Below are 56,241 nucleotides of genomic sequence, written 5' to 3'. Positions count from 1 at the left end.
AGCTCCGCTTCATCCGAGAATAAAAAGCTGCGTTCCAAGGTATTTTCCAGTTCCCTGACATTGCCCGGCCAAGCGTAATGGCGGATTTGATCCATCACGGTCCGGCTCACGCCGCTGATCGGTCGGCGATACTTTTTGCCCAGTCGTTGCAGGATGAGTTGGACCAATGCGGGCAGGTCTTCGGTCCGCCGCCGTAGAGGCGGCATGGAAAGCCGGACCACGTGGATTCGGAAGAACAGATCTTCGCGGAAATCTCCTTCCCGCACCACTTCTTCCAGGTTGCGGTTGGTGGCGGCGAGAATGCGGACGTCCACGTGAATGACGCGTCGGCCGCCGACCCGCTCGATTTCGCTTTCCTGCAGCACCCTCAGCAGCCGGATTTGCGCGGCGGGAGAGAGGGCGTCGACTTCGTCCAGAAAGAGGGTACCGCCTTCGGCCCGTTCGAAGACTCCCTGATGGATGTCGATCGCGCCGGTGAAAGCGCCTTTCTCATGCCCGAATAAAGTGCTCTCGATCAGGGTTTCCGGGATCGCTCCGCAGTTGATGGCGATGAAAGGGCGGTTGGCGCGGGGACTCATGGCGTGAATCGCTTTGGCGATCAGCTCCTTGCCGACCCCGGTTTCGCCCTGAATCAAGACCGTGGCGTCGGTGGGGGCGAGTTTATGAATCGCCTTGACCATCCGCCGCATCGGCGGGGATTCGGCGATGATTCCCGGCGGTTCGGGCAAGTTGCCTTTGGTGGCTTTGGTCTTGCTGGTCTGCAGCCATAATTTGTGCAACTGGGTTTCAATCTGGGATTTCAAGGTGCTGATTTCTTCCCGGTTCTGGCGGCTTTCCTGGGGTTTGAGGTATTCCTTGCCCGGTTGATCCCGGGCGTCTTCCCGGTTCAGATGGATGCAAACCCGGCAGCGTCCATGATCCCGGGCGATGCATTCGGCGATATCCACCTTGGCATAGCCGAAATTCCGCGCCGCGATGCCGCCAAACACGCTCGAGGTCATGCGGCAGAGTTCCGGGAAATTTTTCACTCCCTCGCCGAAGGGACAGCGGGTATTGATGACCCGAACGCACCCCGGTTCGCTGGAGTCGAGAGAAAAATTGCCTCCGATCCGGTTTTTCAAGCCCAGAATCAAGTCCACATAGCGCTCCACGTCGAGCGGGGCTTCGAGTTCGAAATCATTGCGATAGCTTTCCTCGAAAAAACGTCCGGCGCTGTGAGCGATGTGCTCGATGTATTCTTCTTGCGGATTGCCGTGCTGTTCGCACGCGTGAAGCAGTTCCAGGACGAAAGTTTGCAGGAATAACACCGGATCGAGGGAGGCAAAAGAAGGCTTGATCATAAAAGTGAAATCCTATTTCTGGTATGTGAAATGTTATTTCACAAATATACGTCATATCCGGATGCAATGCACGCAATTAGCTGTTTCTCGGGTTGGCACAGAATTTGTTTCAAAGGAAGTGAGACAACTAAGTATTTATTGAGGAGAAACCTATCATGGCTTACGAAGATCGTCCTCCCTTGGATCCCCATCCCTTGAGCGAGTACGTCGCATGGGCGGGGAAGCGCAACCGGGACCCGATTCTGGAGGTATTGCGGTCCAAATTGCCACAGGAGCAGGGGAAAGTATTGGAGCTTGCCAGCGGAAGCGGCATGCATATCAACTATTTTGCGCCGCATTTCCCCCACTTGGTTTTTCAGCCTTCCGACAAGACCGACGAAACCTTCGAGAATATTCGCAAGCTGCGGGAAGAACAGAATAATTCGAATATCGCCGACCCGATCCCGCTCGATTTGACCGATCCGGCTTCCTGGCCGGAAGCAGGGGATTATCAATCCATGTTCTGTATCAACATCTTCCAAGTGGCGCCGATCAATATCGCCGATGGAATGATGGCTTGTGCTTCGCGCCTGTTGAGCGAAGACGGGTTTTTGATGGTTTATGGCCCGTTTAGGGTGGAAGGCCGCTTTACCACTTCTTCCAACGAGGCGTTTCACAATATCCTGGATTCCACCGGCGTGCCGGAGTGGGGCTTGAAGGATGTCGCCGACCTTCGCCGGGCGGCTGAAGCGCATGGAATGCGGCTCGCGGAGCAGATCGATATGCCCGCCAATAATTTCGCTTTGATTTTCCGGCGCGGATGATGGGGGCTGCGACACCTGCGGCGGTGGTGGTCGGGGTGGGCCCCGAGACGGGACTCGGCGCGGCCTTGGCTCGGCGCTTCGCCGCTCAAGGCTTGCCGGTGTTCATTGCCGGGCGGACGGAGCGCAAATTGCGCCAGGTGGCCGCTACCATCGAGAGCGGCGGCGGGCGAGCCATTCCCGTCGTCGCGGATGCCACGGTCGAAGATCAGGTCAAGGCCCTGTTCGAAGCCGTTGACGGCTGCGATTGCGTGCCGGAATTGGTGGCCTGCACGGTGGATAAAAATTTGCGCGCGCCCCTCTTGGATACGGAATCGGAAGCGTTCGAAGCCTTGTGGCGAGCGAATTCCCTGGCGGCATTTCAGGTCGGGCGGGAAGCGCTCCGACGGATGGCGCGGGTCGGGCGAGGGACGCTGATATTCACCGGTGCGAGCGCCTCGCTTCGATCCAAACCCCCGTTCGCCGGCTTCGCCAGCGCCAAGTTCGCCTTGCGAGGATTGGCTCAAGGCATGGCGCGGGAGTTCGGTCCCAAGGGCATCCACGTGGTCCATGTGGTCATCGATGGGGTGATCGACGGCGAGCGGGCTCGGACCCAGTTTCCGGATTTGGTTCGGGCGAAAGGGGAGAATGAGCTGATCCGACCTGCATCCATTGCGGAGGTCTATTGGCAGCTTCATTGTCAACCCCCCGACGCCTGGACCCATGAGATGGATTTGAGACCTTTTGCAGAGGGATTTTGATGAGCAAAAATGTTGAGATTGAATGGCGGCTGGAGGGAGAGTATTTCGAGACTTGCAACTGCGAGGCCGCGTGTCCTTGCATCTGGTTCAAGCCGCCGACGGATGGAGATTGCCGGTTGTTGGTCGGTTGGCATATCAAGCGCGGCCGCTATGGGGCGACGAGTTTGGATAATCTGAATGTGGCCTTGGCCTGTTATGCTCCGGGGAACATGAAGGACGGTGAGTGGCAGGCGGCGTTGTATCTGGACGAGCGCGTCAACGAGGATCAATGGGTCGCCCTTGAACAAATCTTCAGCGGTCAAATGGGCGGACAGCCCGCCTTATTGTTGGGCTTCGTGACAAAAGTGTTGGGCAGCCAGTTGGCCCGGATCGATTTTCGAATGGACGGCGAGCGACGCCGTCTGGTGATCGAAGGGGTCGCGGAGGCCGAAGTCGAGGGGATTCAAGGCATTCGGGGCGGGGTGCCGGCGATCGACAATCCACCCTTGTGCGTGGTATCCAGTCATCCGTCCCGAGTGGCCAAATCGCGAACTTACACCTATCAAGATTACGGTTTCAAGTGGGAGTTTTCCGGCCGAAACGGGTTTTATTCACCCTTCGTTTATGAGCCCTGAACGCCGAATATGGAATACGGAAACGATTTTCTCCCCTTGGCGTTTCTTTGGGTAGTTATGATGGCGGCCATGATGCTGCCTTCCAGTTGGCCCGTGGTGATGGCTTTGAACCGGGTCTCGCAACGCCTCGATGCGCAAGACCCTTTGCTGCCTTGGTTGTTCGGAACCGGTTATGCCGGCATCTGGCTGGTCTTCAGCCTGATCGCGGCCGGCATGCAATGGAGCGTACGGCAATTCTGGCGGGAAGAATTCCCCGCCTGGCTGACCCCGTTTTTATTTCTTGTGGCCGGCTTGTATCAGTTCTCTCCCTGGAAGCAGGCCTGTCTGAACGGTTGCCGCACGCCTTTCGCGTTTCTCATGACCGCTTGGCGGAATGGGCGAGGGGGGGCCGTCGGGATGGGGGTGCATCACGGCGTTTTGTGCGTCGGTTGCTGCTGGGCATTGATGATGCTGATGTTCGGAGTGGGGATGATGAGTTTTTACGGCATGGTGGTTATCACCGTCCTGATCACCTTGGAAAAACTGTCTCCCATCGAACCGAGAACGATCAGCGGTTTCTGTGGTATTTTGCTGTTGGCGTGGGCCGCGGTGTTGACTTACCAACTATCCTAACCGGTTGTGGAGGAAAGCAAATGCAAAGAATTTCCTGGTTATTCGTCTTCGCCTTATTGGGTTGCCTGAACGCCGGTCTGCTGCAAGCCCAGGCAAACATGCCGGAACGAACCGTCCTGTTTGCCAAACCGACCACATTGACGGACAATCGAATCGTCACCCGGGTGATTCGGGTCGAGTTTCCGGTGGGTTTCAAAACCCCCGAGCATATCCATAAAGGCCCGGGGCCCCGTTATATCTTGTCGGGTAAAGTCAGGATCGTCGATCAGGAGGGAACCCACATCTATGATCAAGGTGAAGTGTTTTGGGAGACGGGCGAGCCCATGATCGCCGAAAACGCCGCCGAAGGAAAAACGGTGCTTTTGATCTTCGAAATGACGCCTCGGGAGAAGGCCGCTCCCAATCGCTGGAATAAGATAACTATCAGGCCCCAATAGGGAATTCGAACCGGATTCCCGGACTTTTATCAACCCTACGGAGGAGACATATGAGCAAAATCGTAGAAGAAGTCCTCAACGCAAACGGACAATATGCAGCTAGTTTCGGCGACAAGGCCAATTTGCCGATGCCGCCGGGACGGGGCTTTGCCATTTTGACCTGCATGGACGCGCGCCTCGATCCGGCCAAATACGCCGGTCTCGCCGAGGGCGACGCCCACGTGATTCGAAATGCCGGCGGACGCGCCAGCGACGACGCCATCCGCTCACTGGTGATTTCCTATAAGCTGCTGGGAACCCGCGAATGGTTCGTGATCCACCATACCGATTGCGGCATGGAAACCTTCACCAACGAGATCATGGGCGATCTGTTGTCCAGCAGCCTCAAAACCGCCCAATTGAGCGAGAGCGGTTGGCAGGATGTGGGCACTGGCCCCGGCTCCCCGGATGGCAAGTACATCAACTGGCTCACCATCAAAGACCAAGCCCAAAGCGTGCTGGAGGACGTGGTTCGAATCAAGTCCCATCCGTTGGTACCGGCGGAGATTCCGGTATACGGCTATATCTTCGACGTTAAAAGCGGGAAGCTGATCGAGGTGCCCGAGGCGACCGAAGCCGGCAAAACCGGCTAATCCTCTATGAAACCCGGGCCGATCTCATGCCCGGCCCGGGTTTCCATCGAATCCTTACGGCGACACGGCTTTCGGCTGGACGTTGCTTTTTGTCAGCATATACTCTACAGCGGCGCGCAGCTCCGCATCGCTGCAATTGCCACACCCGCCGCGAGACGGCATGAGGCCTTGTTTGAATCCATTCTTGACATGATCCATGAGAACGGTCATGCCTTGTCGGGCCCTTCGCCCCCATTCGTAAGCATCGCCGGGCATGGGTGCTCCCTGAGTCGCCTTGGCGTGGCATCCTTGGCAACGATATTCATACACCTCTTTGCCATTCCGTTTCGGTCCTCGATGAGGTTCGGGCTCCCGGTGCAGTTCTTCCCAAAAACCGGTGGTTCCCGCGCTTGCTTCCGGTTCGTTTTTCGTTCCCCAGGCGGTTCCGGGCGCCGGGAGGCTGACAATGCATATCCACGCCATAATCCGCCCAATCCTCAATATGTTTTTCCGTGTATCGCGCATCATTCACACCAAGGTTCGTTTGTCGGTTGACTGCTAGGCCGTGCCCAACCTTTATCCAGCAGGATTCGCTTCAATTCTCCCCGGTCGGTGACGATCGAGGCGACGCCGTTTCCGGTTGCACTGTCCGCCATCCGCATATCCACGATGTAAACGCTTCGTGACTCTTCGGTCAGAAAGTTTTGAACGAAGGCGCGTGCCTTTCGGGCGAGTCGTCTTTCGCATTCGGCCGCACCAGGCGCATCCTTGGGCACTTCGATATCGGGCAGAGTCACCCGGAAATTGCGGGAGAAGCCCGGCCAGGTCTCGAAACCGACGATCACCGCCTTGGGCGAGGGAACTTGTTGGACTCGAACCTCGACTTTGCCGGGGTAGGGGACATAGCCGGAGTCAGCTTCCACCAGGGGGTGGAAAGTCAAACAGCCAAGCGATGTCAATACTCCCCACACTAATTGTTTTAATCGATATTGCTTCATGAAAATTATCCTTACATTGAATCGCTTTTAAATATTTTTTTCTGATGATTCGCTTTCCAATCGACCGCCAATTGGTAAAGATAAGGCCAGCGTTTGCCGGTTACGTACAGATAGTCGTTTTCCGGATCATAGGCGATGCCGTTCAAGACGTCGGCATCGTCGCGCCGGGATGCCGCGGGATAAAGCCCGTTCAGATCAAGCCATCCCGTCACTTGACCGCTTTGCGGGTCTATTTCGGCGATACAATCGCCGGGCCAGACATTGGCAAGTATCTTGCTTTTGACGTATTCCAATTCGTTCAATCCCTGAAGCGGATGCTCTCGAACGCGTATCCGCCGGCTTTTTTCAATGACGAAGGTATCGGGATTGCGCCACACCAGCACATTCGTACCATTGCTCATCACTAATTGATCGCCGACGGTGGTCAGTCCCCATCCTTCGCCGTGATAACGAAGCTTTCCCGTCGGTTGCAGCGAATTGGGACGATATATCAAGGCTTTTTCCGCCTGCCAGGTCAATTGCATCAAACGGCCCTTTACCACGGTCAGTCCTTCTCCGAATACCTGGGGATCTAATCGCCGTAAAGCGAGGACTCGACCGGTACCCAGTTCCACTTTTCGGAGACTGGAGTGTCCATACAAGCCGGTACTTTCGTATAAATCCCCTTCCTTAAACACCAACCCCTGGGTAAAAGCCTGCTTATCATGGGGGTATCGCTTGACCACCTGATAAGGATGTATCGATTCCTGAGAAGGTTGGGAAATGACCTTGGGTGCTTCGCAGCCCCTCGCCGGAGATAAAGAAACTATGTTTTCCATCCAGATCAGCGTTCCCAGGACGACAGCCGAAAATGTCAGCATGGAAAGCCAACTTGCTTGATTAGACCCGTATCCGTTCATGGTTAAGCCACGGAACCGCCTCCGGCGTTTTCATCCTGGAAATGCCGGGGGCGGTCTCCTTCAGTGCAAAGAATACACCGCCACATCGTGGTGCAACGGATCGAACTGATAGATCCGAAGGCGCGGGCTGGGCTCGAAGTTGTAATGGAGGGTGACCTGACGTCTTCCGGGGGTTCCGTCGGCCGCGACCGGTTTAACTCCGAAGGCTCCCCAAGGCCCGCCGGCATTGGGCCAGGCATAATTGCGGCCGAAGGTGAAGAAGCAGCCGGAACCCAGCAATGGCGAACCGTCGGAATCGACGAGATTGCTCGGATAGGCCTGCAGGTATTCCTCGGTGCCGCCCCGATTGATGGGGAATACTTGGTCTTCTCCCGCTACCACATTGGCTAGATCGGTAAAAGGCGGATCTCCCGCGGGGTGTCCCGGTGGAATATCCGGGTGAGGACCGTCGAGGGTGGTGGGATCGGTGAGTTGGAACTGATTTTCCCAGCCTCTCGATCCGCCGAAGTCCACATTCATGTAACCATGGGGGAAATGATCCCCGTTGAGCAGGGTGACATGGTAGTCGTAGGGGCGTTTGTTCCAATCATGGGCGCTGCCGTTGCTGATCCCCTTGTATCCGGCCTGACCCAGTCCGCTGCCTTCCCCCTGCAGACCCTGGCGGCTGCCGTAGAGGGTGTTGTTGACATAGAGCAAGGTCAGGTCCGCCTCCGGATCCGGTTCGACGTTCGCGGGCAGTTTGGTCCGATCCTTCCAGTCCTGGTAAGCGGTGCGCAACTCGGGGGCAATTTGCGCGAGAGCGGATCGCTTGATGTCCAAACGCTGGCTGGCGAGCTTTCGGGCAAAATTGAGTATCCCGTTGCCGTCATCCAAATTCCGATGACCTTTATCGTGTTCCTCCAGCAGGGTATGAAAAAGGTTCCACATCCGTTTCGCCGGCGACAAATCCCCGATCATGGCGATGGCTTTCAGTTTGGCTTCCCTACTGGCCGAGGGATCGCCAAAGGTATCGCATTCCCAGTCCGGCAAGGGTTTGGCGTTGGGTCCCGGAGGGGCGGTTTTGAGGGCGTTTTCGATCACCTGTACCCGCGGTGGATGGATGCGCCAACCCCAGATATAGGTCAAATTGTAATATTTGCCCTTGGATTCCTTGATTCGGACGGTGTAGCGGGTGCCTTCGTCCAGCATGGGGTAGAAGCTCTGGTCGAAGGAGGCGTGGAACGGGCCGCGGACTTCCTTGCCGTCGGCGTCCAAAAGCCGGTCGAAATGCATCACCATGGGGGAAAAATCCTCCATCCCGCCGTGGAGAATATTCACGTGATAGGTGATGGTCCAGGGGACCTCTTGAACGGCGCTGGGATCGAGGAAGGCGGTATCGCCTTCGATATGCTGACCGAAATAGATCAAATTCACATCCACGTTGCCGCCCACAAGCTGACCCTCGGCATCGAAAATCGGTTCCACCGTTTTTTGTTTGAGGCAGCCATTGTAGTGCAGCATGGGAAAACCGGAATAGGCGCGGTTCTCGATGGGATTGCCTTCTAGGATGTCGATGCCCAGGCGGATCAGGTCCGCGTCCACTTTTCCGTTCGTACGGGCGGCCCGCTCGATCTCGTCGATGATCCGGTCCAGATCCTCTTCCGGATTGGTGGGATTGATGGATTGGGTCAACACCGGCCCGTCGTGCAGATTATAGGGATTGGTGGGAGTGGACGGCAGGGTGTTGGGCATTTCGTTCCCCAGGAAATCCCGCAGGTTCTCGTGAACCGTGAGTAGAAAGTTGCTTCCCGGCGGATTGCTGAAGGGATCGACGGAAGGAAAATGGCCTTCCGGGGTCCAGATCTCCATGCTGCCGTCGGCATGCTCGACCTGTCTGGAAGGGCCGGGGCGAGTTTGCGGGCAGGGATGCCCCATGTAGCCGGTCCTTCCGGTCATGGGATCGAACGTCGGTTCGCAACCCGCCTGGGCCATATTGGCCAGCCCCAAGCTTCCCAGCAGCAAGCCCGAGAGAAGTTGTCGGCGGTTCCGGATGCGTGATTGCTGATTCATGAAAGTTACCTCCTTGCTGGGATCATCCTTTGGAAGACGTGGTTGCCGCTTGACTATCCCGACGGTAATGCTTCGAGATACCCACTTCGGCGCTATGCCGGTCCACTAAAAACGGCTTGTGGTTTTTTCCCACACTCAGCCGGGCGACCACTTCAGCGATGGCCATTGGCGGTTGTTGGGTGGGTCTTTTGATCCAACGGCCGGTTTGTTCGTTGCCGATCCAGACCAGTCCGCTCAGCCGTCCTCGAACGTTGAAGGATGCGAGCACCTCCCGGATGGATTGCACGTCCCCGGTAAGGAATCGCCACCGGGCCTGGTGTGCTTCGGCCAGCTTTTTCAATTCATTCGGGCCGTCCCGATAAGGTTCGGTGGTGACGGTATACATGAAAACGTCTTTTCCCAAGCGCTCTTTCAGCAACGCCTGGACCTTTACCAGATTTTCCAGTACCGGAAAATCGCGCTCTCCGTGGACCGAGGTGAAGCTGACCAAGGCCAGTTTGTCGTGCAGCAATTCTTCGTAGAACCAAGCCTTGCGTTTGTGTTGATCCTCGACCACGACTTGGGGGAAACGCGTGGCATTGGGTCCGCTCACCGCTCGGGGGCAGGTTTTGAATGCCGACGGTTTGGGTTCGGTTCCGGTGGCCAAGGCAGCGGCGGCAACTGGTACGGCCGCTGCCGCGGAAGCCAGGAATGCACGGCGGTTTTTGTTGTTCATGTTTTGCTCCTGGAAGGGTTCCTGATGGAATTATTTTTCTTTGGGCACGATGTCCCAGCGGGCCATCATGGCGTTGTCTTCATGCACATTGTTGTGGCAGTGAATGACGTAGCGGCCCAGGAAATCATCGAATCGGTAAAAGACGCGCACCACGTCGTTCGGTCCCAGGGTGGCGACGTCCTTTCTGGCTTTGAGTACCCCGGTGGGTGGTTTACCGTTCCATTCAAGCACTTGGAATTCCTCGAAATGAACGTGGACCGGATGGGCCCAGGAACTGCCCGCGTTGCGGAAAGTCCAGATTTCCGCCGATCCCTGCTCGGGCGCGGCGGCGACTTGGGTGGGATCCATGAACTCGCCGTTGATGACCCATAGTCCCATGTCGTGGTCGAATACCCATTCCCGTTCGGCGCGTACTTCTTTGAGATTGATGGGCGGAAATTCCCGCAGAGAATCCGGAATCCGGCTGTTGTCCGGGCCTTCCAGGGGTTTGATCCGGAACTGCATCACCGGCATCCGGTTCGGCCCTTCCAGGCGGCGGCCGGTGGGTCCTTGGCCGTTGATCTGCTCCATGGTGTTGAGCATCTCCACCGTATCCCCCGGGCGGTATCGGGAAAAGTCGATGATGATGTCGTAGCGGTTGGCAGGGCCCAGGACGATGCTGGTGGTTTCCACCGGTGCTTCCAGGAGATTGCCGTCGTTGGCAATGACGAACAGCGGCGATTGGTCGCTCAAGGCCAGTTCGTAGAAGCGGGAAGGTCCGCCGTCCACGATGCGGAAGCGATATTTACGCGGTTCCACCTCCAGATAGGGGGTCACCTTGCGGTTGACGGTGATCAGGTCGCCCAAGTGACCGTCGGTATCGAATAGGTTGTAGCTGGGGTTGCCGTGCTGATCGAAGCGGACGTCATGCAATATCAGATAGATATCGTATTTGCCGTAGGTGCCCGGCAGCCGCAAAGCATGGGGATTGGGGTCGTTTTCATCACCCGAATCCAGCTCGTCGTAGAAAATCGCCATGGCGGACAGACCCGCATAGACGTTGGTGGCCGTGAAATCCAGCATATGGTCGTGGTACCAGAGGCTGGCCAGAGCCTCCCGGGGATCGTTGCGCGCATACATCATGGCGTAGTGGTGATCCCAGAATTGACCGGGAAAGGTGAAATCCTCCGGGTAGCCGTCGCTTTCGGACGCCGTATGGGCGTTGTGCAGATGGATGCTGGAAAAGGGCAGTCCGAAGGGAAGGAGAGAGTTTTCGGTCATCGGAAGATCGTTGTAGCGGCGGACGAACACCGGTTCGCCGTAGCGAGCCACCAGGGTGCTTCCCGGCGTCATGCCGTCGAACATCCAGGCCAGGGAGCCGAATCCGATCGGATTCAGTTTGGAAAGATCCTGGTGATAGTTCCATAATCCTTCCGTTAGAGATTGAATGTAGTATTTGACTGGCGGAAATTCGCGAAATCTTTGATGGCGATCCGGATCGGGTTGCGGCGACAGGCTCGCCGGATTGACCGGCTCCATGGCCGGCGGGATAAACAAAGGCTCGAGATAATGGCGGACCGGCGGGCTGTTCGGTTCCGTGCCGGGGGTTCGGATTCCTTCGGGACGGCATAGTTGTCCGTAGGCCGTTCGGGGCAGCATCCCGCCGCCAAATATTGCGGGTGTGGTGGCCATCGCCGCCGCACCGGCTTTAAGAAAGGCTCTTCTTTTCATGGTATTCCTTTTGTTTTTCTTGTTGAAAGAAAGGTTTTGAACTGCAGCTTTCCCGTGCAGGGGGAGTCAGAGTCGCAATCTCCCTTGCGAAAGGGGGACCTTCGACAAAAAATTGCATTCGATGGGAGGCGCTTTTCCCTATCGATGGCAAGATTGCATCCCTTCTATAGGTTAGTGCGCATCCGGAAGAATGCGTCGCTTTATGGCGACAATGAGAAATCGGTCACATTATGGAAGAAGAAAAGGTGGCGCGCCGACTGGAAGAGTTGACGCGGGCGCGGCGCACCTGGCAGCAGGGTGGGGATTATATTTAAATGGCATAAATAGATATATGATATATCAATATAAGATATTGGAATATAGAGTTCGTTTCCTATAGAGTGGGAACGGAGTCGAACCGGAAACAATCGGAACCGGCGTTTATTTGGAAAGTATTGAAGGCGGTGTGCAATGATTCTTGCCGTTTTGTTATCTCTGCTTATCGGTCTCACCTTGGGGCTCCTCGGAGGGGGCGGCTCCATTCTGACCGTTCCGATCCTGGTTTATGCCCTCCATGTACCGGCCAAGGAAGCGATCGCCACCTCCCTGCTGGTCGTGGGTATCACCAGTCTGGTGGCGATGGTCCAACACGCATGGAAAGGATCGGTCAGTTGGCGGGTCGGGGTGATTTTCGGTGCCGCCGGAATGGTGGGGGCGTTCTTGGGCGGATGGGTCGCTCGTTATATTCCCTCGGTACTGTTGCTGGTGGGATTTGCCTTGATCATGTTCGCCACCGCGTGGGCGATGCTGCGCAACGGACAAAACTCCAGGAAGCCGAAGCGGGAAGAGGGCGAATGTTTGGATTGCATGGCCTGGGGAGAAATCATCCTTCACGGCCTGGTGGTGGGGGCCGTCACCGGTTTGGTGGGGGCGGGCGGCGGTTTTCTGGTAGTGCCGGCCTTGACTCTGCTGGGGGGGCTGCCCATGCACTTGGCGATCGGTACCTCGCTGCTGGTCATTTTTCTCAAATCCATGGCCGGATTTATTGGCTACCTCAGCCACGTTTCGGTAGATTACACCTTGGCGGGCGTGGTGACCGGCTCCGCGGTGGTCGGTTCGTTTCTGGGGAGTTGGTTGGCGCACCGAATTGCGGCGAAGCATTTGCGTAAAACCTTCGCTTGGTTTGTAATCGGAATGGCGATTTACATTCTGTTTCAGCAATGGGAGGATTTTCTTCCCGCCTTGACTGATCTGATCGATCATCTTATGGATTGGGTCGATCAATTTAAGGCAAACATCTAAATAATTTATTCACCTTTTCCCTTCAGGAGGATTTCCGATGACCACGACAAACCCACATCATTCGATCGTGATAATTGGCGGCGGCGCCGCAGGTGCCGGTATGGCCCACCGGGTGGTGGAACAGCTCAAATGTACGGATGTGGCGGTGATCGAGCCGTCCGAAGTGCATTATTACCAACCCATGTGGACCTTGGTGGGGGCGGGCATCGTCAATCGGAAAACCACGGCGCGCAATATGGCCGATTTGCTTCCCCGGCAGGCGAATTGGATCAAGGAGCGGGTCGCTTCGGTCGACCCGGATCAAAAAGTGGTGACTGCCGAGGGCGGCAATAAGATCGGCTACGATTGGCTGATTGTCGCCGCCGGTCTCAAGTTGGATTGGGAAAGGGTCGATGGCTTGAGCAAGGAGATCGTCGGCCAACATGGCATCTGCAGCAATTATAGCTATGACACGGTGGATGACACTTGGGAAATGCTCCGGAATTTCACCGGCGGCACGGCGCTTTTCACCATGCCGCCGATGCCGATCAAATGCCCGGGCGCTCCCCAGAAGATCGCCTATCTGGCGGAGGACTATTTCCGCCGCAAGGGGATTCGCGATCGCTGCACCGTGCATTATTTGACGGCCACGCCCGGCATCTTCGGCGTCAAGAAATACGCCGATGCGCTGACGAATCGGGTGCTCAAACCGCGCGACATCCAGACGAGCTATCGCCATAATCTGGTGGCCATCCGGCCCGAGGCGCGCGAGGCGGTGTTCGAAAACCTCGACAGCGGCGAAACCGTGGTCCATCAATACGATATGATCCATGTCACACCGCCCCAGTCGCCGCCGGATTTCGTCAAAAACAGTCCGCTGGCCAATGAAGCCGGCTGGGTGGACGTGGACCAGTACACCATGCGGCATGTGCGCTATCCCAACGTCTTCGCCTTGGGGGATTGCGCCGGCAGCCCCAACTCCAAGACCGCCGCCGCGGTGCGTTCCCAGGCGCCGGTGGTGGTCCGCAACTTGGCCGCGGCGATGGGCGGCGGCGATCTCAAGGCGCAATACGACGGTTACGGCTCCTGTCCCCTGGTGACTCGTTACGGCCGCGTCATTCTGGCGGAATTCCTGTATGGGGGAGAGGTACGCGAAACCTTTCCCTTCGATCAGGGCAAGGAGCGGCTGAGCATGTATCTCCTCAAGCGCTACGTCCTGCCGCTGGTGTACTGGAAAGGACTGGTCAAGGGACGTCAATGGCCGAAACCGGTACCGCGCGATTTCGGCAGCGGTCATGACCCGCTCTGACCGGCGCTTGGTTTGGGAGATTGGGGCGGTGCTGATATTCAAAGCACTGTTTCTATGGGGCATCTGGGCCTGCTGTTTCCGGCAGGTTCCGGCCCCGGCTCCAACGGTGTTGTTTTCCAGCGATTCGGAGGTGCGCCATGGGATTCGATGACACCGTGGTCAATCTGTCCCGGCTGCAGTTTGCGATTACCGCGCTCTATCATTTCTTGTTCGTTCCGCTGACCCTGGGCCTGAGTTTCATCATGGCGATCATGGAGTCGGTCTATGTAATGACCGGGCGGGAAATCTACCGGGAGATGACCCGTTTTTGGGGCAAGCTGTTCGGAATCAATTACGCCCTGGGCGTGACCACCGGTTTGCCGTTGGAGTTCCAGTTCGGCACCAATTGGGCCTATTATTCCCATTACGTGGGCGATGTGTTCGGCCCGATCCTGGCCGCCGAAGGCCTGATCGCGTTTTTCCTGGAATCGACCTTTGTCGGTCTGTTCTTTCTCGGTTGGAATCGCCTGTCCCAGCTCCAGCATCTGATCGTGACCTGGCTGCTTGCTGTCGGCGGAAGTTTGTCGGCGTTGTGGATCTTGATCGCCAACGCCTGGATGCAATATCCGGTGGGGGCGGAGTTCAACTTCGACACCTTGAGGATGGAGCTGGCCAGCTTCCCCGAAGTGTTTTTCAATCCGGTGGCCCAGGTTAAATTCGTGCATACGGTGGCGGCCGGCTACACCACCGGGGCCATGTTCGTGCTCGGCGTGAGCGCGTGGTATCTCCTCAAGGGCAGGCATCTGGCCATGGCCCGACGCTCGTTTGCCATCGCCGCCAGTTTCGGGTTGGCGTCGGCGCTTTCGGTGATCGTGTTGGGGGATGAAAGCGGCTACAGCGCCGGCGAGACGCAAAAAGTCAAGCTGGCCGCCATCGAGGCCGCGTGGGAGACGGAAGAACCCCCGGCAGGATTCGCTCTGTTCGGCTTTCCCGATCAGGCGGCGAGAACCACCCACTATGAAATCAAGATTCCCTATGTGCTGGGCTTGATTGCCACCCGTTCGGTGGACGAAGAAGTGTTGGGGATCGAGGACCTGGAAAAACACGCGCGGGAAAGAATCCACAGTGGGCTCATCGCCTATCGCGCACTGGAGGATCTACGCCGCGACCGCGACGACGCCGGGGCTCGGGCAACGCTGGCCGCGCATCAGGCCGATCTGGGTTACGCCTTGCTCCTCAAGCGCTACCGGGAGGACGTTTTGAATGCGAGCGAAGCTGAAATCGAACGCGCCGTCCGCGCCAGCATTCCCCACGTGGCGCCCCTGTTTTGGACGTTCCGCGGCATGGTGGCCGCCGGTTTTCTGATGTTGTTCATCTTTGCCGCCGCTTTCTACTACTGTGCCCGCCGCGTCGCCGATCGCAAGCGCTGGCTTTTGAAGCTGGCCTTTTACGGCATGCCGCTTCCGTGGCTGGCATCGGAGTTGGGTTGGTTCGTGGCCGAATACGGCCGCCAGCCCTGGACCATCAGCGGGGTGCTGCCTACTTTTTTGAGCGCCTCCAACGTCAAGAGCGGCGATGTGTGGCTTAGCCTGAGTGCTTTTATCGGATTTTATTCGGTGCTGCTGGTGGTGGAAATGTTCTTGATGGTGAAACTCATCCGTCAAGGGCCGGCGGAAGGTCAACCGGTGCAGGCGTAAGAGGAGCGCGGCGATGGACTACGATACGCTGAAAATCATTTGGTGGTTGATGATCGGCCTTTATATGGTGGGCTTCGTCCTGACCGTGGGATTCGATCTGGGCATCGCCATGTTGCTGCCGTTTCTGGGGCGCGGCGATGCCGAACGCCGGACGATCCTCTCGACGGTGATGGGAACCTGGGAGGGCAATCAGGTGTGGTTGGTCACTTTGGGCGGGATTCTGTTCGCCGTGTGGCCGCTGGTGTACGCCAGCTTGTTCTCGGGACCGTATCTGGCGATCATGCTGCTGCTATTCTCCTTACTGCTGCGGCCGGCCGGATTCGATTTCCGCGACAAGCTCAAGTCCCCTGCCTGGCGCAAGTTTTGGGATTGGGCGTTGTTCGCCGGCGGTTTCCTGCCGGCGCTGCTATTGGGCGTGGTGATGGGAAATCTCCTCCTGGGGCTGCCGTTCCGGTTCAATGAATCCCTGCGGATGACGTATACGGGCGCCTTTTGGGACTTGCTGCATCCCTTTGCATTGCTTTGCGGGACGATCACGGTGGCTTTATTGGTCCTGCACGGCGCCAATTTTCTCCAGTGTCGCACCCTCGGCCCGATTGCCTTGCGCGCCCGGCAAGCCGCTTCGATCAGTGCTTTTGTCGCGGTGGGGGCCATGGGCTTGGTCGCTTTGAGTCTATTCGGAATTGAAGGCCATCGGATCGTCGACTCGCCGGATCCGGCCACCGCATTCTCGCCCCTGGAAAAAACCGTCGAGGTGATCGGCGCGGGGTGGCTGCGCAATTTCCTGATCCATCCTTGGATGCTGATCGCTCCCGCCGTTGCGGTGACGGGCACCTTGATGGCCGGGGCGTTCGCCCGCCAATTCATTCCCGGGCTGGCGTTCTGGGTCAGCGGTGCGGCCATGGCGGCTACCTTGCTGACCGAGGCATTCGCATTGTTTCCTTTTCTGCTGCCGTCGTCCCTCGATCCGGGCAGCGGTCTGACCGTTTGGGATGCGGTTTCCAGTCCCTTTACCCTCAAATTGGTATTGGCCCTCACCTTGATATTCCTTCCCATCGTCATTACCTATACCGGGTGGGTTTATCGAGTCCTGTGGGGGCCGGTGACCGGTAGCACCATCGAGAACCACTGAAGGAGAAGCGATATGTGGTATTTCGCCTGGGCTTTGGGAATGGGGTTCGCCTGTTCCTTTGCCGTCCTCAATGCGATGTGGTTGGAATTGAACTGCGATATGGACAGTTCGGAAGCACGATCCACCCGCGATCGAATCGCCGAGCGTTTTTCCGGGTGGGGTGCGCGGTCGTAAACCGACAACCATCCCCCAAACTTGAAAATACGAGGAGAGCATCATGGCTTCACCTGTGATTCACCACTTTTACCATAGATCTACCAATACTTTCACTTATGTGGTGGCGTGTCCCGAAACCAAAAATTGTGCGATTATCGACTCGGCCCTGGATTTTGCCTATAACGCGGGCCGTATCGGTACCGACTATGCCGATCGAATCATCGATTATGTCCGCCGGGAGGGGTTGACGGTGGAATGGCTGCTGGAGACCCATGCCCATGCCGACCACCTGAGTGCCGCCGCTTATTTGCAATCCAAGCTCGGCGGCAAGATCGGCATCGGCGAGCATATCCGGGAAGTGCAGCAGTTCTTCAAGAGCTTGTACAATATCGAGGACGTCTCCGGAGACGGCTCCGAATTCGATCGTTTGTTTGCCGACGGGGAAACCTTCCAAATCGGCAACGTGCCGGTTCGGACCATGCACACGCCGGGGCACACCCCGGCCTGTCTCACTTACGTGGTGAACGAGGAGGCGGCGTTCGTGGGCGACACCGTCTTCATGCCCGACTACGGCACCGCCCGCTGCGATTTTCCCAACGGCAGCTCCCAGGCGATGTATCGTTCGATCCGCGAGAAAATCCTGACCCTGCCCGGGGAGACCCAACTTTACATGTGCCACGATTACCGTCCCGGGGCGCCGGGAGAACGCCACGTGTCCACGGTGAAAGCCCAGCGGGAACGCAACCCTTTGGTTCACGACGGCACTTCCGAAGACCAATTCGTCAAAATCCGCGACGGCATCGACCAGGTGCTGGCGGCGCCCAAGTTTATCCTTCCCTCGCTTCAGGTCAATATTCGCGCCGGCCGGATGCCGCCGCCAGAGACGAACGACAAGCGCTATCTGAAGATTCCTCTGAATGTGTTGGGAAGCGGGAATTTGCCCCTGGATTTCTGAAGATGAAAAGCATGCTTAATTTGAATGTCGACCGATGAAACGGAGGAACCGAACATGGCCAAGATTCTGATTTCCGCCAAGCATGGCACCGAGAATCCAACGCTGGCGACTTTGCCTTACATCGCCGCCAAGACGGCCCAGGCCCAAGGTCACGAACCACTGATTTTTCTATGGGACGAGGCGACCGCGCTGGTCCGGCCCGGAGCGGCCGATCATATCGTGGGCGTGAACGTCAAAGCGTTGAAGGAAGTCTTGTCCGAGGTGGTCGAGATGGGTATTCCCATCTGGGCTTGCAAAGGATGCGCCTTGGCGCGCGGCGTGGAGCCGGAAAAGATGATCCCCAACGCCGAAATCAAGGAAATGGGGGATTTTATTCAGGCGTTGGCGGATTGCGATAAAAACGTCGAGTATTGACCGACGGGAAAGGAATCATCCTCGGGTAAAGAAGGGCAGGCCTTTGGGCCTGCCCTTTGTCTAGTTAGACGTTGATTTTCAGGCGCTTGAACAATTCATCGTCGCGGTAATGGATATCGGTCCAGCAGCGGGGGAGTTCCTCGTCCGAGGGAAAAGACAGTTCCGCTTTAACGAATTTATCCGGATCGCCGGCTTCTTCGCCATAGTGCAGACGTCCCACCACTTGTTTGTGCAGCGGATTGATCAGATCACCGAGAGAGAGTATTTCGACCAGATGTCCATCTTGTTTTCTTTTCAGGAACATGACGTCCTCCTGTTGCTCTGGATCAAGTTTTATCAGTAGCCCTGTCGATTGTACCCCCAGCCCCAAGCTTTGTCGAAAAGGCGGTTAAGGCTCGCGAGTGGTTCCCGGGGAGGGTTCCGAATGCCCTGTCTGCAAGGGAGCGCCGCAGTAGGGGCAGTAAGGAAAGTCCTCTTTCAAGTGAGCGCCGCACCCGGGGCAGGTGCGGATTTGGTGACGCCAGTGTCGAAGTTTGTCGACCAGAGCGATGATGCCCGCCACCAATTTCGAGGCATGGGTATAGCAGAGCCAAATCAGCCACCCTGCGCTGACCAGGATGGCCAGCCAGAACGCCACAATCAACAATCGTTCGCCGGTGACGGAGAGATAAGGAGAAGTCAGATTCAGCAACGTCTCCTGACCCAGGCCCAGGATGATCAAGACGACCAGCGGGGCAAGAATCGCTCGCAGAAACGAAGCAGTTTTGCCGTTTTCCGGCAAGGCCGCGCTGATTTGACGGCCCAGAATGAAAAACAGGACGAGGAGGGCGAACTGGGTCAGGTAGAGAACCGCTTCGGCCAAGGATAAATTCGCCACCAGGGGATGGGCGAAGACGGGAATTTGGGCGACCAGCATTCCCAATATCCAGGTGGCGATCATCGCGACCAAGGATTGAAGCGGTTTTTGCCATTGGCTGGACATGAAGAAACCTCCCTTGCGTTGGATTCCGTCGGCGTCCGATTCAATCTTTCAGTTGATTGATGAAAGAGCCGTCGGCATTGAAATAGGCTTCCCATTCCTCGCCGTTGTCCTTGATTTTCACTGCATAGGCCAGAGGCTCGTCTTCCGCGTTGACCACCACTTCGGCGGCTTGTATTTCCCCCTGGGGAAACCTTTTCTCGATCGAGTCCTTGACCGCTTGAGGCAATAAACCGCGGGGAAATTCGCGTTCATAGCCGAAAAAGCTCCCGTCGGTGTGATAGAAGGCTTCGTATTCAACGCCGTCGGCCTCGAACTCGATTTCATAGAGGGGTTCGCCGTATTCCTCGGCTTCCTTCTCCACTTCCACGTCACGGGCGTTGGGGTGGGTCTGCTCGAATGCTTCTTGAACGCTTTTCGGCAAGTCTTCGAAGCGAAGTTCCTCTGCAAGAACAGAGGTGCTCAAGCCGAATAATGCGGCAAAGATTAGGGTACGCATGGCAATCACCTCCTTAGCGGGGATCAGTGAACCAATGCTAACAGAATTCCTGCCGCCACGGCAGATCCGATGACGCCCGCCACGTTGGGACCCATGGCATGCATCAAAAGAAAATTGTGGGGGTTGCTTTCCAAACCGACTTTGTTGGCGACGCGGGCCGCCATGGGCACGGCCGAGACGCCCGCCGCTCCTAAAAGGGGGTTGATGGGGACCTTGCCCAGGCGATTCATGAGCTTGGCCATGAGGATACCGGTGGCGGTTCCGAGGGCGAAGGCGATGGCGCCGAGCACCAATATTCCCAGGGTTTCCAGGCGCAGGAAACTGGCCGCATTGAGCTTGGAACCCACCGACAGTCCCAGGAAAATGGTCACGATGTTGATCAGTTCATTCTGGGTGGTTCGACTGAGCCGTTCCACCACGCCGCATTCGCGCATCAGATTGCCCAGGGCGAACATCCCGATCAGGGGGGCGGCCGACGGCAGTAACAGCGCGGCGAGGAGGATCAATAGGAGGGGGAACACGATTTTCTCCCTTTGACTGACCGCGCGCATTTGGGGCATTTCGATTTGCCGCTCCTTCTCCGTGGTCAACAACCGAATGATCGGTGGTTGGATCAAGGGGACCAAGGCCATGTAGGAGTAAGAGGCCACCGCGATCGCCCCGAGCAACTCCGGTGACAGGCGTGAAGCGACATAGATCGAGGTGGGACCGTCCGCGCCGCCGATGATGGCGATGGCGGCCGCATCTTTGAGGTTAAAATCCAGGCCGGGAATGAAGTTGAGGGCGATGGCGCCGAGGAGGGTGCCGAAGATGCCGAATTGGGCCGCTCCCCCCAGAAACAAGGTGCGGGGATTGGCGAGCATGGGTCCGAAGTCGGTCAGCGCGCCCACGCCCATGAAGATCAACAAAGGAAAGACGCCGGTCTTGATGCCGTAGTAAAGATAATACAGGATTCCGCCTTCCCCGGAGATCTCCGCCACCGGAATGTTGCTGAGGACCGCGCCGAAGCCGATCGGGATCAGCAACAGCGGCTCGAAGCCTTTGCGAATGGCCAGATACAGGAGCAGCAGGCCGACGCCGATCATCGACGCTTGGCCGATGGTGAAATTGGCCAGGCCCGTGCTTTCCCAGAGTAAACCGAGGTTTTCCATGCTGCGTTCCTTTGCCCTCAATCCAAAATAATCAATACGTCGTCCACCGCGACCGCATCCCCTTCCTTGACTCGAACCGTTTGCACGGTTCCGCCTTGCTTGGCGTGGATTTCGGTTTCCATCTTCATGGCCTCCATGACCAAGACCAGATCCCCTTCTTGCACGTTATCTCCCGGACTGACGTTGACTTTGAGGATCGTGCCGGCCATCGGGGCGGTGATCTGGGCTCCGCCTTGGCTGGCGCCTTGCGCGGCAGGCTCGGCGGTTGGCTGGATGGAGGTGACCGCTCCGTGGGGAGCCACTTCCACGTGATAAACCTTTTGATTGACCACGACCTTATAGCTGGCCGGAGCGTTGGCCGGCGGCGCGGCGCTCGGGGCGGTTGGCGCCGGGGAGGCGGCTTCCTCCTGCGGCCGCGGTTCGAATGCCTCCGAATTGCCGCGTTCCTGGAGAAATTTCCAACCGATTTGCGGGAAAAGGGCGTAGATCAAGACGTCTTCGATGGCATGGTCGGCCAATTGAACGTTATGTTCCCGGGCCAGTTGGGTCAACTCTTCGGTCAATTTCTCCATTTCCGGGGCGAGTTGATCCGCCGGGCGGTGGCTGATGGGGGCTTCTCCCTGGAGGGCCCGCTGTTGCAGTTCCTCGTTGACCGGAGCGGGGGTGGCGCCGTACTCGCCCTTCAGCAGTGCCTGAACTTCCTTGGTGATGGTCTTGTAACGTTCTCCGGAAAGCACGTTGATGACCGCTTGGGTGCCGACGATTTGGGAAGACGGTGTCACCAGGGGAATGTAGCCCAGGTCTTTTCGCACCCGGGGGATCTCTTTGAGCACCTGGTCCAGCTTGTCGGAGGCATTTTGCTCTTTGAGCTGATTTTCCATATTGGTGAGCATGCCGCCGGGTACCTGGGCCACGAGAATGCGGCTGTCGACCCCCTTGAGCGCGCCTTCGAATTGGGCGTATTTTTTCCGCACCTCGCGGAAATAAAGACCGATTTCTTCCACCCGTTCCAGGTCCAGCCCGGTATCGCGCGCGTGGCCCTGAAAGATGGCGATCATGGTTTCCGTGGGGCTGTGGCTGTAGGTCATGCTCATGGAGGAAACCGCGGTGTCGAGGTTGTCGATCCCGGCTTCGGCGGCGGCGTAAAAAGTGGCCACACTCAGGCCGGTGGTGGCATGACAATGAAGATGGACCGGGATATCCAGGCTTTTTTTCAGGCGGCCCACCAGTTCGGTGGCCACGTGCGGGCTGAGCAGTCCCGCCATGTCCTTGATGCAGACCGAGTGGGCGCCCAGATCCTCCAAGCGTCTGCCCAGGTCCACCCAGGTGTCGACGGTATGCACCGGGCTGATGGTATAGGACATGGTGCCCTGGGCGTGCTTGCCGGCGGCGACGACGGCCTTGACCGCGTGTTCGATGTTGCGCAGGTCGTTGAGGGCGTCGAAAATGCGGAATACGTCGATTCCGCCGGCGGCGGCCCGCTCCACGAAAGCGTCCACCACGTCGTCGGCGTAATGGCGGTAGCCGAGCAAATTCTGGCCGCGCAGCAGCATTTGCAGGGGGGTGTTGGGGAGCGCCTGTTTGAAGGCCCGCAGCCGTTCCCACGGGTCTTCGCCCAAATAACGGATACATGCGTCGAAGGTGGCACCGCCCCAGACCTCCAAGGACCAGAAACCGACTTGGTCCAGCTTGGAACAAATGGGCAGCATATCTTCAAGTCGGAAGCGGGTGGCTAACAGCGACTGATGGGCGTCGCGCAATACGACTTCGGTAATGCCTAAACGCTTGGTCATGATGGGGGGACTCCTCGAGAGCTGGGTTGGGTCAATTGCGGTGTTCGGTCCGATAGCGGTGTATCGCGGCGCCGATGGCGGCGACGATATCTCCTTTCTCGGCTTGGGCGGCGGCGGTCCGGAAAGGGCGAGAGGGTGTCGGCGGTGGTTGGTCCGGAAACCAGCGGCAAATGATTCGGGACATTCCGTTGACGGTCGCCACCAGCAATCCCAGGAACAGGAATACGATGCCCATCCCGATGAGCATCAGTTCGATCCCGCTATCGAATAGATCGGCCATTTGTCAACCTTTTGTTCTTACTGGTTTTTTGGGCTTGGGAAATATTACAAACCCATCAATCTAGCATTTTGCCGGACAAAAATACACCGCGGCGAAAGTTTCCGACATGCGTTCCAGCGGACTTTCCTGAAATCGAAAAAAGTGTTGACGGACAGGAATCAGGCGAGAATTCTACCGGGTTCTGGACAACAACCAATAAACCACCGGAATCACTAATAAAGTAAAGGAAGTGGAGGCGAAGATGCCAAAGATGAAGCTCCACGCCAGTCCCGAGAAGATGGGGTCCAGCGTCATGACCACGGCGCCGGACAAGGTGGTGAATGCGGTCAGGAGAATCGGCCGAAAACGCACCGCGCCGGCTTCGATCAGCGCTTCGCGCAAGGATCGGCCTTGGCTGCGAAGCCGTTCGGTGAAATCGATCAATAAAATGGAATTACGCACCACGATGCCGGCCAAGGCAATCATCCCGATCATAGCGGTGGCGGTGAAAAAAACCGGGTTGGGGTAGGGCCCGATCGGTTCCGGGAGCATGTTCAAGAGCCAGAAGCCGGGCATGATGCCGATGATGGTCAGGGGAATGGCGAGCATGATCACTCCCGGCATCCCTAAAGAATTGGTCTGAATCACCAACAAGACATAAATCAGCAATAAGGCGGCGCCGAAGCCGATTCCCAGATCGCGAAACACATCCACGGTGATTTTCCATTCGCCTTCTCCGCGCAGGGTGACATCGTAGCCTTCCGGCAGGGGACGCTCGTTGAAGGCGCGGGTTAAAGCGATGACCGCCTCCACCGGGGCATGGCCGGCGAGTTCGGCGACGACGTAGTTGACCGGTTGCAAATTCTTATGGAAGCGAGTCGTCGGCTGTGCTTCGCGCTCAAAGTGCCCCACTTCCCCCAGGGGAATCAGATGGCCGTCTTGGGCGCGTACCCGCAAGGTCAGGAGGGTCTCGGGAACCGAGCGGAGGGGACGAGTCAGGCGGACCAAGATAGAGGCGGGAAAACGCTCGCCATCGGCGTGCAGAATGCCTATCTGCGCGCCGTCGAGGGCCGCCGCCAAAGTCTTCGCCGTCTGCTGGACGGTAATGCCGTGGAGCGCCGCTTTGGATTGATCCAGATGGTAGTGCAAGAGGGTTTGGGGGGCATCCACGAAATCATCCACATCCACCAGGATGTCGAGCTTATCGAACTCCTGCCGGACTTTCTTCGTGTTGACGACGAGGTCGGCATACGAGCCTCCCGGCGGACCGTAAACTTCGGCCACCACGGTGGAGAGTACCGGCGGGCCGGGCGGGGTTTCCACGATTTTGACATTGGCGCCGTGGCGGGCGGCGATGCGCTCGACGGCGGGCCGAATGCGCAATGCGATCTGATGGGATTGTTGATCGCGGTCGAGCTTGTGAACCAAGTTGATCCGGATGTCGCTTTGATGGGCGCCGCGGCGCAAATAATAGCGCCGGGCCATGGCGTTGAAGTCCATAGGGGAGGCGAGCCCCACATAGGCACTGAAGTCGGTGATCTCGTTGACCGTGGCCAGATAGGCCTCCAGATCCCGGGTGACCGCGTCGGTCGTTTCCAGAGTGGTCCCGCGAGGCATATCGATCACCAATTGCAGTTCGCTTTTGTTGTCGAACGGCAAGAGTTTCAGCGGCACCTTGAAGACCACCAGGAGACAGGAGAGCAGAAACAGAATCGCCACCGCCAGCAGAAATAGACCGGCGTGCCGAGGCGTTTTAAGTAAAGGCGCCAGAAGGGCGCGATAGACTCGATAAATCCAGGTACGTTCAAGATCGAAAGATTCCTCTTCCTTTTTGCCGTAGTCTCCTTTGAGCAGGCGATAGCTGATCCACGGTGTGATGGTGATCGCCACAAAGGTGGAAACGGTCAGGGCCACCGGGACGTTGAAGGCCATGGGGCCCATGTAGGGTCCCATCATGCCGGTGATGAAGGCCATGGGCAAAAAAGAGACGATGGCGGTCAGGGTGGTGAAGATGGTGGGAGGCAGCACTTCGTCCACCGCGGTCAAGGCGGCCGGCAAGGGCGGTTGGCGGCGCATTTTGAAGTGGCGGTAGATGTTTTCCATATTGACGATGGGATCGTCGACCAAGAGCCCCAAAGATAAAACCAAGGCGAACAAAGTGACGCGGTTAATGGTGTAGTCGAATAGGAGATCCATGAACAGAGTCACGCCGAAGGTGACCGGTACGGCGATGGCCACCACGAATGCCTCGCGCAGGCCCAAAATGATGGCCAGCACGGTGACCACGAGGAGGATGGCCACCACCAGATTTTGGACCAGTTCATTGACTTTGTCGTTGGCGGTTCGGCCGTAATCGCGAGTGACCGTGACCGTCACTTGGGAGGGAATGACCCGGTCGTGGAGAGATTTCACTTGATCGATCACCGCGCGGGCCACGGTCACAGCGTTGGCGCCGCGCCGCTTGGGGACGGCGATGGTGACTGCGGGACCGCTTTCGCCGGCGCTGGCTTCGGGGCCGGCGATGATTTCGCTGCGGCCGGCTTGAGGACCGAAACCGATGCGCGTATAAGTGTCCGTCTCCGCCGGTCCGTCTTCCAAACGGGCCACTTCGCGCAAATAGACCGGACGTCCGCCGTGCTGGGCGATCACGATGGATTCCGCCTGCGCCAGGGTTCGGATGAAGGGGCCGGCTTCCAGGCGCAGGCGGCGGTCGGAGAGATCGAACTCCCCGGCTTGAAGGTTCAGGTTGGCGGCTTGGAGCGTTCGAATCAGTTCCAGTAACGTCACCTGATGGGCGGCGAGCTTGGCCGGATTCGGATAGATCCGCAAAGTGCGCCTTTCCCCGCCGCTGATCCAGATCTTGCCGGTGTTTTCCACGGTGCCGATTTTATCCACCAATTCCTCGGCGATGCGGCGCAATTCGTAGCCCCCATAAGCCGGATCGGGGGAAGACAGAGTCAACAGGACGATGGGAACGTCGTCGATTTCCACCGGTTTGACCGTCCAGCCGGAGACGAAGGGCGGGATCAAGTCTTGGTTGGACATCAGCTTGCTCCAAGTCTTGAGCAAGCTGTCCTCGCGGTCCTCGCCCACGTAATAGCGCACCGTGGCCACGGCCCGTCCCGGCATCGACATGGAATAGGCGTATTCCACCCCCGGAATCTCCCAAAGCTTTTGCTCCAGCGGCGTGGCCACGAGTTTTTCCACTTCGTCCGCCGAGGCGCCCGGCGCTTCCACGAACACGTCCATCACCGGCACCACGATCTGGGGTTCTTCCTCGCGCGGGGTCAGAAGCAGCGCCGCCATGCCCATCAGCAAGGAAGCGATGAGGATCAGCGGCGACAGACGGGAAGTGATGAACAGTTCGACGATCCGGGCGATAAAGCCCAGGTTTTGCTCGGCGTTCATTCTGCCTCCGCCCTTGCCGACGGCATTAGAACTCGGTCGCCCGCTTGCAGGCCGGACAAGATCTCCACCCGATTGTCGTGGCGCTGACCGGTTCGCACCAGCCGGACCTGGACGACTCCGTTTTTAACCCGGGTGACTTCTTCCAGCTGGCCGACGCGGCGGACGGCGGTGGCGGGCAGTAATAGGGCCTCGCGCTTTCCGCACGCCTGACGTGCCCAGGCGAACGCGCCCGGGGTGATCGACCGGTGGGCGGGCAAGATTGCCTTCACCAGAACCGTGTGGGTCAAGGGGTCGGCGGCCGCGGCTCTTTCGGTGATGCGGGCGGTGAGTTTCAGTTGGGCGCCGGGGATTTCCACCGCCAGCGGGTCGCCCACCTTCGAACCTCCGAGGCAACGTTCCGGAACCGCCGTTTCTACTTGCAACCGGTCGGGGTCCTGAAGCACCAGGATGGGTTGGCCCGGAAGGCCCATGTCGCCGGGATCGGCGCGGCGTTCGATCACGTTGCCGGCGAACGGTGCCTTGAGTTCGGTTTCTTGCAGTTGGGCGCGGATGGCTTCGACGCGATGGCGCGCCGCCTCCACTTGGGCTCGGGTACTCCGCTCGGCGGCCAGGGCGGCGTCGAGATCCTGACGGGTGGCGGCTTCTTGGGCATATAGATTGCGGAGTCGGCGGGCGTCGGCTTCCGCCCGTTCGGCCTGCGCCCGCGCGGAAGCGAGGGCGGCTTGGGCCGCCTGCCACTGGGCTCGGATTTGGCTGGCGTTCAGTTGTACCAACAGTTGTCCCGCTTGAACCGAATCCCCCGGTCTGACGGTGATTTCAAGGATACGGCCGGGAAATTTGGGGGCGATCCGGGCGACGGTGTGGGAGACGACCGTGGCCGGCCAGCTCAAGCGGATGGGTAAGGTTTCCCGCGTGACGGCAACGATTTCCCCTTTGGCCGGGGGGGGCGATACCTCGGTCTGTCCGGGAGGGGTCTTGCGGGAAAAGCCACCTTGCAGATAAAAAAGCAGAAGGGCCACGGCGAGCACGACGAGAGGCACGAGGATCAGTTTGCCGGAGAAACGTTTACGGGAGGTCATGACGAAGGCTCCTGAGCGATCCCCATGCCGGTCGCGCGTTGCATCTCGGCTTGGGCGGTAAGGGTGTTGAAACGGGCGGAGATCAGATGGAGTTGCGCGCTGGCGGCGTCGGTTTCGGCGTTGAGATAGCGGGTGACCGTCGCGGTGCCGCCGCGGTATTGTTCACGGACCAGACGCAGGGCTTCCTCGCCGGCGGCGACTTCGGCGCGGGCGACATTCAGTTGCGCCAGGGCTTCCCGAAGCGTCAGCCAGGCCTGTTTGACCTCCCGTTCCACTTGCAAGTGGATTTTCTGATTGAGGGCGCGGGCTTCTTCCAGCTGTCGTTGGGCCTGCTCGATCCGCGCCGTGATCGCGCCGCCGGAAAACAGATCGATTTCGGCCCGAACCCCCACGGTGACATTGTCTTTATCGGTGGAGAAGTGGGGTTTCTTGCTGTTTTGACCGTACACGGCGAACGCATCGACGCGTGGCAGGCGAGCGCCGCGCGCGGCCAGAAGCGCCTTTTCCTTGGCCGCCACGTTCTTTTCCGCGGCCTGAAGTTCGGGACGGTGACGCCGGGCTTGATCGAGCCAGTCGCTGAATTTTCCCGGGGCAGCGGGCGGTTCGGCGACATCGGTGGGATTGGCTTTCAATGAGCTGTCCGCCGGGGCGGCGAGTAATGCACGCAAGGCGGTCCGAGCGGCTTCTTCCGCGTTCCGGGCCCGGATTTCCGCCGCCTCGGCTTGATTCAATCGAACCTCCAGGGAGAGGACATCGGATTTCAGCGCCATGCCTTGCTCTCGGCGAGAGCGGACGTGCTCCAGTTCTCTGCCGATGGCGGTCAGCGTGCGTCGGGCCACCTCGATTTGTTGAGGGGCTTCCAACAGCGCGTAGAAAGCGCTACTGACAGCGGCGCGAAGGGTGCCGTGGACGGCGTTTTTGCGGGCCTTTTGGGCATCCAGGCCGAGTTTCGCCGCCTGCCGGGTGAAATAGTCCTGTCCGCCGCGGAACAGCGACCAGCTTGCCCCGATCTCGGGCCGGAAATCTTTGATATAACCCGGCTCATTGATGTCCATGCTGAAATCGAAGCGACGTTGGGCCACGATCATACCGAAGGCACGGCTGGGATCGTTGGACGCGGTATAGCCGAGACCCGCCTGGAGATGGGGGAAAAAGGCCGCCTGAACCTCCTGCATGCGGGCGCGGGCGGTCTCGATTCGAGCCTGCGCCACATGCATGTCGGGATTGCGCTGGATGGCCAGATCAATGGCCTGTTGCAGAGTCAAGGGATGTGCGGGAAGCTCGCCGCGAGCCGCCGGTCCGACCGATTCGGCTGCGGCTATTCCGCTACCCAGCATCAGCATGACCGTCACAAAGCATTGAAGGCATTTCATGGTATCGGTCCGGCAGCCAATATTTTTCCCTAGAGTGAGGATTTGTATTAGAGATTCTGCATAATCAGAAGCTGAAATCCAGGTTGGTGAACAAAGCGTGGTTGAGCTGACTTTGCTTCGAAGTTTCCTTGCGCACGAACTGGTTCAGATATCCCATAGTGAGTTGAATATCGGGAAGAATCCGGAAGTTGAAGCCGCCGAAGACGCGGTTTTCGGCAAAGCCGTCGCTGCGCCATCGGCTGGAATTGAGATACCACATCACTTCGTCGTTGAGGACCAAAGCAACCCTGGGCAGCCCCGGAAGGGGGTAGCTCCACTGGACCAGCTCCCGCACCCGCCAGCCGACGTTGCGGTTTTTGGCGTTGTCATGAACCCGCTGTTCCAGCCGGGTGCGCGTCATCAACCGGCCCCATTCGAACGGCTCCGATTGCCAGCCGATTTCCTCGTAGGCACGGTTTTCATTGAAGGTGTCGAGCCAGTCGCGGGTATAGCCCAGCCCCACATGCAACTGGTCGTTGAAGTGATAATTGAATTGGATGAAAAGCAAGTATTCGGCAAGCCGGTTGGAATTGTTGGCAAACTTTTCCTGGGCATGATGACTGAAGCGTGCCTGGTTCAAGACACTCCAGCTGAAATTTTCCAGGGCCGGCGAAAGCTTGTCCAACCTCCCGTGGGCGGAGACGCCGTACCAGCCGAAAAAGGCGTTGTCGGCGGCGTACGCTGTGCTGGCCGTCAGCATTCCTAAACCAAACCAAAGCAATACCCATAGCTTTGAGCCCATTCCCTTCTGAAGAGTCGTGCTTCGGACCCGTCTCCAGCAAACCCAATTTATTCGTGTCGAATTTGAACCGTTATTTTCTCTAGGATTCGCCTCTTCAGGCCACGCTTTGGAATCCAAATTCGTTCCCGGCGGGTTCGTCATCATGTCCTCCATTTTTTCCGTCATTTTTTCCGTTACCGAGCGGGACAATCGCTGAATTTTTACATTTATCGGCTTCGTAGCCAATCGGTATTGTAGTAAGAATCATCACATACCGTAGCGGCAGGGTTGTTTTCTTTGAATAGATTCATCCTTTGATGTGTCGGGGATACTGAAGGTCAGGAGTCGTAAATTCGGCTTGATATACAAAAAATAATCATTATCATTTGTATTCAAGGATTGATGAGAAGGAGGTACCATTATGACTGCATCGGTTGCACGGTTGGAATCGACAACGACAAACCTTGGATTTCCTTCCCAACGCAAAAAACTGTGGCAACTCGAGCACCGATTCCATTGCAGTATTGCCGGCACCTGCCTGACCTTGGAGGAGCTACGCAAGCTTTGTCGTAAGGCCCGGTTGGGGGTCCCGCAGGGGGTCAGTGACTACGAGCTCCACTGTTCGTTCGTCACTTTGATCGGCAAATCCTCCCCTTTGGCTAAACTGGTGCAGAAATATCTGGATCGGAAATACGATCAGATCCTAAAGGAGTTCAAAAAGGCAAAAGATTTAGCGGCATTGACTCAATTGTGGGAGAAGGCCTTTGCCGAAGGCGATATCGCCGGGGCTTTCTGGGCAGCGGTCACTCATCCCTGTGCCTCGGAGTCGCTCATGTTCCGGCTGTTTGGCGAAATCCACATGCTTTCCCATTTGAACGGGGCTTCGATGCGGATTGATATGCAGCGTTTGGTCCAGCTTAAGCGCCAAGTGCCAAGACTGGAGAAGGAGATGAGCCAGTCTTGCCGGGAATTCCAGCGCCGTCTTCAAGCAAAGGACCGGGAAATCTCCCAACTGCGCCATCAATTGGACGATTCCATGGAGGTCAAGCGCCGATTAAAGGCAGCCGAGTGGCGTCTCCAGCATATAGAAAGCGGTAGCGAGAACAACCGCCTGTGTCGCCGATTGGACGATGCGATGACAAGCCTGGGCAAGCTTGTAAACCGCTGTGAACGTGCGGTATCCGAATCCGCCCGCTGGAAACATGCGGCAGAGACTGCCCATGAGCGGGAGCGGCAATTGAAGGAACAGTTGGCAACCTTGAGCAAGGAGCATGAATATTTGAATGCTGTCTTGGAGCGATTTTTAGAAGAAGGGGCCGATCGTGCAGTGGGAGATGCCGCCATCGACTTGTCCGGTCGCCGGGTCCTTTATGTGGGAGGCCGGCATCGCCAATGGGCCTGTTTTCGGACCTTAGTGGAGCGTTGTCGCGGTGAATTGATCTGTCATGACGGCGGAAAGGAGGACAATCGTGTCTATCTGGATGCACTACTCACTCGAGCCGATTGGGTGCTGTGTCCCCTCGATCATGTCAGCCACGATGCGGTGAGGCGGATCAAGCGCGAATGCCGCCGACGAGGCAAGCCTTTTCTGCTGCTGCCCAAGGCGAGTCTGGCCGCCTTCGTCGAAGGGTTATGGAAATTGGTCGTTGATGAGATAGGGCCAAAGAATGATATGGGTAATAGCCGGGTTTTGATTCCGGCCTAGGGTCGATTTCGATTCCCATAGAAAAAAATATTGCATTGCTACCTACTTAAAGGAGGTATGTATGACCGACCATCAAGGCGATTCAAGTCGAGAAAAACCTGAATTTCTCACCCTGATTTCGGTGATTAGTCATCTGATGACCTGTTATAGCCTGAGACCCTGTCCGGTTCTGGCTCAAAAAGTGGAGAATCATCTACGGGTATTGCTGCATTCCGAGTGCAGCGAAGAATTGAAGGATTGGCGTGGGGTTTTCGAACAATTGCACGGTCAATGGGTGCACTTGTCCTATCGATCGTCCATGCAGCGCTTGGTCGGTCCCATCGAGACAGTGCCTATCGGCGTTACCAAACACTGAACGGACGAAAATATCGCAAGCGTGAGGCAGTACCAAATTGAGAGGAGAATGAATGGGTCCTGTTTATATTTCGCATCCATTGGCAAATTTGTCTTCATCCCATATCGAAACCATGATTCGACGGCTGGTGCGGCGCTATTTTCACGATCCCACTCCCCATCTGGCGCGGGAGATCAGTGAATATTTTCGGGCTCTCTGCCTCTATTCGAATGATTATCCGGAGCAGGAGGTGCGCTGCCTTCATCGGGGGCTGGCGGTCTATTGGGAATGCTGCGCCCGAGAAAATCACCCCGGCTCACTCAAAGAAGCGAATTGGACATAGCTAAAGATTAGGGCAACCCGGAGGATTTTGGGTATGATTGGCTTTCCAATCAACCGATATGAGGAAAGCACCATGAAGATGACGTTCATGGCTGTGTCTTTGATGGGAATACTGTCGAGTGTCCAGGCGGCGGACATCGATGCCGGCAAGGAAAAGGTCGCCGCTTGCGCGGGTTGCCATGGGGCCGACGGCATGGCCACCCAGCCTGCTTATCCCAATTTGGCCGGCCAGAACGCCGAATACCTGGTCAGTGCGATGAAGGCTTACCAGAGTGGTGATCGCAACCACGCGATCATGAAGGCGATGGTCGCATCCCTGTCGGAAACCGATATAGAAAATATCGCTGCCTATTATGAAAGCCTGAAGTAATGACCGACCTTGTTCCCCCGTCTTTGAGTAAGGCGGGGGAAGGGTGAAGGAGGCTGCTATGAATGTTCGTGTCCCTTCATTGGTGCTGGGGTTGATAATTTCGGGGTGGGGTTTTACAGCACCGAATGCCACTAAGCCCAAAAACGATTACAACATCACCATCAGCTACGAGCTGGGCATGCACTGTACCGGCTTCGATTTTTCCTACTGTTGCGTTCTGCCCCCTTACAATTCAATCCAGAGTCAGGTCATCAAGACCGCCAAAGGACCATACGACCTGCCCCAACTGTTAGGTTCCGACCCCGAAGACCCCACCGTGTTGGTGGACGGGGATAAACGCATGAAGTTGGAATACGGCCATGTGGACAACACCTATTCGGAAGGGGCCAAGCTCGATTATTGGACCGTTCCCTACGACGTCAACGGAGATGGCAAGTACGGCCCCGACGAGAACGTCGGCAATGCCTATTGGACCCATCTCTATGTGTATCAGGATTTGAAGGGCAGCAACCCCAAACGCACCAGCAAGGACAAAGAAAAGCAACGGGTGGGGATCGAAATTCCGGTGCCCTTGGACAACGGCCCGGCGGGAGCGGCGGTGCCCAGTCCGATGAAAGGAGGGCATTTGCATTACAGCGGCAAGGAGGGAACCATCGTGTTCACCAAGTCGCCGGTGCTGGATAACGTGCCCATCGTCTTGACCAATCCGGGGATTTGGGAGGCGCTGGGATTGCCGTTGACCCCCTTCAGCGACAGCACCGTCACCAAAAACCCGTTGTCTATCGTGGAAAGCGATATCCATCCCTATCAGGAAGCCTGGGTCCGCTTGGTGGACGCCGAAACCGGCAAGCCCATTCTCGACAGCCATAGCGGCGAACCGGTCGAATTCATCGGCACCAATCCCATCGACGTGCCCAACTGCTCCAACTGTCATGCCAACGACAACGCCAACGGCGACAAGTACCCCTTATATAAGCGCGAGTTCGCCTTTTGGAAAGGGCTCGGGGCGAGCGATTATATCGCCGGCCTCAAAGCGACTTCGATCTCCATTCTTCAGATCCACGACGCCAAGCACGGCACCGATTTCATCGCCCAATACGATCCCGACAGCCGCGCCCTCAACAACCGTTTGGGACGCGACCCGGTGTTGTGCCAAAAATGTCATGCGGACAACGTGATCGGGGTGCTGGAATCCAAGGGAATCGCGGAAGCCTTGACCGGCAATAAAGTAAGCGGGGATATTCCCCTGCCGCCTTTGAGCGAGGCCCTTCATTACGCCCACCAGACTAACCGGCCGATGCCCGATTCCCAAGGTCGAACCGGCACCTGCGCCGGTTGCCATCCGGCACATCGCCAGGATGGGTCTCTGGACAGTTACCCTATTACCCCGGAAGGAAAAAACCGTTATGCCGACGCCGACAACCGCGACACCAAAGGAGGGTGTTTCGCAAGCCGCGACGTGCATTCCAATCCCGGCAAGGATAAGGACGGCGTCGAAACCCCGGAACATCTGAACGCCGTCGGCCAATGGCTCCAGGCCAATGTTTCCAAGATCGGCAACGGCGAGGGCGGCAAGGGGTTGTGGTGCACCAATTGCCATAATCAATTGTCGCGGGAACTCTATCAGCGCGACCGCATCACCCACGCTTTCCGGCAGGAAGGGGAAACGCTTCGCGATAAATCCTTGTTGGAGATCGCCAAGGCGATCGGAGTGAGCGAGCAGGCATTGATCGAAAACTATCTCGATCCCAAGGTGGTGCCGGATAAAAACGGCCGTGATTCTCCCGCCAAATCGGGCATTCTGTTAACCTGGTCTAAGGAGCGGATGGTGCCGGATATTGCGGTCATTGCCATGCAGGGAGCGCACCCTTTGATCCATAAGGACGAAGACGGGGATGTGAACGTCACCATCTTGTCCGCCGACCCCAAGGCCGATCCCGAATCCCTCCAGTTGATTGAGGAAGCAAGCGGGGCGGCGGCGGTTTCCTATGAAGCGGCCAGTCACGGCCGCGATTACTGGCTGTCGCCGGGCGAACCCCATTGCGCCGACTGCCATGCGCCCCCGTTCGTGGAAGGCCAGGGCGGGGTGGCGTTCCCCATCAATCAGCCCGGAAAATACAGCTTGATGCGTTATTCCAAGGGCCATGCGGGGCTCACCTGCCAAGCTTGCCATCAGTCGATCCACGGCCTCTTTCCGGTAACCCCCCGGGTGGACACCAACCTACAAGCAGGCACCGCAGTACAACCCGGACGGCAGCCATGGACCGCTCAAGTGCGCTTCCTGTCACGAGACCAACGCCAACGGCGTGCCCAAATTGGCGGTGGACTTGACCTGGAAGGACAAGAAAATCGGGGAAGACTTCGATGCCGCAGTGGCTTGGATGCACGCCAGTGCACCGGATTTGGGCGGCAAGCACCCCCGTTAGACGAATGCGGGTTTTCGGACAGAACATTCGGAAACCCGTCAGTATCTCGGGTTTTGATCTGGAACGGCGTCATTCACCATGAAATACAGGTATATGAGCTTTTGGGCGCTGTTGCTGGGCATTCTGATGCCCGGACAGGCTCAAGTCTTGGTCACGGTGGGCGGTCATGAGATCACCGACGCGCAGCTGGAGCAGGCGCTAAAATCCTCGCCGTTCGCTACCCGCATCCCTGCTCTGGGCGAGGAGGAACAGGCGCGGCTGCGAGGTGATTTGCTCCGGCGTTTGGTGCATTTCGAGGCGTTGCTGTTGGAGGCCGAACGTTTGGGGTTGGACCGAACGCCCGGGATCCAGCTTGAATTGAAAACCTTTGAAACGGGCCTTTTGGCGCAAAGATATTTGCAAAAACTGCGGGACGGTATCGAGGTGCCCGTGGAGCAGGTGCAGCAGTGGCGGCAAAAATTCGGTACCGATCTGAATGCTTTGGCGGCGGCGCGGGCGTTGTATGTGTCGCGTCGCTACGAGGCGTTCAAATCCGATGCTTTGGCGGACCTCGAAAAGCGCTTCGGCGATCTGGACGAAACCGCTTTATGGGCTCGAGCCGCCCGATCGGCGGGGATCGATGTGGAAGAACAGGTCGGCGATTATCGGCGCGAACTTTTGGTCCAGAAGCTCAGGGAAACCAAGGAAAAGGAATGGATTCCCGATGCCTCGGTGCTGCGCGACTATTACCGGGACCATCCGGCAATCGGGCGCGTTCCCGAGCGCCGTCGGATCGGTCAGATCGTGGTGGATTCGCGCGAATTGGCCGAGCGCTTGCGGCGGAAAATTCTGGCCGGCGAAAGTCTGTTTCGACTGGCCTCCAAATACAGCGTCGATTCTTACGGCCGCGAGCATGCCGGCGATATGGGCTGGTTGCCGGCGGGAAGCGGGATGCCTCCCATCGAACAGGCGCTGGCCTCCTTGCCCGACAAAACCGTCAGCGAGGTGATCGAGACGCCGCGGGGGTTTCATTTGGTTATGATCGTCGACCGGCGCCCGGGTGAACAAAAGCGCTTCGCTGCGATCGAGGACCGCGTGCGCCGGGCCATGTTGGCGGAAAAGTTTCCCGACTATGCCGCCCGATTGCTGGATCGCCATTCGGTGCGGTGGCAGTTGCCCCGATCGGAATGACCTCGACTGAAGGGGGCGCCGGAGGGTTTTCTTCGGCGCCTGGTCAACGTTTGGTTAAGGGGCCGATAGATAATATCGATTCACGACGGCCCAAACCGTCACCACGATGGTCACCAACGCCCAGCCGGCGAAGGTTCCTATCAGCACGGTATGAGCCACGCCGTTCTCCTTGATTCTAATTCCCGGGAGAAAAGGAATCAGCATCAACAGCACCGGCAGAAAATAACGTCCCTGGACTCCGGCAACCACCGGAGCGTTCAACTGGCTCCAGTATAGATATTGAATGACCATGATGCCCACGATCATGGCGGGTGCAATCGCCGCCAAGGCGAGGCCGACGCTTCGCGGGTGCCGAGATTGGGGCTCTTGTTCGAACGTGACGCCGCAGATCAACAGCACGATCGAGCAGGCGGCAATGTAAAAGAATTGCGGTAGGCGGGTGTCGAGCCAGCCGAGCACACCGATCATTTGTTTCACCCAGGGCCATCCATATTGGTCCACCGTATTGGCCAAAACCGCCAGTGATTGGATCGGATGGAGCGCTATGGTTTGCAATTGTTCGGACGGATTGGGCGTTCCCTCCGGGAAAGTCATGACGACCACGGCCTCGGATGCCGCAAGCATGGACCATCCACCCACCGCCGCTAGCGCACCGGCCACAGCCGTCCAGCCGTGGCGGGGATTCGTAGCCGCCAGCGGTAGAAGCATTAAGGCAGGCGCATAGGGGGGCCGGGCCATGACGACAGCGGTTATGACCAGGGCCGCGAAGACAGTCCCTTTACCGTTAAGACCTCCCCGACCTCGCAAGGCGTTCGCGATTAACGCACCGTAGAGGGCCGAGAGACCGAGCAGAGGACCGTCTTGACTGACCGCTCCGGCAAGGGCGGCGGACATGGGCAACAGGAATACCGCGGCGAAGGCGAGCGTCTTGCCTCGCGCCAAAAACATCGCTGCGCAGGCCAGTGTGATGGTCGTCAGGGCATTGGTTGCCCGTGCCAGGAGCAAAGTGTTGAGCACGCTGAGGTCCAATGCTTTGCCCACCCATATCGATAATACGGACGGAAAATATAAGGTTGGCGGATAGGGGGCCGTGTTCTGGAACCAGGCATCGAAAGTCGCGCCGTTCCAATGAATCCGGGCAGCGCTTTTCAGGGCTTCGGCGTTGATTTTATTCTCGGTGTGGAAGGGGATGCCTTGGACGGCGCCCCCAAGTAACATCAGTTCCGCGTCGATGGTGCCGCCGCTGCTTTTGCCGTCCCGGTGGCCGATGATGCCGCCTCGGGAGATGTGGTCCGCCCGCATGAAATGGGCGGATTCATCCGCATTCTGATAAGGCGGCATGAGTATGAGCAGCAAGGCGGTAAAACCCGTCGCCAGAATGAGGTAGATGGATAAAACACTGCAATCAAAAATTTTCCCTTTCATTCCAATCCCGTTGAAAGCAATGGTTTTACGAAGAATTCGAATGCTTCGTCGTCGAATACGCCGATATGGGTGAAGACGATGGATCCGCTTCGGTCGATCACCACCGTGTAGGGCAATACGCCTTGTGAATTGCCCCACTGTCGAAGCAAACGCCCTCCCTGTCGGGAGGAGATATGGAGCACCGGATAGGGAATATCCAGAGTGCGGACCACGTTTTCGAGTTTGTCCGGCCGGTCCAGTCCGACACCGATCACTTGAAGTCCATGCCGACCGTAACGGCGCTGATATTCTACCAAATGGGGAAGTTCGATCTGGCAGGGACCGCACCAAGTGGCCCAAAAATTGAGTAGTATGACCTTGCCGCACCACTCAAGAAGGTGACGGTTCCGATCTTGGAGATCGGGAAGGACCAAACGCGGAAGCTCCGAGGCATCGGTTGCTGCTTGGGCGAGGGTGGGGAAAACTCCCATCAAGACCAGCCATCCGGCGAGGAGCATCCAAGCTCCTTTGCTCGCATGAGGGTGTGTAGACATTGAGTAAATCCAGCACATTCCTAGGGTTGCAGGGTGGCATAGTACTCGGACAGGAGACGGATTTCCTCGGCGGTCAGTTGCTTGGCGATCAGCCGCATCCGCCCGTAGATGTCGTTGTGGCGGCTGCCGTCCCCGTAAGCCTGAAGCGTCTGTTCCAGATAAGTCTGGGATAGGCCGGCGATCCGTGGGGTGTCGATCCGCTCTCCTTGGCCATTTTCCCCGTGGCAGACGCGACAAGGAGGAATGATCCGTTTACTGTCACCGCGACGAACCAGCGCAGTGATCGCTTCGAATCGCTCCGAATCGGCTTGCGGACCTACCGATGGTTTTTGGCGGCTATACCAGGCGGCTAGATCCGCCATGTCCTGGTCGCTTAATCCGCTGGCGAAGTTCTGCATCAAGGGGTTTTCGCGGCTGCCGTCCTTATAGTCGCGCAGTTGACGATAGAGATAGGTCGGCAACTGGCCGGCCAGGGAAGGAAAGGCGGGATTTAAACTGATTCCATCCGTGCCGTGACAACTGGAGCAAGCGGTCGCCAGCTGCTCCCCCCGTTCGGAATCGCCGCTTGCCACCAGATCCAGCGTTTCGGCGGTCCAGGCGACTTGCGTTGCCGGAGCCGCTGATACCGCCCCGGCGCCCAAGCATAGGGCGATTGCGAGTATCTTGCGCATCTCAATACCCCCAGGGAACCGAATCGTAGGTTTTCAAGAAAAAGAACTGCAAGATCGGGATGCCGAAGCTGACCAACATGAAACCCGCGACGATCACGTTCCAAATCTTCATGTTTTCCACCCACGCGGGCATGTCCCTCGGGGGATGAATCGGATCGGCATAGTTCGGCTCCAAATCGACTTGAGGACTCGGGTTACGCAAGCTCTTCAGCAGGATATAACCGAACAAAACGGCCGAACCGAGCAGCAAGGCGCCCCCCATGATCATGAACAATTCGTAGGGTTGCCAGGCCAAGGTGAGCAGGCTGTGGTAAGTCACGCTGGAGATGCGCCGCGGCTGCCCCAAGAGGCCCAGGACATGCCAGGGCGTGCTGAGCAAGGTCATGCCCACAAACCAGGTCCAGAGCTGGATCAAAGCCAGGTTGTTGTTGCAAAGCGCTTTTCCGGTCAGCCTAGGCCATAGATGGTAGGCGATGGCGAAATACATGATGACCGTGGTGCCGGCGAAAATGAGATGGAAATGACCCGGTACCCAGGCGGTATTGTGAACCATGGCGTTGAGCGCGTAACTGGCATTGACGATGCCGCCGAAGCCGCCCAAAATCAACATCAAAAGGGCCAGAACCGCCGCCAACACCATGGGGTTGCCCCAGGCTAGGCGACCTATCCAGCCCAGTAGCCCCCGGCCGCCGTTCAGGCGACTGGCAATTTCCAGGGAAGCGAAGACGGTGAAGCCGGTGATCAAGGTGGGGACGGCGACCATGAAGGTAAGGATACCGTGGAGCAATTTCCAGCCCGCCGCTTGTTCCGGATCCATGTAGAGATGATGGAAGCCGATGGGCAAGCTGAAGACCAAAAGCCCTAAAAAGGCGAATCTTGCCATTTCGTCGCTGAACAGATATCCGCCGGCGGCCCGGGGGACGAAGCAATACATGGCGATGTAGGCGGGGATCAGCCAAAAATAAACGATCGGATGCAGGGTCCAGACGAACAAAGTGCGGGCCAGGCCCGGATCGACGGTATCGCGCCACCCCAAGGACCAGGGAATCAACTGAAACAGCACTTCCATTCCCACGCCGGCGCTGGTCCACAGCCACAGGAAAACATTGGCCGCGGTGCCGAACATGGCCAGGGGAATGGGGCGGCCCGGGTTCTCCTTCTGCCATTGGTGCGTCATGACGATCATGATGACGCACCAGACCCAGGAGCCCGCCACCAGCAGGGCGACGCCGATATAGAACAATGAGCTGGCCTGGATCGGAGGATAAAAGGTATAGAGGACGGAAGCCTTGCCCGTGAGCAGGGGAATCGCCGCGAGAACCGTCCCGAATAGGCTCAAGCCGAATCCGGCCCAGGCTAACACGGGTTTCCAGATCGGCCGCTGCAAAGCGGTCGCCGCCGTGTAATAACCGAATCCCATGATGAAAAAAGTGGTCAGCACATAAGCCATGAGCACCCCATGGGAGCTGACCGACGCGAAGTACACCTTGGCCGATTCAAGGGCAGGGAATATGCCGCTGCGTTCGACCACCTGATAAAAACCCATGAAAGCGGCGATAAGGAAAGCGGAGAAAGCAACCCCGAAGTTCCAAATGCTCAGTTGTCGAGTATGGGTATCGGTCATGACTCACCTCCGCCGAAGTTGGGGTGCCGTCGCATCCAAGCCTGTTTTTCCTCCACGGTTACTTTGCTCCACATGAAATCGTGGCCGAGGCCGCAATATTCGTTACACAGCATGGGATAGTCGCCGGGCTTGGGAAATTCGGTGGTGATTTCCGACACGTAACCGGGCACCACCATGGTGCTCATGTTGGTCATGGGCATGTGCACGCCGTGAAGGACGTCGATGCTGGCCCAGCGGAAGGTGATGGGGGTGTCAGCGGGAAGGGTGATTCGACGCGGGAAAAAACCGTATCGGCCGGCGACCATGATGACCTTGATGGTACCGTCCGGCTGGCGTTTGACGCCCAGATTATCTTCGGCGAACTCCTCGCTCAAATGCAGCCGTGCCGAGTCGATGGTTTCCACATTGCTGGGAGGATGAATGTCGAATACAAAAGTGGTAAAAAAAATCCCTCCCAGGAAGAGGGCGGTCATCCCCAGAACAATATATATCCATTTCTTCTCCAATGGGTCGATATGCATGGCTTCACCTCATTGCACCGCGCCGCGAGGCAGGAAAACCCCGAAGTAAATGAACAACCAGGCCAGCACCATGCCGGCGCCAATCATGAGCATCAGGATCCAAGTACCGATGGGCGGGGTGTTGAGGATTTGATTTTTTTCTTTTTCTTCGAGGGGATCGGACATGGTCGCACCTCCTGAATCGACAAGGGTGCCTTGGATTATATATTCGCATGCCGGGCAAAAACAGGCTGGATTGAAAAATCCAGCCGACAAAGTTGCATCGAGCAAAGAAACTCGGTTCAGCCCAAGGCGACATCCAAAATCATCATCACGATAAAACCAAGTATGACTCCCCAAGTGGCGATGTTCGTATTGCCTCGTTCCCGCGATTCGGGAATGACCTCGTCGACCACCACATAAACCATGGCTCCTGCGGCAAAGGCCAGGGCATAAGGCATGATGGGCATGCACTTCGTTACCGCGGCGGCCCCCACCACTGCGGAGATGGGTTCAACCACCGCGGAAAGCTGGCCATACCAGAAGCTGCGCAGTCGCGACCAGCCCATGCGGCGCAGCGGCATGGACACCGCTGCGCCTTCGGGAAAATTTTGTAAGCCGATGCCGATGGCCAAGGCGATCGCGGAACCCAAGGTAGCCGTGTGGAAGTCGCAACCCAGGGCGCCGAAGGCAACTCCTACCGCCAGCCCCTCGGGTATATTGTGTAGCGTGATGGCGACTACCAGCATCACGGTTCGCCGCCAGGTGGTTACGATGCTTTCATCGGCCTGCAAGGGCATGCCCAAGCGGAAGTGAGGCAGGAGCCGGTCGCCTATTTTCAGCGCGAGCGCCCCGACTCCAAATCCAACCGCTGCCGGGAGCCAGGACAAAGAACCATAATCTGCCGATAAATCGATCGCCGGCGCGAGCAAGGACCAATAGCTGGCGGCCAACATCACGCCTCCCGAAAAGCCCAACATGGTGTCGAGAAGTTTTTGGTTCACGTGTTTGACCAAAAACACGAGGGCAGCGCCGAGGGCGGTCACTCCCCACGTGAAAATTGCAGCCAGCAAGGATTGCAGAACATGATTTTGTTCGGCAAACCAGCGGAAGGCGGCCTGACTCCAGGTGTGGAACGACAATAAATGGAGGATGGAAGAGAAACCGTCAATAGCGAGGTTGGCGAGCAAGGTGACGGGCTCACTCACGATTCAAAAGCCTGGAAATCGCTTTTTGGTATTCGGTGCGCTCCTTTCTCCAAGCCTCGTACTCCTCAAGCTCGCCTTTCACCAATTTTAAAATCAGTACCATAACCGCCACATCGTCCAAATAGCCAACGACGGGGATGACATCCGGGATCAATTCCATCGGATTGATCAAGTAGAGCAGTCCGAAAGCCACCGCGGCAATCGCCCAAGTTGAAATTTGCTTGTATTCGCCGGAACGGTAATCCCTGATCAGTTCCAAGCACAAAAGAACATCTTTCCAAAGCCCGTGCAACTTGGGCCTGTCTTTTACTGTGTCCTCGATTTCCCGGGCCTTTTCGATGATACGAGCAAAATGTCGATCGGTTATTTTTCCATCATTGCGTTGGAAGAAGGTTTTGTCGAGCTTAATATCCTTGGGATGATGAGGCATGGAGTCTCTCCTCAAAGGCCGCTTGCGTTGCTTCCTGCTTGTGAGATGATTTTCAACAATAGGAAATTTTTAACACACATGGGAGTGAATATGCGGCCCGGACGTTTGCTGGGGCGTCAACCCTTAAAAACTTTGCCGAATCGGTTTAACTTGCGTCCCCATCAAAGAGCCCAAAAAGCATGCGCTTAGCCGTTTTCGCCGGAAACATTATCGGGACAGCATTTTTCCCAAGCGTTGAAGCCGCCCACCAGGTCGATGATGTTGTCGAATCCTTGTTTTTCCAGCAAACTGGCCGCGATGGATGACCGGTAGCCGGTGCCGCAATGGACGACGACAGGTCGGTCCCGGGGCAATTCCTTGCTGCGTTCGGCGAGATGGTTGAGTGGGATGTTGAGGCTTTCCCCGATGTGCTTTTGCTGCCATTCCGTGTCCTTGCGGACATCCAGAACCAGCGGCGATTCCGGGGAGGGAAGCCTTTCGGCCAATGTCGGGGCGGTGATGCGATCGATTCGCCGAACCAAGTCGGGACGGGTTTCCAAGGCTTGCATGCCTCCCTCCAGATAACCCGCCACATTGTCAAAGCCGATTCGGCCGAGACGCATCACGGCTTCTTGTTCGAGACCGGGGTCGGCGATCAGCACGATGGGCCGGGTGCGATCGAGAAGGGTGCCCGCCCAGGTGGCATAGGAACCGCCGAGGCCGATATTGACGCTGCCGGCCAGATGCGCGCCCGCGAAATCCGCCGCATCCCGTACATCCAAGAGTTGGGCTCCGGATTGTTTCATCTCCATTACTTGATCGAGGGAAAGCGGCTTCAATTCGGTTTCCAAGGTTTCCTCCAGGGTGGGGCGCTCTTTCCGGTTGAGCACGGCATCATGGGAAAAATACTTGGGCGCCTCCGGTTGACCGGCCGTGACCAGCTGAATGAAATCTTTTTTGCTCATGGGTTTAAGAGCGTAGTTATACCGACGCTGCTCTCCCATAGTGGAAAACAGATCCGTACTGAGACTTTTTCCGCACATGGAGCCCGCGCCGTGCGCCGGATAAATCATGGTCTCGTCGGGTAGCGGCAACAGCTTATCGTGCAAAGAATCGTAAAGCATCTCGGCCAGCTCCACCGCCGAAGCGCCGAACGAGGCCAATAGATCGGGACGTCCCACATCGCCGATAAACAGCGTGTCGCCGGTCAGTACGGCGTAAGGCGCATCGGTCCGCTTGGCCAGATCGTAAACCACGATCGAAATGCCTTCGGGGGTATGACCGGGCGTTTCGAGAATGTCGAGGCGAACCTTGCCGAATGCCAAGGTATCGCCATCGCTGTGCGGAACGAATTCATATTCCGCATCCGCCCGAGCGCCCAGATGGATTTTCGCGCCGACCCGATCCCGGAGTTCCAAATGGCCGGCGATGAAATCGGCGTGGAAATGGGTCAGGAAGACGTGGCGAATCTCGAGATTCTGCTCGCGCGCTTCTTCGAGATATTGTTCGATATCGCGCTGAGGATCGACGACGATCGCGGTTTTGGTCTCTTCGTCGCCGATGAGATAGGACGCGTGGGCGAGACAGCCCAAATAGAATTGCTTGAAAAACATAGAAACCTCCGTCTGTTTCATTGCCACAAAAGTCGGATCAGATATCCCAAAAGAAACAAGCTGAACAGGAACAACAAGGCGGCGAAGCCGATCACGACGAACGTGCTGGGCGGTCGGCGCTGATCAGGATGATCGATCTGCTTGGCAATCAGGATAAAGCGCAAGGTCGCGACGACCATTAGAAGAATTCCGAAGAAGACCAGCCCCAATCCCAGGATTAAGGCTTCCCGGTGAGCCGATGGAGCGAGAGGCATGGTTTCCGGGAGGGCCTGGGCAATGTAAGCCAGGAAAAGATCGAATCTTTCGATGACAAATCCAAAGGCGATCACCGCTATGGCGGTGCGTATCCAGGCCAAATAAGTGCGTTCGTTGGCCGAGTGATCCGTGTAATTTTTGATCATTGAGACGATTCCGATTCCCACTGGTTGTCGAGACGACTATGGTACCGGACCCAATGCAAGTGGGTCGGCTTCGGAACCCTTTATCGTGCATGCGTCGTGGGAATTGGGAGCATTTCACTCGGGCTCCGTTGGCGGCTCTGTTTCACCATCATGGCCTTTCTGACGCATTTTCAGATAGACCGAGACCAAAAACAGCAACCCGCTGGCGATAATGATCAAAGGACCGGGGGGTACGTCGGTCGCGGCATAGCCCGCGATTCCAAGCACGGCGGCCAACGCCCCCGCCGAGAGGCTGAAGTAGGCGTACTGGGTCAGGTTTTTGCTGATATTCTTGGCCGTACAAGCTGGAATGGCCAGCAGTGCCGCGGTCATCAAACCGCCTACAATTCGCACTCCCAGTGCCACGGTCAGCGCGATGCAAATCAAATAAACGGTGTTGTAGCGACGGGGATCGATTTGTTGGGATTGGGCCAGATCGGGCGAAATGCCGATCAAGACCATATTGGGATAGATCCGTTTGACGACGATAAAAATCCCGCCGGCGATCGCCAGGGTGACCAATACGGTGGACAGGGTGATTTGAGAAACATCGCCCAGCAAAGCGATCTCGGTTTCTTTTTGGGGGAGAAACAGAAAGGCGACTGCGAGGGACGTGGAAAAAACGACGATCGCATCGCGATCGCGGGTTTTCAGGTGAAAGAATTCTTCGACGCTTAGAGGAGGAAGAGCCTGTCTCTGCAAGAATTCTTGGGGAGGAAGGTAGCTGATATTGCGGGTCTGCCAGGTGACCGTGCCTCGATGGGGGATCAGGTCGAGCAACGCCCGCAGCAGGGTGGTTTTGCCGGCGCCATTGGGACCCAGAATCACCAAGACGTCACCTTCATTCAGAGAAAACGACAGGTCTTGCAGGATATGGTCTCTTCCGTAAGAAACGGAAAGCCCTTCCACGGTTAAGATGGTTCGGGAGGTATCCGCCATGATCGCTTCGTTGCCGTGGGGTTGGGTGAATACTGCCAGATGGCTGCCTACGAAGCAAGTCAGTTGACAGATCCGATCAACGAAGCAAATGGAGGCAGGGGATGAAAAACAAACCGGCTGCCTGAATTTCAGACAGCCGGCCGTTGCTATTTACTCGGCCGAAGCCCTTTGCTTATCGCTGCTTTCGTAGATGAGATAAGGCTTGGACTCTTCCTTGATGACACTCTCGTCGATCACCACTTTGGTGATGTTGTCGGTCGAGGGAAGCTCGTACATGATATCCAGGAGCGTATGCTCCAGGATGGTTCTCAAGCCGCGCGCGCCGGTTTTGCGTTCCATCGCCTTTCTGGCGATGGCGCGAAGCGCCTCTTCCCGGATTTCCAGTTCGCAGGCTTCCATTTCGAACAGCCGCTTGTACTGTTTGGCCAGAGAGTTTTTGGGCTCGGTCAGAATGCGCACCAGGGCTTCTTCGTCCAGCTCCTTGAGAGTGGCGACCACCGGCAGACGACCCACGAATTCCGGGATCAAGCCGTAGTGGATCAAGTCCTCGGCTTCCACCGAAGTCAGGATTTCGCCGACATTTTGGGTATCCTGCTTGCGTTTCACCTCGGCGGAGAAACCGATACCCCCTTTCTCCGAACGCTGACGGATGATTTTTTCCAGTCCGGCGAAAGCCCCCCCGCAGATAAACAGGATATTGCCGGTATTGACCTGGAGAAATTCCTGTTGAGGGTGTTTGCGTCCTCCTTGCGGCGGAACCGAGGCGATGGTGCCTTCGATTAATTTCAGCAGTGCCTGCTGCACGCCTTCTCCGGAAACATCCCGAGTGATGGAGGGGTTGTCGGATTTGCGAGAGATCTTGTCGATTTCATCGATGTAGACAATACCGGACTCGGCTTTCTCCACGTCGTAATCGCATTTCTGCAATAGCTTTTGGATGATGTTTTCCACATCCTCCCCGACATAGCCGGCTTCGGTCAACGTGGTGGCGTCCGCAATAGTGAAGGGGACATCCAAAAAACGGGCCAAGGTTTCCGCCAGCAAGGTCTTGCCGGAACCTGTCGGACCGATGAGCAAAATATTGCTCTTGGCCAGTTCCACGTCATTCTTCTTATGTTGGGAGCGAAGCCGCTTGTAGTGGTTGTAGACCGCAACCGCGAGAATCTTTTTGGCTTCCTCCTGACCGATGACGTATTCTTCCAGAACTTCCTTGATTTCCCTGGGTTTGGGTAGACGGTCCTCGCCGCCGCCCGTGCTCTCCTGCAGTTCTTCGCGAATGATATCGTTGCACAGGTCTACGCATTCATCGCAAATGAAGACCGAAGGGCCGGCGATCAATTTTCTAACTTCGTGCTGGCTCTTGCCGCAAAACGAGCAATACAGCAGCTTCCCTTCTCTGTCCTTACCGCGCTTGGCGTCGCTCATAGGTTACCTCGAACTATATAACTGGAAAAAAGGTATCGTCACACCAGACCGGTATATCAGCAATATCAGCATAAACCCTGACGGGGATAAATGCCAAGCTTCGATGCCTGTTAGCTGTCCGATTGCAGTTTGGCGCGGGTCGTCAAAACCTTATCGATCAGGCCGTATTCGAGCGCTTCGTTGCTGCTCATGAAGTAATCGCGGTCGGTATCCTGTTGGATCTTTTCCAATGGTTGGTCGGTATGATGGGCGAGAATGCGATTGAGTCGATCCCGGGTTTGCAGGATCTCCTTGGCGTGAATGTCGATATCGCTCGCTTGGCCCTGAAATCCGCCCAGGGGTTGATGGATCATCACCCGGGAGTGGGGCACGCAGTAGCGTTTTCCGGCGGCACCTCCCGCCAGGAGCAACGCCCCCATGCTGGCCGCTTGACCGATGCACATGGTGCTGACGTCGGGTTGAATGAATTGCATCGTGTCGTAGATGGCGAGACCGGAAGTCACCACGCCGCCGGGCGAATTGATATATAAGTGGATGTCCTTGTCGGGGTTTTCCGATTCCAAGAACAGCAACTGAGCGACGATCAGATTGGCCATATGATCTTCCACCGGGCCCACCAGGAAAATCACTCGCTCCTTGAGCAGGCGGGAGAAGATGTCGAAAGCCCGTTCCCCGCGAGGCGTTTGTTCGATGACGACCGGGACCATTTGATTGTAGACGTCGAAAGAATTGCTCATGGTTTTATGCTCTTATCAGGCTGCTTGGCGTTGCTGTTGCTTTTTCATCAGGTCTTCGAAGGAAATCGGTTCCTCGGAGATTTTGGCTTGCTCGAGAATCCAATCGATTGCTTGCTCTTCCAAAACCAGGTTTTCGATCTGCGCCAATTGCTCCGGATTGCCGAAGTACCAATTGACGACTTCTTGCGGGTCTTCGTAATTTTGGGCCATTTCCTCGATGGTTTCGCGAACTCGATCGGAGTCGGCTTGTATATCGTGATTCTGAATGATTTCCGCCAGCAATAGTCCCATGGAGACGCGTTTTTTCGCACTTTCTTTGATGTTGTCAAGCGGCAATTGGTTCAATATTTCCGGATTTTGTTTCAATGCGTCGGCCATCGGCTGCAGCATGCGCTGAATTTCCTGTTTGACCAAGGCTTCCGGGACCGGAATCGGGTTCTTCTCGTGGAGGGCATCAAGGACCTTGTTTTTGGTTTCTTCCTTGAGCGCCTGATGTAATTGGCGTTCCATGTTGGCTTTGATTTCGCGGCGAAATTCCTCCACATCTCCGCTTTCGACGCCATATTCCTTGGCAAATTCGGCATCGATCTCCGGCAGCCGGCCTTCTTCCACCTTTTCTACGTCGACTTTGAAAAGAACCGGTTTTCCGGCGATATCTTCGTGATGATAATCCTCGGGGAAAGTCAGCTCGAATTCCAGGTGATCTCCCGATTTGTGGTCCAGCAGCTTTTCGTCGAAGCCGGGAATCATGTTGCCGGCGCCGATTTCAATCTGGAAATGCTCCGCTTTCCCGTTTTCCAGGGGGTCGCCGTTTTCCTGGAATCCCTCGAAGGTGATCGTGGCGCGATCGCCGGTTTGCAGCGGACGATCCACTTCGTGCCAGCTTTTCTTTTGTTCCCGCAGGCGTTTGATCATGGTTTCCAGGTCGGCCTCGGTGATTTCGCAAACCGGTTTGGCGACCTCCAAGGTGTCCATGGCGGCAAGCTCGATGTCCGGATAGACCTCGAATTGGGCCTCGAAAGTCATGCCTTCGCCTTCGGTGATGTCCTGCGGCTTGATTTGGGGGTCGCCTGCCAGCCGCAAGGACCGTTCTTTGACGGCGTCGGTGAAGCTCGATCCGATCAGTTCGGAGAGCACTTCCTCGCGGACTTGTGTGCCGAAACGTTGGCGAATAATGCGGGCAGGCGCTTTGCCCGGCCGAAAACCGTCCACTTTCACCTGCCGCGCCAGGGATTTCAGGCGGTTGTCAATCTCCGCCTGGATTTTATCTTCCGGGACCTGGATGGTCATTTTGCGGCCGATGTCGGACGTGGATTCGACGGAAATCTGCATAATGGTCTTACCTCGTGAACTACTGACTTGGTTGGTTAGCGATAATGATTATTGGCCGATGGTCGGGTATGGGTCGGTGGGCGGGCTTGGAAATTGGTGCGAATGGAGAGACTCGAACTCTCACGGGTTGCCCCACTGGAACCTAAATCCAGCGCGTCTACCAGTTCCGCCACATTCGCGATTATATCCGATAAGGTATCTTTTATCCTGTTGCTTTTCAATGCCTTGGGAATTCGAGCCATGCATATTTCAAAGGCCGGTGATGGCTGGGGTGAGGATGGCTAAGGTGCATCCCTCACGCCTGGACTGTTGCAGGGTAGCGTGCTAGCTTAGCCAATTTATTTTATCAGTCAAGTTTCGGATCGGTTTTAAGGTTTCGCCGCCCATGCTTCATGAGGAAGGTGTCGTCAAATATCGGCTTCGATTCACCTTGAGTGCGCCGCCTCAATGGGACGATTATCCCGATTTAGAGTCCTGGCGGTGCCTATTGTTTCATCTGGGGTTGATCGGACAAGACCCCAAGCGTTACCAAGGGCTGGCCTACGGTAATGTCAGCCAACGTCTCGCGGGTGACCGATTTGTGATCAGCGCCACCCAAACGGGAGGCAAGGCGCATTTGTCTTCGGAGCATTACTGCCTGGTGGAAAGTGCCGATCCCACCGTCAATCAAGTGGTGGCTAAAGGATGCCAGCCCCCGTCTTCCGAAGCGCTGACTCACGCCTCGGTTTATCGAGCCTCGGTGGCGGTGAGAGCGGTGATGCACGGACATTCTCCCGAAATTTGGCGTTACAGCGATCGCTTGGCCCTTCGGGCGACGCCAGCGACGGCGGAATACGGCACACCGGCCATGGCCGAAGCGGTGCGGGAGCAAGTGAGAAAACAGCCCGAGCACGGTATCATTGTCATGAAGGGCCATCCGGACGGGGTGATCGCTTATGCGGATACCCCTCGACGAGCGGCGCTTTCGTTGATAGAAACCCTGGCCAAGGCATGGTCGTTGGCGCTGGGGGCGCGGTATTGATCGATGGAGGTAAATATGTGGAATCGGTTGTTCGCGATAGGGTTGACGGCTTGGTTCACGCTTGCTGATGCCGGCGAATTGGCGCCGCTTCAGCGCGCCACGCTGTCCATGAACGATGCTTTGCAGGCGGCCAAGGCGGCCAAGGCGGCGCTGGCGGATTGTCAAGCCAAAGGCTATGAAATCGGCGCCGCCGTGGTGGATGACGCCGGACACTCGCTGGTATCGCTGCGCAGTAACGGCGCCGGCCCCCATACCCTGGATAGCAGTTGGCGCAAAGCCTATACGGCGTTGAGCTTACGTAAGCCGACGCACGAGTTGGCGCGCATGATCGCCAAGGATCCCGAGATCCAGGCATTGCACGACATGAATGAGTCGATCTTGATACTCGGTGGCGGTTTGCCGATCCGTGCCGATGGGCATGTCGTGGGCGGAATCGGCGTGGGCGGAGCGCCCGGCGCGATGCTGGATGTGGCTTGTGCGCGGGCCGGCCTCAAGGCGATCGGAGTGGAATTGGACGATGGATAAAAAAACAGCAGGGTGTTGAGGCCCTGCTGTCAAAGAGGAGGAGTATTGCACTACTGTCATGCAATAACAGTTCGGTAATGCCGAACTCGGGATCCAGCTTAACAACGATTGGATAGGATGGGAATGCGACATATTGTCGCAGGTGGGCAAAAACCCAGTTTATGCAGATTTTAAAAAAGAAGCCTTGCAGGGAGTTGGACTCCCTGCAAAGAGGAGGAAAGGTCGCACGCTCAAAACTAGCGAGACAGGAGGTAATGAGCATTACCTTGAGGACAAAGATAGCAATGGATGCTGAACTTTGGAATGTGGCAAATTGTCGCACCCGCGAATATCACCGATAACACCCTATGCTGTACCCTTCCATCGATTCCGCCGATGCCGCACGACGCAATCTCAAGTGGTTGTTTGTATTGCGGAATTTATTGATCACCGGCGATGCTTTAATCATTGGCATTACGGTTTACGATCTCGGCGTTCCCCTGCCCATCAATCCCTTGTGGGGCATTATCTCGGTAATGGTGGCGGTGAATTGTCTCACTTGGTATCGGCTGCAAGAAAAACGTCCGGTCACCGAGCTGGAATTGTTTTGCCACTTATGCCTGGATGCTTTGGGAATTACCGGCTTGTTGTATTTTGCCGGAGGGACCTCCAATCCCATGGCATGGTTTCTATTATTGCCGCTGATCATCACCGCTACCGTTTTGCCTCAACGCTATACCTGGTACATGGTATTCCTGGCTTGCGGCGCCTATACTTTTTTGATTGTTTATTACCATCCTCTACCCCCGCTTCCCGTTGCGGAAGTGCAAACCGATCGCTTGCCCTTGGAGTTATTGGAAGACTATCCGGGGTTCGGATTGCGCGCTTTCGGTACCTGGGTGGGGTTCGTTTTCAGTGCCGGTTTGGTGGCTTATTTCGTGGTGGAAATGGCCAATACGCTGCGAGAGCGAGAGCGCAGGCTCGCGGAAGCACGCGAACAAAGTTTGCGCGACGAACAAGTGGTGGCCTTGGGAACCCTGGCCGCCGGAGCCGCCCACGAGATCGGCACCCCTTTGGGCACGATGACGATTCTGGTGCAAGAGCTGCTGGAGGATTATCCCGGTGGGGATCATGCGGAATTACGTCAGCGCCTGCTGATTTTCAAGGATCAAATCGAACGTTGCAAAAACGCGTTGGCGGTGATGTCGGCCTCCGCCGGCCAAAGGCGGGCCGAATCAGGGCACATGGAAGAAGTTCGACGCTATTTGGAAAAACTGGTCCAGCAATGGCGTCAACAGTATTCCGGCGCCCGCTTGAAGTTCCAAGTCACGAAAGAGGATCCCCGAGCCAAAATCATTGCCGAGCGGACATTGAGCCATGCTCTGATCAACATTCTCAACAACGCCGCCGAAGTTTCGCCGGAGGTGGTGGAATTAACCGCGTCCTGGGATTGTTATCGGCTCGAACTGTTGATTATCGATCAAGGTCCCGGCATCAATCCGGGCTTGACCCAACAGCTGGGCAGATATCCGGTGGTGTCTTCCAAGCAGGGCTTGGGTGTGGGCTTGTTTTTATCCTATGCCACCGTGGAACGCCTGGGGGGAGAAATCGAAATGCAATCCATGCCCGCCGGCGGAACCCGGACTCACATTCAACTGCCTTTGCTGAATCAGCACGCCGAGGAGGAAAGCGATGAGTGATCAACCGCGGCTGTTATTGGTCGACGATGACGAAACCTTTTGCTGGGTGCTCGAGCGAGCCTTGAAAAAACGCGGTTTCGATGTGGCGGTCGCCCGGACCGTGGAATCCGGTTTGGAACAGGCGACCCAATTAACCCCCGAATATGCGGTGATCGATCTTAGAATCGGCCACGATTCGGGATTGGTCTTGGTCAAGAAACTGAAAGAGCTGGATATCAATACCCGCATCGTGATATTGACCGGCTATGCCAGTATCGCCACGGCGGTGGAAGCGATCAAGTTGGGCGCCGTTCATTATTTGACCAAGCCGGCCGATGCGGACGAGATCGTCGCCGCACTCCATAAGCAAAGCGGAGACCCGGACGTGGAGTTAAAAGATAAGCCCTTGTCGGTCAAGCGGATGGAGTGGGAGTATTTGCAGAAGGTGTTGATGGAGCACGAAGGAAACATTTCCGCAGCCGCGAGGGCGCTCGGGATGCATCGACGAACTTTGCAGCGTAAACTAGACAAGCGGCCGGTCAAGGAATGACGCAGTGCCGAGATCGTTCTTTGTCCCTAAATAAAAAAAGCCTATAAAAGCTAGGAGGAGTTGAAATGTCTGACGCAATTTCCCATCAAGTCGTTATCGTCGGCGGGGGAACCGCAGGCGTAGCCGTAGCCGCGCATTTAAAGAAATTCGATGAGTCAGGGACGCTGGATGTGGCGGTGTTGGAGCCTAAGGACGTGCATTACTATCAACCCGGTTGGACCTTGGTCGGCGCCGGGGAGATGAAGCCCAAGTCCACCTGGCGATCCATGAAGGAAGTGATTCCGGAGGGCGTGACCTGGATTCACGATGCCGTGCAGAGCTTTGATCCTGATAATAATTCGCTCACCACCCGTTCGGGCAATCAGATCAGTTACGAATACCTGGTGGTGGCCACGGGCATCGAAATCGCCTGGGATTCGATCCCGGGGCTTCAGGAGGCCTTGCAGCGGAATATGGGGGTGGTTTCGATTTACGATTACGATCTGGCGCCCCAGGTTTGGGAGGCCATTAAAGGGTTTGGCGGAGGAACGGCGATTTTCACCCAGCCGAAACCCCCGTTCAAATGTCCCGGCGCGGCCCAGAAGATCGCTTATTTAGCGGATGACGCGTGGCGCAAGCGCAATGTGCGCGGCAAAATAAAACAAATGTTTTTTTCGGCCGCTCCCGGCATCTTTCCGGTCAAACGTTACGCCAAAACCCTCAACGAGGTCCTCAAACGCAAGGAAATCGAGACCCATTTCCAGCATCATCTGGTCGCGATCGATATCGATAAAAAGGAAGCGACCCTTGAACACGTGACCACGGGGGATCGTCAAGTGCACGCTTTCGATTTCCTTCATGTGACTCCGCCGATGCGACCGCCGGCCTTTCTCAAGGAGAGCCCCTTGGCCGATGAGGGTGGCTGGATGAATGTGGACAAGCATACTTTGCGGCACTTGAAATATCCCAACGTCTACGGCCTGGGCGATTGCGCGAACACCCCCAACTCCAAAACCGCCGCCGCAGCACGCAGCCAGACCTATGTGGCGGTCAGCAATCTGTTGACGGCGATCGGCGGAGGCGAGGGAATCGCCGCCTACGACGGTTATGCCTCCTGTCCTCTGACCACGGGTTACGGTAAATTGGTATTGGCGGAATTCGACTACAATCTGCAGCCCAAGGAAACCTTCCCCATCGATCAGAGCAAGGAGCGGCGGAGTATGTATTATTTCAAGAAATATTTTCTGCCCTGGTATTACTGGAATGTACTCCTGAAAGGAGGGGACGCGCGAGTTTGGCCGTTGGGTTGAAAAGATCGGTTTTTTTCGTTTCGAGCTGCCGGAGCAAACGCTCCGGCATTCTAAATTTGTAGATGATGACCGATGCCAACAATGCCGGGCGCGGATAGTGCTATAGTTTTTTCAATTGACTGATAAATCCAAATTATCGCATGGGGGAAATATGCTGACACGAATCCTAGGGGTGAGTGGTGCTCTGCTGCTGGGCATCCACACGGCATCGGCATTCGAAGTGACGATTCAAGGAAAGAAAATGGTGCCGGAGATGGAAGACCAAACCTGCATCGAGATCGACGGGGAATATCCGGGTTTCAGGATCGAGCCGAGCGAGGCGGGCAAGGTCCCCCAAATTTGTTACAGCGATGCCAGGCGCGACATCGTGAATATCCATAACGCGATTTTCGTGGCCGCGGAAAGCGTCGCCGCCGGCCCTCAAGGGGAGAACGGAAATGCCTCGCAACCGACTCCGGAAGCTAGCCATGCCGGTGACATGCCCAAGGAAGTCGTCATTGAATTCGAGCACACTTTTCCGCCGGGGCCCAACGGCCTGATCATGGCCCGAGCCAAAATCGAAGGGTTTTTCGCCACCGCAACCGGTCTCGGTACCGCCACTGGCGATCGCTTGCAATTTAGTGGTTATTTTTCTCAGGGAGGACAGGAAGATCCCATTGCCGAGCCTTTCGACCATAGTGTGGGGGAAGAATTGGAGAGCGCGATTTTTGAGAGCAAGGGGAAAAAACAATATTTGATCGCCGGTCCTCGAACCTTGAAAGCGAAGTTGGTCTTCTCCTTTGCCGAAGCGGGCCACAAACTGGCTTTGGCCAAGGGGGCTTCGGTAAGCATAGATACCGGATCCCGGTTCGAAGATAAACTGGAGGAAATGGAAGCAGGGGCGGAAGCCATGATGGAGGAAACCGAGCCGGGCGAGATCCCCGAAGCAGAGCCGCCGCTTCCGCCTTTGGATGAGGAGTTGTCGCTGTAATAATGAATTACCGTTGACAGCGGGGACAGTAATAAGTCGCCCGTTGGCCGAGACGGATGCGGCGGATCGCGGTGGTGCAGCGGGGACAGGGCCGGTTTTCCCGCCCGTAGACTTGCAAGGCCAACTGGAAATAGCCCGGTTGGCCTTTTTCATTGATGAAATCGCGTAAAGTGGTGCCTCCCTGCTCAATGGCCCAGCCGAGTATTTGCCGGATATTTTCCACCAGTAAACGATAACGCGATTCGGAAATACGCCCCCCCGGTCGGCTCGGGTGGATTCCGCTCTGAAACAAAGCCTCGTTGGCGTAAATGTTGCCGATCCCGACTACGATGCGCTGGTCCATGAGCAAGGTTTTGACGGCTTGCCGGCGGTTTCGGGAGGTTCGATAAAGCCATTCCCCGGTAAATTCGGGATCGAAAGGTTCGAATCCCAGGTGGCTCAGCAAGGGATGAGCGGCGGGGGAGGTTTCCGTCCACACCAGGGCGCCGAAACGGCGCGGGTCGTGGAATACCAGTCGTTGCCCCGAATCCAGCGTGAATATGGCGTGATCGTGGGGGTGCAAGGGAAGGCCGTCGGCGACCAGACGCATGCTTCCGGACATCCCGAGATGGATGATCAAGGTACCGGCTGCGGTTTTCAGGAGCAGATATTTCCCGCGCCGACGCATGCTTTCGATCGGCGCTCCCGCCAAACGCGTCGGCAAGGATTGGGAAACGGGCCAGCGCAACCGCGGTTGGCGGATCTCGACGCTTGCAAAGTTTCTTCCCACAAGATGGGGCTCCAAGCCCCTGCGCGTCGTTTCGACCTCGGGGAGTTCGGGCATCAGGGAGCGTCGGGGGCGGTCGGGGGAGGGGAAGGTTCGGGAGAAGACAACAAGTTTTCGCCGACGGAGCCGTAAAAATGGTATTGCAGCTTCAGGTCCGGGCGCAGTAAAACCAATTCCGGCTTCCGTTGGAGGATAACGAATTCCAGTGCCTCATCCTCCAGTTCGATTTGAATGCGTTGGGCTCGGGGTGGCGCTTCCCCGTCGAACGGCGTGACTTGAATGGCGCGCGCGTTGCGCCAAGCCGATACCAAGCCTTCGAGTCGATCGGCGGGAAGCTCCGGATCGGAGGTCCATTTTTCCTCCTCGTCCAGAGCGATGTGCCAGCCTGGCAAGTCCAGGCTTCGAATGCTGTCATCGGACAGCAGTTTGTGTTCGACCCACGTGGCGGCCGGAGCGGTCAACTGATGGTACAAATCGTCGGTGACCAAATGGAGCTCATCGCCCACCTGAATATAACGCTGGGAATTGAGT

General features: G+C 57.0%; 58 protein-coding genes and 1 tRNA gene (2 of these 59 running past the window's edge). 25 read left to right on the top strand and 34 right to left on the bottom strand.

Translation table 11 applies throughout. From position 1 onward, the window contains the following. On the bottom strand, positions 1-1,340 hold the 5' portion of the coding sequence (locus tag H035_RS0110040; protein ID WP_022948847.1) for a sigma 54-interacting transcriptional regulator. 223 nt of this gene lie to the left of the window's left edge; the window shows 1,340 of its 1,563 coding nt (coding positions 1-1,340); its start codon is at positions 1,338-1,340; its stop codon lies beyond the left edge, outside the window. A gap of 155 nt (positions 1,341-1,495) precedes the next feature. On the opposite strand from H035_RS0110040, the gene H035_RS0110035 reads away from it, so the two are divergent. From H035_RS0110035 to H035_RS0110010, 6 genes are read left to right on the top strand one after another with little or no spacing between them, the layout of a single operon-like run. Next, the gene (locus tag H035_RS0110035) at positions 1,496-2,143 is read left to right on the top strand and encodes a DUF938 domain-containing protein (protein WP_022948846.1); all 648 of its coding nucleotides are present in this window, start codon (positions 1,496-1,498) and stop codon (positions 2,141-2,143) included. Beyond that, a complete protein-coding gene (locus H035_RS0110030) occupies positions 2,140-2,880 on the top strand; it encodes an SDR family NAD(P)-dependent oxidoreductase (protein ID WP_321162847.1) in 741 nt (246 codons plus the stop codon). The genes H035_RS0110035 and H035_RS0110030 overlap by 4 nt, the downstream gene beginning before the upstream one ends. Continuing rightward, the gene (locus tag H035_RS0110025; RefSeq protein ID WP_022948844.1) at positions 2,880-3,494 is read left to right on the top strand and encodes a DUF1326 domain-containing protein; all 615 of its coding nucleotides are present in this window, start codon (positions 2,880-2,882) and stop codon (positions 3,492-3,494) included. The genes H035_RS0110030 and H035_RS0110025 overlap by 1 nt, the downstream gene beginning before the upstream one ends. 9 nt (positions 3,495-3,503) lie before the next feature. After that, positions 3,504-4,106, top strand: a complete 603-nt coding sequence (locus H035_RS19160; RefSeq protein WP_022948843.1) for a DUF2182 domain-containing protein — start codon at positions 3,504-3,506, stop codon at positions 4,104-4,106. Between the two features lie 20 nt (positions 4,107-4,126). Next, positions 4,127-4,543, top strand: a complete 417-nt coding sequence (locus tag H035_RS19155) for a cupin domain-containing protein (protein ID WP_022948842.1) — start codon at positions 4,127-4,129, stop codon at positions 4,541-4,543. Positions 4,544-4,593: 50 nt separating this feature from the next. Then, entirely contained in the window at positions 4,594-5,175 is a 582-nt protein-coding gene (locus H035_RS0110010) for a beta-class carbonic anhydrase (protein WP_022948841.1), read from the top strand. Between the two features lie 54 nt (positions 5,176-5,229). Here H035_RS0110010 and H035_RS19150 read toward each other — a convergent pair whose 3' ends face one another. From H035_RS19150 to H035_RS19135, 6 genes are all read right to left on the bottom strand, one after another. After that, positions 5,230-5,637, bottom strand: coding sequence for a c-type cytochrome (locus H035_RS19150; protein WP_022948840.1), 408 nt, complete (start codon positions 5,635-5,637; stop codon positions 5,230-5,232). A gap of 41 nt (positions 5,638-5,678) precedes the next feature. After that, positions 5,679-6,152 carry a hypothetical protein gene (locus H035_RS0110000; protein WP_022948839.1) on the bottom strand — a complete coding sequence of 158 codons (474 nt, stop codon included), beginning with the start codon at positions 6,150-6,152 and terminating at the stop codon, positions 5,679-5,681. Between the two features lie 11 nt (positions 6,153-6,163). Continuing rightward, a complete protein-coding gene (locus H035_RS19145; RefSeq protein WP_022948838.1) occupies positions 6,164-7,012 on the bottom strand; it encodes a glutaminyl-peptide cyclotransferase in 849 nt (282 codons plus the stop codon). A gap of 99 nt (positions 7,013-7,111) precedes the next feature. Next, the gene (locus H035_RS19140) at positions 7,112-9,100 is read right to left on the bottom strand and encodes a hypothetical protein (RefSeq protein WP_022948837.1); all 1,989 of its coding nucleotides are present in this window, start codon (positions 9,098-9,100) and stop codon (positions 7,112-7,114) included. 22 nt (positions 9,101-9,122) lie between these two features. Further along, positions 9,123-9,815, bottom strand: coding sequence for an SCO family protein (locus tag H035_RS0109985; protein WP_022948836.1), 693 nt, complete (start codon positions 9,813-9,815; stop codon positions 9,123-9,125). A gap of 30 nt (positions 9,816-9,845) precedes the next feature. Next, the gene (locus tag H035_RS19135; protein WP_200861541.1) at positions 9,846-11,525 is read right to left on the bottom strand and encodes a multicopper oxidase family protein; all 1,680 of its coding nucleotides are present in this window, start codon (positions 11,523-11,525) and stop codon (positions 9,846-9,848) included. Between the two features lie 450 nt (positions 11,526-11,975). Between H035_RS19135 and H035_RS19130 the strand changes: the two genes are divergently transcribed. The 7 genes from H035_RS19130 (at position 11,976) to H035_RS0109935 (ending at position 18,427) form a co-directional block, all read left to right on the top strand. Next, positions 11,976-12,806 (top strand): sulfite exporter TauE/SafE family protein, encoded by an 831-nt coding sequence (locus tag H035_RS19130; RefSeq protein ID WP_022948834.1) that lies wholly within the window; start codon positions 11,976-11,978, stop codon positions 12,804-12,806. A gap of 37 nt (positions 12,807-12,843) precedes the next feature. Continuing rightward, positions 12,844-14,094: an NAD(P)/FAD-dependent oxidoreductase gene (locus tag H035_RS19125; RefSeq protein ID WP_022948833.1), complete on the top strand. Its 1,251-nt coding sequence runs from the start codon at positions 12,844-12,846 to the stop codon at positions 14,092-14,094. Between the two features lie 137 nt (positions 14,095-14,231). Then, positions 14,232-15,770, top strand: a complete 1,539-nt coding sequence (locus tag H035_RS19120) for a cytochrome ubiquinol oxidase subunit I (RefSeq protein WP_022948831.1) — start codon at positions 14,232-14,234, stop codon at positions 15,768-15,770. A 13-nt stretch (positions 15,771-15,783) separates the two neighbouring features. Further along, entirely contained in the window at positions 15,784-16,902 is a 1,119-nt protein-coding gene (gene cydB / locus H035_RS0109950; protein WP_022948830.1) for a cytochrome d ubiquinol oxidase subunit II, read from the top strand. A gap of 12 nt (positions 16,903-16,914) precedes the next feature. Beyond that, a complete protein-coding gene (cydX, locus tag H035_RS21350) occupies positions 16,915-17,076 on the top strand; it encodes a cytochrome bd-I oxidase subunit CydX (RefSeq protein WP_022948829.1) in 162 nt (53 codons plus the stop codon). A gap of 43 nt (positions 17,077-17,119) precedes the next feature. Further along, complete coding sequence (locus H035_RS0109940; RefSeq protein WP_022948828.1) at positions 17,120-18,013, top strand: MBL fold metallo-hydrolase; 894 nt, start codon at positions 17,120-17,122, stop codon at positions 18,011-18,013. Between the two features lie 54 nt (positions 18,014-18,067). Next, on the top strand, positions 18,068-18,427 hold the full coding sequence (locus tag H035_RS0109935; protein WP_026596477.1) for a DsrE family protein: 360 nt from the start codon (positions 18,068-18,070) through the stop codon (positions 18,425-18,427). Positions 18,428-18,491: 64 nt separating this feature from the next. On the opposite strand, the gene H035_RS0109930 is transcribed toward H035_RS0109935, so the two are convergent. The 10 genes from H035_RS0109930 to H035_RS0109885 all read right to left on the bottom strand — a co-directional run bounded on the left by H035_RS0109930 (position 18,492) and on the right by H035_RS0109885 (position 29,707). Continuing rightward, on the bottom strand, positions 18,492-18,731 hold the full coding sequence (locus H035_RS0109930) for a hypothetical protein (RefSeq protein ID WP_022948826.1): 240 nt from the start codon (positions 18,729-18,731) through the stop codon (positions 18,492-18,494). A gap of 84 nt (positions 18,732-18,815) precedes the next feature. Continuing rightward, positions 18,816-19,409, bottom strand: coding sequence for a zinc ribbon domain-containing protein (locus H035_RS0109925; protein WP_022948825.1), 594 nt, complete (start codon positions 19,407-19,409; stop codon positions 18,816-18,818). Positions 19,410-19,449: 40 nt separating this feature from the next. Further along, positions 19,450-19,905, bottom strand: coding sequence for a PepSY-like domain-containing protein (locus H035_RS0109920; protein ID WP_022948824.1), 456 nt, complete (start codon positions 19,903-19,905; stop codon positions 19,450-19,452). A gap of 23 nt (positions 19,906-19,928) precedes the next feature. Continuing rightward, a complete protein-coding gene (locus tag H035_RS0109915) occupies positions 19,929-21,056 on the bottom strand; it encodes a sodium ion-translocating decarboxylase subunit beta (RefSeq protein ID WP_022948823.1) in 1,128 nt (375 codons plus the stop codon). Between the two features lie 17 nt (positions 21,057-21,073). Beyond that, on the bottom strand, positions 21,074-22,849 hold the full coding sequence (gene oadA, locus H035_RS0109910; protein WP_022948822.1) for a sodium-extruding oxaloacetate decarboxylase subunit alpha: 1,776 nt from the start codon (positions 22,847-22,849) through the stop codon (positions 21,074-21,076). Between the two features lie 31 nt (positions 22,850-22,880). Further along, positions 22,881-23,129 carry an OadG family protein gene (locus H035_RS0109905; protein ID WP_022948821.1) on the bottom strand — a complete coding sequence of 83 codons (249 nt, stop codon included), beginning with the start codon at positions 23,127-23,129 and terminating at the stop codon, positions 22,881-22,883. A gap of 171 nt (positions 23,130-23,300) precedes the next feature. Then, a complete protein-coding gene (locus tag H035_RS0109900; RefSeq protein WP_022948820.1) occupies positions 23,301-26,516 on the bottom strand; it encodes an efflux RND transporter permease subunit in 3,216 nt (1,071 codons plus the stop codon). After that, positions 26,513-27,595, bottom strand: coding sequence for an efflux RND transporter periplasmic adaptor subunit (locus H035_RS0109895; protein WP_022948819.1), 1,083 nt, complete (start codon positions 27,593-27,595; stop codon positions 26,513-26,515). Before H035_RS0109895 ends, H035_RS0109900 begins: the two co-directional genes overlap by 4 nt. Beyond that, positions 27,592-28,968 carry a TolC family protein gene (locus H035_RS0109890; protein ID WP_026596475.1) on the bottom strand — a complete coding sequence of 459 codons (1,377 nt, stop codon included), beginning with the start codon at positions 28,966-28,968 and terminating at the stop codon, positions 27,592-27,594. Before H035_RS0109890 ends, H035_RS0109895 begins: the two co-directional genes overlap by 4 nt. Before the next feature lie 64 nt (positions 28,969-29,032). Beyond that, positions 29,033-29,707: a DUF2490 domain-containing protein gene (locus H035_RS0109885; RefSeq protein WP_161624021.1), complete on the bottom strand. Its 675-nt coding sequence runs from the start codon at positions 29,705-29,707 to the stop codon at positions 29,033-29,035. 442 nt (positions 29,708-30,149) lie between these two features. On the opposite strand from H035_RS0109885, the gene H035_RS0109875 reads away from it, so the two are divergent. The 6 genes from H035_RS0109875 to H035_RS0109850 all read left to right on the top strand — a co-directional run bounded on the left by H035_RS0109875 (position 30,150) and on the right by H035_RS0109850 (position 36,075). After that, positions 30,150-31,433, top strand: a complete 1,284-nt coding sequence (locus H035_RS0109875) for a DUF2325 domain-containing protein (RefSeq protein ID WP_022948815.1) — start codon at positions 30,150-30,152, stop codon at positions 31,431-31,433. A 61-nt stretch (positions 31,434-31,494) separates the two neighbouring features. Next, positions 31,495-31,788 (top strand): hypothetical protein, encoded by a 294-nt coding sequence (locus H035_RS0109870; RefSeq protein ID WP_022948814.1) that lies wholly within the window; start codon positions 31,495-31,497, stop codon positions 31,786-31,788. A 52-nt stretch (positions 31,789-31,840) separates the two neighbouring features. Then, positions 31,841-32,110, top strand: coding sequence for a hypothetical protein (locus H035_RS19110; protein ID WP_022948813.1), 270 nt, complete (start codon positions 31,841-31,843; stop codon positions 32,108-32,110). A 72-nt stretch (positions 32,111-32,182) separates the two neighbouring features. Then, positions 32,183-32,479, top strand: a complete 297-nt coding sequence (locus H035_RS0109860) for a c-type cytochrome (protein WP_026596474.1) — start codon at positions 32,183-32,185, stop codon at positions 32,477-32,479. 58 nt (positions 32,480-32,537) lie between these two features. After that, positions 32,538-35,075 (top strand): hypothetical protein, encoded by a 2,538-nt coding sequence (locus tag H035_RS19105; protein WP_200861540.1) that lies wholly within the window; start codon positions 32,538-32,540, stop codon positions 35,073-35,075. Next, on the top strand, positions 34,999-36,075 hold the full coding sequence (locus H035_RS0109850) for a peptidylprolyl isomerase (RefSeq protein WP_026596473.1): 1,077 nt from the start codon (positions 34,999-35,001) through the stop codon (positions 36,073-36,075). The genes H035_RS19105 and H035_RS0109850 overlap by 77 nt, the downstream gene beginning before the upstream one ends. Before the next feature lie 54 nt (positions 36,076-36,129). On the opposite strand, the gene H035_RS0109845 is transcribed toward H035_RS0109850, so the two are convergent. The 15 genes from H035_RS0109845 to H035_RS0109770 all read right to left on the bottom strand — a co-directional run bounded on the left by H035_RS0109845 (position 36,130) and on the right by H035_RS0109770 (position 49,110). After that, positions 36,130-37,500, bottom strand: a complete 1,371-nt coding sequence (locus H035_RS0109845; protein ID WP_022948811.1) for a DUF2142 domain-containing protein — start codon at positions 37,498-37,500, stop codon at positions 36,130-36,132. Next, on the bottom strand, positions 37,497-38,033 hold the full coding sequence (locus H035_RS19100) for a TlpA family protein disulfide reductase (protein ID WP_161624020.1): 537 nt from the start codon (positions 38,031-38,033) through the stop codon (positions 37,497-37,499). Before H035_RS19100 ends, H035_RS0109845 begins: the two co-directional genes overlap by 4 nt. 20 nt (positions 38,034-38,053) lie before the next feature. Further along, positions 38,054-38,704 carry a c-type cytochrome gene (locus tag H035_RS0109835; RefSeq protein ID WP_022948809.1) on the bottom strand — a complete coding sequence of 217 codons (651 nt, stop codon included), beginning with the start codon at positions 38,702-38,704 and terminating at the stop codon, positions 38,054-38,056. A 1-nt stretch (position 38,705) separates the two neighbouring features. After that, complete coding sequence (locus tag H035_RS0109830; protein WP_022948808.1) at positions 38,706-40,328, bottom strand: b(o/a)3-type cytochrome-c oxidase subunit 1; 1,623 nt, start codon at positions 40,326-40,328, stop codon at positions 38,706-38,708. Then, entirely contained in the window at positions 40,325-40,849 is a 525-nt protein-coding gene (locus tag H035_RS0109825) for a cupredoxin domain-containing protein (RefSeq protein ID WP_022948807.1), read from the bottom strand. The genes H035_RS0109830 and H035_RS0109825 overlap by 4 nt, the downstream gene beginning before the upstream one ends. A gap of 9 nt (positions 40,850-40,858) precedes the next feature. Next, a complete protein-coding gene (locus H035_RS22205; RefSeq protein ID WP_022948806.1) occupies positions 40,859-41,014 on the bottom strand; it encodes a hypothetical protein in 156 nt (51 codons plus the stop codon). Positions 41,015-41,130: 116 nt separating this feature from the next. Next, positions 41,131-42,036 carry a ZIP family metal transporter gene (locus H035_RS0109815; RefSeq protein ID WP_022948805.1) on the bottom strand — a complete coding sequence of 302 codons (906 nt, stop codon included), beginning with the start codon at positions 42,034-42,036 and terminating at the stop codon, positions 41,131-41,133. Further along, positions 42,029-42,466: a YkvA family protein gene (locus H035_RS19090; protein ID WP_022948804.1), complete on the bottom strand. Its 438-nt coding sequence runs from the start codon at positions 42,464-42,466 to the stop codon at positions 42,029-42,031. Before H035_RS19090 ends, H035_RS0109815 begins: the two co-directional genes overlap by 8 nt. 185 nt (positions 42,467-42,651) lie before the next feature. Continuing rightward, positions 42,652-44,058, bottom strand: coding sequence for an MBL fold metallo-hydrolase (locus H035_RS19085; RefSeq protein ID WP_022948803.1), 1,407 nt, complete (start codon positions 44,056-44,058; stop codon positions 42,652-42,654). Positions 44,059-44,075: 17 nt separating this feature from the next. After that, positions 44,076-44,459, bottom strand: a complete 384-nt coding sequence (locus H035_RS0109800; RefSeq protein WP_022948802.1) for a YidH family protein — start codon at positions 44,457-44,459, stop codon at positions 44,076-44,078. 114 nt (positions 44,460-44,573) lie between these two features. Beyond that, positions 44,574-45,437, bottom strand: a complete 864-nt coding sequence (locus H035_RS20795) for a metal ABC transporter permease (protein ID WP_022948801.1) — start codon at positions 45,435-45,437, stop codon at positions 44,574-44,576. Positions 45,438-45,587: 150 nt separating this feature from the next. Beyond that, positions 45,588-46,862 (bottom strand): ATP-dependent Clp protease ATP-binding subunit ClpX, encoded by a 1,275-nt coding sequence (gene clpX, locus H035_RS0109785; protein ID WP_022948800.1) that lies wholly within the window; start codon positions 46,860-46,862, stop codon positions 45,588-45,590. A gap of 110 nt (positions 46,863-46,972) precedes the next feature. Beyond that, a complete protein-coding gene (gene clpP, locus H035_RS0109780) occupies positions 46,973-47,599 on the bottom strand; it encodes an ATP-dependent Clp endopeptidase proteolytic subunit ClpP (RefSeq protein ID WP_022948799.1) in 627 nt (208 codons plus the stop codon). Between the two features lie 15 nt (positions 47,600-47,614). Beyond that, on the bottom strand, positions 47,615-48,931 hold the full coding sequence (gene tig, locus H035_RS0109775) for a trigger factor (protein ID WP_022948798.1): 1,317 nt from the start codon (positions 48,929-48,931) through the stop codon (positions 47,615-47,617). A gap of 94 nt (positions 48,932-49,025) precedes the next feature. Next, positions 49,026-49,110 (bottom strand) — tRNA-Leu (locus H035_RS0109770). A gap of 206 nt (positions 49,111-49,316) precedes the next feature. On the opposite strand from H035_RS0109770, the gene H035_RS0109765 reads away from it, so the two are divergent. The 6 genes from H035_RS0109765 to H035_RS0109740 all read left to right on the top strand — a co-directional run bounded on the left by H035_RS0109765 (position 49,317) and on the right by H035_RS0109740 (position 54,944). Continuing rightward, complete coding sequence (locus tag H035_RS0109765; RefSeq protein ID WP_022948797.1) at positions 49,317-49,952, top strand: class II aldolase/adducin family protein; 636 nt, start codon at positions 49,317-49,319, stop codon at positions 49,950-49,952. Between the two features lie 15 nt (positions 49,953-49,967). Next, a complete protein-coding gene (locus H035_RS0109760) occupies positions 49,968-50,477 on the top strand; it encodes a GlcG/HbpS family heme-binding protein (protein WP_022948796.1) in 510 nt (169 codons plus the stop codon). Positions 50,478-50,824: 347 nt separating this feature from the next. Next, complete coding sequence (locus tag H035_RS0109755) at positions 50,825-52,156, top strand: ATP-binding protein (RefSeq protein WP_022948795.1); 1,332 nt, start codon at positions 50,825-50,827, stop codon at positions 52,154-52,156. After that, on the top strand, positions 52,149-52,685 hold the full coding sequence (locus tag H035_RS0109750) for a response regulator transcription factor (RefSeq protein WP_022948794.1): 537 nt from the start codon (positions 52,149-52,151) through the stop codon (positions 52,683-52,685). Before H035_RS0109755 ends, H035_RS0109750 begins: the two co-directional genes overlap by 8 nt. A gap of 65 nt (positions 52,686-52,750) precedes the next feature. Further along, positions 52,751-53,974, top strand: a complete 1,224-nt coding sequence (locus H035_RS0109745) for an NAD(P)/FAD-dependent oxidoreductase (protein WP_022948793.1) — start codon at positions 52,751-52,753, stop codon at positions 53,972-53,974. A gap of 151 nt (positions 53,975-54,125) precedes the next feature. Continuing rightward, entirely contained in the window at positions 54,126-54,944 is an 819-nt protein-coding gene (locus H035_RS0109740; protein WP_022948792.1) for a hypothetical protein, read from the top strand. A gap of 7 nt (positions 54,945-54,951) precedes the next feature. Here the strand turns inward: H035_RS0109740 and mutM are convergent, their stop codons facing one another. Both mutM and H035_RS0109730 read right to left on the bottom strand, forming a co-directional pair. Further along, positions 54,952-55,767 (bottom strand): bifunctional DNA-formamidopyrimidine glycosylase/DNA-(apurinic or apyrimidinic site) lyase, encoded by an 816-nt coding sequence (gene mutM, locus H035_RS0109735; RefSeq protein ID WP_022948791.1) that lies wholly within the window; start codon positions 55,765-55,767, stop codon positions 54,952-54,954. Further along, positions 55,767-56,241, bottom strand: the 3' portion of a protein-coding gene (locus tag H035_RS0109730) for a DUF4340 domain-containing protein (protein WP_022948790.1). It continues 413 nt past the right edge of the window; the window shows 475 of its 888 coding nt (coding positions 414-888); the start codon falls outside the window, past its right edge — the gene reads right to left on this strand; its stop codon occupies positions 55,767-55,769. The genes mutM and H035_RS0109730 overlap by 1 nt, the downstream gene beginning before the upstream one ends.

The organism is Methylohalobius crimeensis 10Ki (genome assembly GCF_000421465.1).
In the GTDB taxonomy this organism is placed as follows: Bacteria; Pseudomonadota; Gammaproteobacteria; order Methylococcales; family Methylothermaceae; genus Methylohalobius; species Methylohalobius crimeensis.
The sequence above is the reverse complement of the archived record's forward strand: the minus strand, read 5'-3'. Positions and strand labels throughout refer to the sequence as shown.

Bases quoted from the DNA above. Each gene is read 5' to 3' on its own strand.
- H035_RS0109830 (WP_022948808.1), bottom strand. From the start codon at position 40,328: ATGACCGATACCCATACTCGACAACTGAGCATTTGGAACTTCGGGGTT.
- H035_RS19135 (WP_200861541.1), bottom strand. From the start codon at position 11,525: ATGAAAAGAAGAGCCTTTCTTAAAGCCGGTGCGGCGGCGATGGCCACC.
- H035_RS0110035 (WP_022948846.1), top strand. From the start codon at position 1,496: ATGGCTTACGAAGATCGTCCTCCCTTGGATCCCCATCCCTTGAGCGAG.
- H035_RS0109985 (WP_022948836.1), bottom strand. From the start codon at position 9,815: ATGAACAACAAAAACCGCCGTGCATTCCTGGCTTCCGCGGCAGCGGCC.
- H035_RS19100 (WP_161624020.1), bottom strand. From the start codon at position 38,033: ATGTCTACACACCCTCATGCGAGCAAAGGAGCTTGGATGCTCCTCGCC.
- H035_RS20795 (WP_022948801.1), bottom strand. From the start codon at position 45,437: ATGGCGGATACCTCCCGAACCATCTTAACCGTGGAAGGGCTTTCCGTT.
- H035_RS19085 (WP_022948803.1), bottom strand. From the start codon at position 44,058: ATGTTTTTCAAGCAATTCTATTTGGGCTGTCTCGCCCACGCGTCCTAT.
- H035_RS0109930 (WP_022948826.1), bottom strand. From the start codon at position 18,731: ATGTTCCTGAAAAGAAAACAAGATGGACATCTGGTCGAAATACTCTCT.
- H035_RS19160 (WP_022948843.1), top strand. From the start codon at position 3,504: ATGGAATACGGAAACGATTTTCTCCCCTTGGCGTTTCTTTGGGTAGTT.
- H035_RS0109845 (WP_022948811.1), bottom strand. From the start codon at position 37,500: ATGAAAGGGAAAATTTTTGATTGCAGTGTTTTATCCATCTACCTCATT.
- H035_RS0109740 (WP_022948792.1), top strand. From the start codon at position 54,126: ATGCTGACACGAATCCTAGGGGTGAGTGGTGCTCTGCTGCTGGGCATC.
- H035_RS0109825 (WP_022948807.1), bottom strand. From the start codon at position 40,849: ATGCATATCGACCCATTGGAGAAGAAATGGATATATATTGTTCTGGGG.
- H035_RS19130 (WP_022948834.1), top strand. From the start codon at position 11,976: ATGATTCTTGCCGTTTTGTTATCTCTGCTTATCGGTCTCACCTTGGGG.
- H035_RS0109885 (WP_161624021.1), bottom strand. From the start codon at position 29,707: ATGCTGACGGCCAGCACAGCGTACGCCGCCGACAACGCCTTTTTCGGC.
- tig (WP_022948798.1), bottom strand. From the start codon at position 48,931: ATGCAGATTTCCGTCGAATCCACGTCCGACATCGGCCGCAAAATGACC.
- clpX (WP_022948800.1), bottom strand. From the start codon at position 46,862: ATGAGCGACGCCAAGCGCGGTAAGGACAGAGAAGGGAAGCTGCTGTAT.
- H035_RS0109900 (WP_022948820.1), bottom strand. From the start codon at position 26,516: ATGAACGCCGAGCAAAACCTGGGCTTTATCGCCCGGATCGTCGAACTG.
- H035_RS0109915 (WP_022948823.1), bottom strand. From the start codon at position 21,056: ATGGAAAACCTCGGTTTACTCTGGGAAAGCACGGGCCTGGCCAATTTC.
- H035_RS0109860 (WP_026596474.1), top strand. From the start codon at position 32,183: ATGAAGATGACGTTCATGGCTGTGTCTTTGATGGGAATACTGTCGAGT.
- H035_RS0109925 (WP_022948825.1), bottom strand. From the start codon at position 19,409: ATGTCCAGCCAATGGCAAAAACCGCTTCAATCCTTGGTCGCGATGATC.
- H035_RS0109875 (WP_022948815.1), top strand. From the start codon at position 30,150: ATGACTGCATCGGTTGCACGGTTGGAATCGACAACGACAAACCTTGGA.
- mutM (WP_022948791.1), bottom strand. From the start codon at position 55,767: ATGCCCGAACTCCCCGAGGTCGAAACGACGCGCAGGGGCTTGGAGCCC.
- H035_RS0109890 (WP_026596475.1), bottom strand. From the start codon at position 28,968: ATGAAATGCCTTCAATGCTTTGTGACGGTCATGCTGATGCTGGGTAGC.
- H035_RS19110 (WP_022948813.1), top strand. From the start codon at position 31,841: ATGGGTCCTGTTTATATTTCGCATCCATTGGCAAATTTGTCTTCATCC.
- H035_RS0109935 (WP_026596477.1), top strand. From the start codon at position 18,068: ATGGCCAAGATTCTGATTTCCGCCAAGCATGGCACCGAGAATCCAACG.
- H035_RS0110010 (WP_022948841.1), top strand. From the start codon at position 4,594: ATGAGCAAAATCGTAGAAGAAGTCCTCAACGCAAACGGACAATATGCA.
- H035_RS0109745 (WP_022948793.1), top strand. From the start codon at position 52,751: ATGTCTGACGCAATTTCCCATCAAGTCGTTATCGTCGGCGGGGGAACC.
- H035_RS19150 (WP_022948840.1), bottom strand. From the start codon at position 5,637: ATGGCGTGGATATGCATTGTCAGCCTCCCGGCGCCCGGAACCGCCTGG.
- H035_RS0109850 (WP_026596473.1), top strand. From the start codon at position 34,999: ATGAGCTTTTGGGCGCTGTTGCTGGGCATTCTGATGCCCGGACAGGCT.
- H035_RS0109920 (WP_022948824.1), bottom strand. From the start codon at position 19,905: ATGCGTACCCTAATCTTTGCCGCATTATTCGGCTTGAGCACCTCTGTT.
- H035_RS19120 (WP_022948831.1), top strand. From the start codon at position 14,232: ATGGGATTCGATGACACCGTGGTCAATCTGTCCCGGCTGCAGTTTGCG.
- H035_RS0110030 (WP_321162847.1), top strand. From the start codon at position 2,140: ATGATGGGGGCTGCGACACCTGCGGCGGTGGTGGTCGGGGTGGGCCCC.
- H035_RS0109895 (WP_022948819.1), bottom strand. From the start codon at position 27,595: ATGACCTCCCGTAAACGTTTCTCCGGCAAACTGATCCTCGTGCCTCTC.
- cydX (WP_022948829.1), top strand. From the start codon at position 16,915: ATGTGGTATTTCGCCTGGGCTTTGGGAATGGGGTTCGCCTGTTCCTTT.
- oadA (WP_022948822.1), bottom strand. From the start codon at position 22,849: ATGACCAAGCGTTTAGGCATTACCGAAGTCGTATTGCGCGACGCCCAT.
- H035_RS0109905 (WP_022948821.1), bottom strand. From the start codon at position 23,129: ATGGCCGATCTATTCGATAGCGGGATCGAACTGATGCTCATCGGGATG.
- H035_RS0109870 (WP_022948814.1), top strand. From the start codon at position 31,495: ATGACCGACCATCAAGGCGATTCAAGTCGAGAAAAACCTGAATTTCTC.
- H035_RS19155 (WP_022948842.1), top strand. From the start codon at position 4,127: ATGCAAAGAATTTCCTGGTTATTCGTCTTCGCCTTATTGGGTTGCCTG.
- H035_RS0110000 (WP_022948839.1), bottom strand. From the start codon at position 6,152: ATGAAGCAATATCGATTAAAACAATTAGTGTGGGGAGTATTGACATCG.
- H035_RS19140 (WP_022948837.1), bottom strand. From the start codon at position 9,100: ATGAATCAGCAATCACGCATCCGGAACCGCCGACAACTTCTCTCGGGC.
- H035_RS19105 (WP_200861540.1), top strand. From the start codon at position 32,538: ATGAATGTTCGTGTCCCTTCATTGGTGCTGGGGTTGATAATTTCGGGG.
- H035_RS0109800 (WP_022948802.1), bottom strand. From the start codon at position 44,459: ATGATCAAAAATTACACGGATCACTCGGCCAACGAACGCACTTATTTG.
- H035_RS22205 (WP_022948806.1), bottom strand. From the start codon at position 41,014: ATGTCCGATCCCCTCGAAGAAAAAGAAAAAAATCAAATCCTCAACACC.
- H035_RS0110025 (WP_022948844.1), top strand. From the start codon at position 2,880: ATGAGCAAAAATGTTGAGATTGAATGGCGGCTGGAGGGAGAGTATTTC.
- H035_RS0109765 (WP_022948797.1), top strand. From the start codon at position 49,317: ATGCTTCATGAGGAAGGTGTCGTCAAATATCGGCTTCGATTCACCTTG.
- H035_RS0109835 (WP_022948809.1), bottom strand. From the start codon at position 38,704: ATGCGCAAGATACTCGCAATCGCCCTATGCTTGGGCGCCGGGGCGGTA.
- H035_RS0109940 (WP_022948828.1), top strand. From the start codon at position 17,120: ATGGCTTCACCTGTGATTCACCACTTTTACCATAGATCTACCAATACT.
- H035_RS19090 (WP_022948804.1), bottom strand. From the start codon at position 42,466: ATGCCTCATCATCCCAAGGATATTAAGCTCGACAAAACCTTCTTCCAA.
- H035_RS19145 (WP_022948838.1), bottom strand. From the start codon at position 7,012: ATGCTGACATTTTCGGCTGTCGTCCTGGGAACGCTGATCTGGATGGAA.
- H035_RS19125 (WP_022948833.1), top strand. From the start codon at position 12,844: ATGACCACGACAAACCCACATCATTCGATCGTGATAATTGGCGGCGGC.
- H035_RS0109755 (WP_022948795.1), top strand. From the start codon at position 50,825: ATGCTGTACCCTTCCATCGATTCCGCCGATGCCGCACGACGCAATCTC.
- cydB (WP_022948830.1), top strand. From the start codon at position 15,784: ATGGACTACGATACGCTGAAAATCATTTGGTGGTTGATGATCGGCCTT.
- clpP (WP_022948799.1), bottom strand. From the start codon at position 47,599: ATGAGCAATTCTTTCGACGTCTACAATCAAATGGTCCCGGTCGTCATC.
- H035_RS0109760 (WP_022948796.1), top strand. From the start codon at position 49,968: ATGTGGAATCGGTTGTTCGCGATAGGGTTGACGGCTTGGTTCACGCTT.
- H035_RS0109750 (WP_022948794.1), top strand. From the start codon at position 52,149: ATGAGTGATCAACCGCGGCTGTTATTGGTCGACGATGACGAAACCTTT.